Raw genomic sequence first — 57,671 nt, 5'->3', positions numbered from 1 at the left:
GTTGCTTCAACCCAATTAGACATAGTTACCTCTTGGTTTAGCTATTAAAGTTTTAAATAATTCACTCCATCAACATTAGCATTAAGTGACAAAGACTTACAGGAGAATATGACTAGATTTAAAGCAGTGAGGTATGCAGAATTTACCAATAAAATAATGTGAATAATCAGCTCTGCGATAAGAGCCATTAATTGCATAAGGGAAAGCGAAGCCGCAGTAACTAAGAAAAATTAAGTCAAAAAACAGTGTTTTTTATTTTATCACTTACTTTAAAAGCGCTGCGTCTTATATCACCATTAGTGAACTATTTACTTGAAAAACTATTGCACTAGGAGAAGCCAAAGAGGAGTAAATGAGAAGAGCCAAGCCAGAAAACGAGTATTTTATCACTTACTTTAAAAGCGCTGCGTCTTATATCACCATTAGTGAACTATTTACTTGAAAAACTATTGCACTAGGAGAAGCCAAAGAGGAGCAAATGAGAAGAACCAAGCCAGAAACGAGTATTTTATCACTGACTCTAAAAGCGTAGCGTCTCTTAACCTCTTAGTGAATTATTTATTTAAGCCTTTATTAATTTTATAGTTAAACTCAAATTCTACACATAAAAAAACGGCGCTAAATTTAGCACCGTTTTTATAAGCAATCAGAAAAAGTTTACGCTTTTTTCTCTTCACAACTTGCTAGGTATTCGTCAAACGTACCTTGGAAGTCGATTACTTTTTTATCTTTAATATCAATGATACGTGTAGCTAATGACGATACAAACTCACGGTCATGGCTTACAAAAATAAGCGTACCTTGGAAATCTTTCAACGCATTATTAAGCGCTTCAATGGCTTCCATATCCATGTGGTTAGTTGGTTCGTCCATAACAAGCACGTTAACGTCTTGCATCATTAACTTACCAAATAACAGGCGATTTTTTTCACCACCAGAACAGTTACGCGCTTTTTTGTTTGAATCGTCTGCTGTAAACAACAAACGGCCTAACATGCCACGAACCATTAAATCGTTGTGCTTAGCTGTACGCCATTGCGACATCCAATCAAACAACGTTAAATCGTTATCAAAATCTTTAGTGCTGTCTTGCGGGCAATAACCAAAGCTCGCATTTTCAGACCATTTAATTTCGCCTTCGTTACTTTTAAGCTCGTCTACTAAACAGCGTAAAAATGTAGTTTTACCCACACCATTTTCGCCAATTACGGCAAGCTTAGCGCCAGCTTCAAGTAAAAAGTCGCCGCCGCTAAATAACGTTTCGCCATCAAAACCATGGCCAAGCTTATTAACTTCAAGCGCCTGACGATACATTTTTTTACCTTCGTCAAACGAAAGCGATGGACTCATACGGCTTGAAGATTTAACTTCATCAAGCTTAATTTTATCCATTTTTTTAGCGCGCGAACTTGCTTGTTTAGCTTTTGAAGCGTTAGCACCAAAACGGTTAACAAAGTCTTGTAGCTCGTCAATTTCAGCGCTCTTTTTAGCGTTTTCAGCTAAAAGTTGCTCGCGTTGTAAGCCCGCAGCTTCTAAAAACTTCTCATAGTTACCAGGGTAAATACGCAGCTCACCGTAATCAATATCGGCCATGTGTGTACATACCGAGTTTAAAAAGTGACGGTCATGCGAAATAATAATCATCGTACATTTACGTTTGTTAAGCTCGTTAGCAAGCCACGTAATTGTATGAATATCCAAGTTATTGGTAGGCTCATCAAGTAGCAAAATGTCAGGGTTTGCAAATAACGCCTGTGCTAAAAGCACACGTAGTTTCCAACCTGGGGCAACGTTTGCCATTAAACCGTAATGAAATTCTTTATCGATACCCGCTTCAAGCAAAATTTCTTCAGCGCGGCTTTCTGCCGTGTAACCGTCCATTTCAGCAAATACACTTTCAAGATCGGCAACTTTCATACCGTCTTCTTCGCTCATTTCTGGTAACGAGTAAATACGTTCGCGTTCTTGCTTTACTTTCCAAAGCTCCACGTCGCCCATAATTACCGCGTCTACAACGCTGTATTGCTCAAAAGCAAACTGGTCTTGGCTTAGGTTACCTACTTTTAACCCTGGAGTAATAGACACATTACCCGCACTTGGAACAAGCGCACCGCTTAAAATTTTCATGAAAGTCGACTTGCCGCAGCCGTTAGCGCCAATTAAACCGTAACGGTTACCGTTACCAAATTTAGCTGAAATGTTTTCAAACAACGGCTCTGCGCCAAACTGCATCGTAATATTTGCGGTGGAGATCAAAAAAGGTAATCCTAGATTAGTACTGACAGGAGTACGCTGCAGCAAAACGCCACAAACAAGAACCAGACAATAGGGTAAATTAGCTGGCGAATTATACAGATCAGCCACAACGAATGAAAGATAAAAGGCAGCTAATTTATAACCAAGTAAAAATAACGGCAATTCTCGGTTTTAAGTCACTATTTTTAGCGTATGCGGCGTTGAATGTGCTTACAGCCACAATGTAAATAATTACTAATGCCAAGCAATATTAAAGAGGGGGCGCCAAATAGCTAAGTTATTAGCTATGTTTTAATGCATAGGTTGGTAAATTGACTTTATAGCCGCCTCGTTTTTGGTAATTAACTGATTAACAGTCGCCACGTCATCAAGTGTTAGCGACTCCTTGCTTAGCATAAAGTGCACATTGTTAACGTTAATCGGTGTAATAGTTTTTACCTGCGAAATTGAGGAGTGTTTTTTTACAAAGTACTGCGCAACTACGGAGTCTTCAATAACATAGTCGATTCGTTTTTTATCTAACATGCTAAATCGATTATTTGCTTGAGCAGTAAGCACGACCTGTTTTGAATATTTGGTTTTGAGTTGTTCAAGCTCATCACCAAAAAAGCTTCCTCGGTTAATACCTGCTGTAAAATCTTGACTAAAAAGATCAGCCAAGCTGGTTACATCAGCCGAATCTTTATGTTTATAAAGCAGCATTATTTCTTCGCGATAAGGCAAACTAAAGTGCGCATATTGAGCGCGTTGCTCTGTATAACTTGCCGCGTAGGTTATATCTACCCGACCATTTTTAAGCTCAGCTTGAACACGCGAAAAACTAGGGAAATAAGTCCATTTAATACAAAATTTTGAATCTTTAAAAATAGCCCTAACAGCATCCACTTCTGTGCCTAAAAATGTATCACCTTGTTTTACAAGATAAGGCGGCCAATTAGTTTCGTTAGTGCCCATTACCAATGTTTTAGTGCACGCAAGGGCGTTAAACTGAGTAAATAGCAGCGTTGTAAACGCTAAAAATAAAGTTTTCATTACGCTCCTACTATTCAAACAGCGCTTTTAGTGCTGTTTTGTTTTTATTTATGTGCTCATTAATTATTGCAAGCTCAGTAACCGACACCGTTTGTTTGCTAAACATTAAATAAATATCGTCTTTATTTACATGCTCAATATTGGTTACTAATTTGATATTTGAACCTTTTTTGCCAAAATAAGCCCCCACTAACTCGTCTTCAATAGCAAAATCAATACGTTGTTTATTAAGCATTTCAAAGCGTTTACTGGTTGCACTGGTGTATTCAATCTGCTTTTTATATTTAGTTTTATATTGCTCAAACTCCTCGCCGTAATAGCTTCCAAAGTTAGCGCCAACAATAAAGCCTTGTTTAAAAATGTCTTCGAGGTTTTTAACGCTATGCTGATTATTTTTGTTTTCGTATAAGCGCATAACCTCAGTTCGGTAGTTATCACTAAAGTGCACATATTTAGCGCGCTCGTCTGTATAACTTGCAGCCCACCCTAAATCAATACGGCCGTATTTAAGCTCAATAAAAGCCCGCTTAGAATTTGGCAGTAACTTAACTTCAAAACAAAAAGGGGAGTCAGCAAATATAATGTTCAGTGCATCAACCTCCGAGCCTTGCAGCTTACCGTTAATGCCCATTACATAAGGCGGCCAAAAAGCATCGTGCGATGCCACGCTAAAGGTTCTTTCACAAGCAAATACATTAAATGGAGCCGTAAACAGCAAACATAAAAATACGGTAATTAATTTATTCATTACGCCTCATAGTTATTATTTTGCTCATTATTACAACAGTATAAACCAGCTTTTGTATTTTAGCGGCACGGGTTTGTGTGAATATGTAAAAACCATCCGTAATTATGAGAATGCCTAGTATGCAGGTGTTTATAGAAGGGCGCTTGTATTGCATTTTAAATTTTATACTGCGTATGTATCACTTAACATCAGTGCTTAATAACAATGGCGTATTAATTTAAAAATTTCTACTTATTAAGCCTATATTTAATGCGCCTGTTCCTGTAGATTAAACAAATAATGAATGCAGTATTAACAGTGTCTTAGCTGTTAAACGATTAGCCAAGGAGCGGTGAGTCTCGTGTCAAACACCACACTTACTTATTACAACCAAAATGCCAAAGCCTTTAGCGACTCAACACTTAACGTTGATATGTCGGCGCTTTATGCTGAGTTTTTACCGCACGTTGCACAACACGGGAGTATTTTAGATGCCGGTTGTGGCAGTGCGCGCGATGCCGCATTTTTCAAAGCGCAGGGTTTTACTGTAAGTGCGTTTGATGCAAGCCCAGAGCTGGCAGAGTTGGCAAGCAGTTACTTACAACAACCTGTAGCGGTTAAAACATTCCAAGAGCTAAATTGTGTAAATCAATACGACGGGATTTGGTGCTGCGCTAGTTTATTACACGTTCCAAAAGCTGAGTTACCGCAGGTGTTTTTAAACCTACAAAATGCGCTTAAACCGAATGGCGTTTTGTATGTGTCGTTCAAATATGGCGATACAGAGCGTGTGCATAATGGTCGTGAATTTACCGATTTAAACGAAAATGCTCTAACGCATTTACTTAGCCATACGCAGTTAAAAGCTATTAAACAATGGCAAAGTGTTGATCAGCGCCCAGAGCGCGAAAGTGAAGTGTGGCTAAATGCGCTTATTAAAGTAGTGCACGTTTTATGATTGGAGCAATGCAGCAACAGCTCGACTTTATTGCTTATATTCAGCGCTTATTAGTTGAAGGTGATTTTAGCGCTACTTATAAGTTTGCGCTTTTACATGCACTGGCTGATATTAGTATCGAAAAACATCACGCCGATCCGCAAGCACAGTTACAAATAAAATTTGATGAATTAGTCGATAAATTCATTACTTTATATTGGCACCAAGCATCGCCATTTGGCGCAATTGGTAATAATAGAGAGCAACTACTTTTACAAAATACCAACTCTAATAAACAAGCCAAGATTATAACTACGCTTCATGATGCAAAATTAAATAATATTAATTCTATTAGCCAGCTAAAAAAGAGCCACGGTTGGAAAAATATACGCAGTTCAACACTAAAAACCATTAAAGACGGCCCGCTGTGGCTATTACAAAAATTAAATGGCAAAGAAGAGTGTTTCTTATATCCCCATATTAAAGGCCAATCATACATTACCTTAAATGAAGGTATTGCAGGCTGCTTTAGGCGTTTTTACGACCTAGTTGTTTATTTAGCAAAAAACGCATGGCTGCAAAAAATTCAAAGTATTAAGCATAACCAAGCCTTAATTGGCCCACAAAGCCAACTCCATGATTTTTTATTCGGCTTTGATCGCAATGCATTGAGTAAAGCCAAGCCTGTGTTAATAGAGCTGCAGCATGGCAATTGTTTTTATTGCCAAAAACCATTGAACAGTAAAACCGAGGTCGATCACTTTATACCGTTTGCCCGCTACGCAAATGATTTAGGTCATAACTTTGTGGCAGCACATAGCACCTGTAATAACAGTAAAAGTGACTTTTTAGCTGCGCAACTTCACCGCGAACGCTGGCAAGAACAAAATTTGGTGATTAATAGCCAGCATTTAACAAGTGAACTTAGTGATTACTTCAATTGCGATTCAGATAAGTCACTTTCGGTTAGTGATTGGGCGTATCAGGTTGCACAGGCCAACAGTGCAAAGTTATGGGTAGCTAAAGGCAGTTTTGAAAAAGCAGCTGGTTTTAAATATCAGCAACCAAGTGCTGGGCTGGATTTAGTAGCGGAAGAAAAGCCAAGGTATGACGTGTAAGGCAGAATTTGTAGTTCGTGCTGTAGGCGGGAGTTTATCTCGTGCTTTAACTTGTAGGCGCAGAGCTTGCTCGCGCGAAAAGCGAAGCTTTTAAATTTCGGCGTAATTAATATGTAGGTGCGATTTTACATCGGGCTCATAAATTGTTTTTTTGCGTGGGATTTAAGGGATTTAAAAACCTCTATTCGAGGTTATATCGCGTTGGCGATGGCAACCAAAGGGCGGCTGCCGCCGACCGCCCTTTGGAATCCTACGGCGCACCCGAGGATCACACTGTATCTTCAACTTACGTTAATGATGTGAACGTAACCAGCGTAGATAGGCCATCCGTGGCCAAGCTATGCTTTGTACAGCATCCATGCTGTAAATTACTCATCATTAACTAAGTTTCAGGTGTGATCACGGGGAGTTGGCGTGTGTTGGTAGATTGGTGTTTATAAGTGCAGGCGGGAGTTTATCTCGCGCTTTTGGGTTGTAGGCGCAGAGCTTGCTCGCGCGAAAAGCGAAGCTTTTAAACTTCGATGTAATTAATGTGTAGGTGCGATTTTATATCGCGCTCATAAATTGGTGTTTTGATGTGGGTTTAAAGGTTTAAAAACCTCTATTCGAGGTTATATCGCGTTGGCGATGGCAACCAAAGGGCGGCTGCCGCCGACCGCCCTTTGGAATCCCACGGCGCACCCGAGGATCACACTTTATCTTCAACTTACGTGAATGATGTGAACGTAACCAGCGTAGATAGGCCATCCATGGCCAAGCTACGCTTTGTACAGCATCCATGCTGTAAATTACTCATCATTAACTAAGTTTCAGGCGTGATCACGGGGAATTGGTGTGTGTTGGTAGATTGGGGTTTATGAATGTAGGCGGGAGTTTATGAACTGGTGCAAGTTATGAATAGAAAAAAAATGCTAGAAATAAATTTTGATGATTCTGAACTTACGGAAATGCATCCAGATGAAATATTAAATCTAATTACAAATAATAAAGAGCTCCTATTAAGGATACCAATTCCGCTTTGTTACACAATGATGGATGTTGCTTATTCCTATTTAGATGCATCGTACGTATTAGAAACCTTTGCAAAAAGCTTTGGGGCCAAAAATTACTACACTGAATCATCTAATAGTGGGAGGGCAAGCTTTTACTACAATATTATCCTGAGGAATTTTTGTAGTGAAAAGTTGCATCCATATATTATCGAGTTTTTGTGTATTTTAAGTGATAACGAATATATAGATGAAGATGAGAAACTTTTCTATTATGGAAACAGGAACGAATTTGAAGCTACACTAGGTGACATCCAGTTATATTTTCCAGAGGTTATCGATCTTTACTTTGCTAATGTAATAAACGGCGCTAATAATGAATCTGGTTTGGAATTTTTTTCTGAATTTTCAATCTCAAACCCTGAACAAAAATACGGCTATTGGATCGGAGCATCTTATTTAAATAAAAAGGATAAAGTTCTTTATTCTCAAAGTTGTTGGATAGCTTCCAATAATATTGAACTATCTGAATTATTTAATGGAAATTCTTTGAATCATGGTGTTTCCATTATCCCGGCTAACCTTTTAGTGATTAATTCTCAAGGGATGGTTATTTCTGAAAATGGTGCAATTCAAATAGCTATGGGGGAAGTTATACAGGGTATTGCATGTATTCATGAACTTTATCCTAATAAAGATGATTACACTTACCATCATCTAGATAGCTTTAATGGTTCATTTTTTTCAAAAAGTGAACACTCAGATGACATAGAGCTATCAAACTTTTGGCAAGAAAATGCTGAATTTGAGCTTTACGTATCAGAGTTTGAGGAATTTGTAATATTTAAAACTAAAGAAGCAAGTTTAGTACTCTTTAATATAAATAAGCCAACTCATTTAAAATCCCAATCGTTTCTCGATGCGATGTTAACGATAGGGGCCTCTTTTGAAGATGGGGTACTTTCAAGTCCTGAGATACAGTTAAATTGGGATTTGCTTGATGATGAGCTTTTTGAACAGTTATGTTGTGACATTATTTACCAAAATTCTAAGTATGATAATACAACAATTAGAAAAATGGGGAAGTCTCGTTCTCGAGATGGAGGAAGGGATATTGAAGTCTACTCAAAAAAGTTACCTAACCATGAGCCTAAAAAGTTTATATTTCAATGTAAGCTTATAAAGTCGAAAAGTTCGCTTAATACTTCGAATATAGGGTCAGTATCTGATGTGATAGATCAATTTGGCCCCAAAGGATATGGTGTAATGTGTAATCGTGTTATAGATTCAACACTTTACGACAGGCTTGATGGAATAAAAAACACCCGTGATCTTGAAATAGATACTTGGGATAGCGTGAAAATTGAGCGTTTTATAGCTAGGCGGCCTCATTTGAGAGAGCGCTATTTTAAAGTTTAACAAGAATAACTTAACTACATGGAAGCTGTATGTCGAATACTTATTATGTATATTCGCTAAAAGATCCAAGAACAAAGCCTGCAAAGGTTTTTTATATTGGAAAAGGTACAGGCAGTCGAGCGACAGATCATCTTAAGAAAATAGACGAAACTAGAAAAGGGAAGTTTATTCAAGAAATTTTAGATTCGGGCTATTCTCCGGTAGTAGCTAAAATTGTAGAGCAGCTGACTGAAGAACAGGCTTTTCAAATTGAGCTCGAATTAATTTCAAGCTTTGGCACTGTTGATACAGGTGGTACTTTGTACAACAGTGTTATACCAAAGTCGATTAGGCGAAAGGTAGATAATGAAATTACGGTGCCAAGCGGTGCATTAGAAAAAGCTCAACTAGGTTTAAAGTTACTCAAAGATTCTATTTCTTTGTTATCAGAAGAGAACCCCAATGGAATAACAAACTCAGATTGCGCACATTATTTAGGCCTTCAGTCAGATAATGAAGGCAAGCAGCAAGATTATCTAACGTATAGTGTTCTAGGGCTTCTAATAAAAGAAGGTACACTGGAAAGTTATAGATTAGGTAATAAAAGAAAATATAAGAAAGTTTGAGATAAAATATAACTCAAATAACTAGGAGTAATTTAATATGGACACGAATGAGCCTATTATACAACCATTCAGAGCTAATGCTCACTTGTTAAAACTGCTCGGTGATGAGCTAATTGGGGATGATAGATTAGCTGTATTTGAGCTTGTAAAAAATTCTTATGATGCTAATGCTTTAAGTGTTGATGTTACGCTTAATTTAGAAGTGAAATCACCGAACATTGTAATCTGGGACCACAAAGGTTTCGGTATGACAAAGGAAGATATTTTAAATAAATGGATGGAAGTAGGCACTAATAGCAAAAGAAACGATAATAAAGTTAGAACTCCAGAATTAAATCGTCTTCCTCTCGGTGAAAAAGGTGTCGGTCGCCTTGCTGTTCATAAGCTTGGAAAAAAGTTGACGATTAACACTCGCTCCAAAAACTCAGTTGAGTATAAGATTCAAATAGATTGGCCTAGTTTAATAAGTAAGGCTGAATATATTGAAGATACAAGAGTCACTATTACTCCGCTGGATGAACCCGAATATTTTGTAACAGAGACTGGTACTCGTATCGAAATTGGTGAGTTAAATAATATTCATTGGACGCGCGGTGATTTAAGAAGATTAAAACGCCTTCTAACAAGCCTAATTTCACCGTTTAAAACTGTATCTGATTTTAATGTAAATTTGTCGGTCCCAGGAAGAGAAAAAGACATAGCGGATCTGCTAGAAGCCAAAGATATACTAGATAAAGCACTTTGGACATACGATTTTACTATCGATGAGTCAGGAAATTTTTCTTCAAGCTACAAGTTCAACCCTCCCCAAACATTTAAAGAGCTAGCTTCCTCAAGCAAAAATGATGATGATTCTCGATTGGAGCTTGTAGCACCTACTAAAGAAGAAGAATTAGCTAGAGATAAGGAGATTCGTGAGTCATTACTATTAAATCCTGAAGATATACAAAAAATAGGTCCAATATCTGGAACTTTTTATATTTTTATGAAAACTCCTGCTATTTTGGCTGCTGTTGGCTCGCCTCAATTGATTAAAGATTATTTGAAAGAACAGTCTGGAGTTCGTGTTTATAGAGACGGCATCAGAGTATTCAATTATGGGGAAGGCAAAGATGATTGGCTTGGGCTTAATGCTGGAAGGATAAATATGCCTGGTCAGAAAATTGATACGGGTATGGTCATCGGTGGTGTTGACTTGGATTTAGAGTTAAGTGAAGGTTTGAAAGAGAAAACTAATAGAGAAGGGTTTGATGAAAATGACACATACAAACGCTTTAGATGGATAATTGCAAGCATAGTAGAAGACTTCCAATTAAAACATAGGAAAGACCGCGAAGCACTTGATCTCTATTTAAAAGGTAACATGAAAGATGCTTCACCTGCTACGACTAGATTTGCTGAAAGTATCACTGATATTAAAAATACTCTAAAAAAACATAATCTTGAAGATGAAATTGGTAGTAAAGTCAGGCAAATTGAATCTGATTATCTACAAATGCGCGAAGTAACACTCAGCTCAGGTATTGCTGGAATAAACCTAGCAGTAATTTTCCATGAGGTTGAGCGTGGAGTCGATGATCTTAACACCTCGATACGCCAGTCTGATGATCACGCTACGCTATTAAAACGTGCTGAACATTTAGCTGAATTATTAGAAGGCTTTGCTCCTTTATTGAGAAGGAACGAGCAAAAAACATTTAACATTAAAGCTTTAACTCAAAAAATTATAAACTTAAATACTCATCGTTTTGAGCATCATAAAGTGACAGTTTCTTGCCCTATAAATAGCGAGGAGTCTGATTCATTTGAAGTAACAGCGCCATTTGGACTATTACAGGCCACCCTTACAAACCTTATCGATAATGCTATTCATTGGACTAGTTTAAAGTCAGAAAAAGAAGGTAAAAACTACATTCCAGCAATAAGAATTGATAGTTTACCTAATTGGTTCAAAGAAGGGCCTGCGATTGTTGTTATGGATAATGGACCAGGCTTTAGTCTTACGCCTGAAGAAGCGATTCAACCTTTTAAAACTTCTCGACCCGGAGGGATGGGAGTCGGTCTTTATTATTCAGATAAAGTGATGGAAAGTATTGGGGGAAGGCTTCAAATATGTGAGCCCGAGGATTTAGAGCTACCGGAATCATTTCAGGGAGCTGCAGTAGTAATGATTTTTAACCAAGGAAAGTAGAATGATCTGTTTGCCAAGCATAGTTTTAATTGATGACACTAAAGAGGATCTAGATGAAATTCAAAGTAGTCTAGTTCAAGCTGGATATCCATGCTTTCCAATCCACTATAAGAAAGATGAACCTGATAATATATCGGGGATTGATCATGTGAAAATAGAAATGATCAACCCTCGCGTTATTATTACAGATTTAAATTTACAAGAATTACAAGTTGACGCAGTAAAACTTGTAGGCCCAATCGTTGAAGTTCTTAAAAAGCTGGTTACTGAAGGGCCGTATTTACTTTACTTTTGGTCTAAGAATGCAAGTACTGTAGAAAGAGTAATGGAGTTGATATCTGATCGGTATTCAGACCTTAATTTTCCGCTATCTTGGGGGGTTCTTGATAAAACTGAATTTAAGTTTAAAACACAAGAACTAACGGATAAAGTAGCCAAATTATTCTCAGAAAACCCTATGTTTAATGCATTATTCAGTTGGGAAAATAGAGTTTCAGTTGCAGCTCAAAATACTGTTGATTCACTCTTTAAGTTAGCAAAACCAGCAGAAATTAATGGTATTACTCAATTCCAATCTGAAACAACTACAAATCTCCAAAAAATGTTAGCAGTTATTGGGAACGAAACTATTGGTGTTAAGAATGCAAAAGAGGAGCCCGAAGTAGCGATTGAATTAGGGCTCGAACCTGTTCTTTACGATCATATACAAGCTAATTATGAAAATATTGATCGTGCTACCTGGCTAGATGCTGCTGAAGGAATTGGAGCAAGACTTAGTGCTGAAAAAAGTGTGAAAGCTTCTTTGAACTCTTTTTATCATGTCGAAGAATTGGGAGATGATTCCCCAAAAAATAAAAGAGGTAGTTGGATCGAGCTTAATCATGATTATTTTGGCGACACAAAAAATAATGCAAAGATTCAGCAAAACTTAGGGAGAAATATTAAAACACTAATAAATGAAGAGTTCTTGGATAGTGACCAAGGAACAAAGCTTACGAGAGCTGATGCACACGAAGCCACTAAGTTGGGATTTCTTGAGTTATCAGCTGAATGTGATCAAGCTCAACGGAAAACAAAGCTTAATAAATATTTTTTATCAGCAATGATTCCTTTGGAATTCGAAAAGTTCACTAAATTTAGAAAGGATGCCAGTGATACGAAACATGCAGGGATATACAGGGTTCCCAATGTTATGATTAATGGAAAAGAATATATCATCAAAGTTAGCTTTCTCTATCAAGTAGGGAGTATACCAGATGTGAGTAAGTGGCTTGGAAAGCCAGTATTCAGACTAAAAAATCAAATTTTATCTGATATTAGTTTTAAAGCCTCTCAGCATGCAACTCGGCCCGGAATCATTCGTTTCGATTAATTAAATTAATTAAAACCTTGCCAATCTGCTGTGCTAAATACGGTGGCACAGCATTTCCTACCTGCACATACTGATTTGTTCTAGTTCCCTCAAAAATATAGTTGTCGGGAAAAGTTTGTAAACGTGCCGCTTCGCGCACACTTAAACTTCTACATTGTTGCGGATCGTAATGTACGAAGTAGTGACCATCCTTTGAAATATGACTCGTAACGGTAGTCGCATATTTATTGGCAACTTGCACTCTAAAACGGTCAGCGTGTGTTCCTGTATCCCAATTTGCATGGGCTGGAGCTAATTCTTTAGGGAAGTGACGTGATTTAGGCGATGAACCCTCTATCTGTGCATAAGCGGCACAGTATGCGTAGCGTAGTAAATCATCGACCATGTGTCCTCTGGTTTCATGGTTTAGTACTACGTTTAAGTTAGGGTCTATATACCAAGCTTTTAGTGGCTCTGGCATAGTTCGAGGTTTATCGCTTAATTCAGTCTCTATTCTAGACAAACCGGTTTTTGGCTTAAGGCTTAAAGATTTGGTAGATTCTGAGTCAAATTGTTTTTTCAGAATTCGCTTTAATTTAGCAGCATTTTCAGTAACAGCTGTTTCCCAATCTTTTGCATTATCCTTTTGCTTAGAAAAACCACTGCGTAAATTAGGTAAATCACCAATAGCCTGTTCTACAGTAACTTGGTGTTCGCATAGTTTTAGTGTTTCCGGGGTTGCTTTAATATCCTCACGTACACCAAGTAAAATCACACGATGCCTAGCTTGAGGTATCCCGTATTGCTCACAACGAATTAGGAAATCAGCAGAGTCTTTGTATTGTGGGTTTTCCGGGTTTTCGGCATCAACGACTAATGAATAGATTTTATATTTTGGAATCTTTTTATGTTTTGTTACTGAGCCAGGGCTGCGCAAATCTTCTACTATTTGTGGAAACATTACTTGGCCATTTACTTTTGCCGTAAGTATTCCTCTTACATTTTCCATCACAAAAATATCAGGCTTCGCTAGACAGATTACTTCTAAGTATTCTTTATATAAAAAATGGCGAGTATCTTCTTCTGCAACGTAACTTTTATTACCAGCATTTCTAGAACGTCCTGCAAGTGAATAAGCTTGGCATGGAGGTCCACCAATTAGTACTTTTGGCCCTTTATGCTCTTTTACAAGCTCTTTAATACGCTTGTGAATAAGCTTATTATCTTTGCCAAGCTCTTTAGCGCTATTGAGAGTTTCTTGATTGGCTTTTGTTGCAATATCGGGGTGAAGTTCAAACAACTCATCACGTGTAATTTCTCCATGCAGATAATTATAGTAATTATCTAATGGCTGAGACTTTGTTTTGAGTGAGCGAAAGAAAGCACGAGTAGTAAGAGTTTTATGGGCATGGAAATCTTTTTCAACAGAAATACCTATTTGAAAAGGCGATTTACCATCTGAGGTTTGGGCTGCTGAAATCCCTTCGCCAAGACCACCCGGGCCTGCGAATAAATCTATAACAAGAATTTCACCGTTTTCCATAACTTTACTACTAAATAATTTAATGACATAGGATGATACCAGGCTTATACATGGTCTTAAAGTTTTAAATAGTAGCACTACTACTAATAGAACAAATTAGCAGCACTAATCTAAATTTAAAGGCATTAGCCAAGGTATTCTCCCCGTGATCACACCCGAAATTAAATTAATGATGAGTAATTAACAGCATGGATGCTGTTAAAAGCGTAGCTTGGCCAAGGATGGCCTATCTAAGCTGGTTACGTTCATATCATTAATTTAAATTGAGGAATTAGTGTGATCCTCGGGGCGCCGAGAGATTCCAAAGAGAAGTCGGCGGTTACTTCTCTTTGGTTGCCATCGCCAATGCGATATTTGTAAATTATTTTAAAAGCTTCGCTTTTCGCGCGAGCAAGCTGGGCGCCTACAGCAAATTTTAAGGCCGCTGCTAAGATAACTCCCCCTTCAACTTCACCTGCAAACACATAATTAATGAGTAATTACCTCGCATGGATTCGAGGAAAGCGATGCTTGCACATGGATGTGCTTTCATCGCGTTTACGTTCATTTTAATTTAGTGTTTAAAGATAAGTGAAATTGAGGGGCACCGTGGGGTTCCAAGGGGCGGTCGGCGGTATCCGCCCCTTGGTTGCCGCCAACAATTAGGAAATAATCGAATAAAGCTTGAAAGTTAGATGAAAAGGTTAAGCTTTTTTGTTATCTGCCTCTACTTCTAGTGATGCTCTCTGTTCAGCAATCTCATTAGCATCAATTAAAATTACTTTAAAAAATTCTAATTTATCTATTGTTTTTAATATGACTATAACACCGCCATATAAACCGAATAAAAAGGCAAGTGCATATATATAAATTGTACTCCCCTCATTTTTATCAAAAAAATTACTAAATGCGAAATATAAGGTTATGCAATAGGGAATAATCCCTAGCTTTTCTATTGCACCAACTAAAAAACCTATTCTTCCTTTCGTTCTTTCAATATCGTAATTAAGTCTTCTAATTGATTGAGATAGTTCATAGCTCTGAAATGTTGAAAATTTATTTACAAGGCTTGCATGCAAGCTTATATCGTTCATTATTGGTTTAAAGAAGTCATGGCTGGGGTTTTTTAAGGCGATAAAAGTATTCATCATAAGTGTTATAAAAAGATAAATTACAGGGGTGATGAAAAATATCATTGCAGTATAAGGGTAAATATTTTCTGAAATGACAGAATAATCAATACTTGAAACAGAGGGGAATACTGCAAATATTATAAAGTAGAGGACTAAAAATTTAGCTAAAAAAGATTTCCAGCTCTTAATATTTAAACTACCGAAGAAGTTGCTCTTCAGGTGATTTTGCGATTTTAAAACATCTTCTAATTCATTAAATACTTTTTGCATGTATACAACTCCCTAGTTTGTAGTAGCTAGCTTAATGAAAATGGGTACAATAACAAGTGTTAATCAGTAAGTTACTAGTAATTAAGTACAAACGTGTGAGTTAAGTGTTAGCCGAGAGAGCAATCAAATGACGATGCTACGATATTTTCGACTTCACCTGCAAACACATAATTAATGAGTAATTACCTCGCGTGGGTTCGAGGAAAGCGATGCTTGCACATGGATGTGCGTTCATCGCGTTTACGTTCATATTAATTTAGTGTTTAAAGATAAGTGAAATTGAGGGGCGCCGTGTGATTCCAAAGAGAAGTCGGCGGTTACTTCTCTTTGGTTGCCATCGCCAACGCGATATAAGTAAATTATTTTAAAAGCTACGCTTTTCGCGCGAGCAAGCTGAGCGCCTACAGGTGTTTGGGTGAGCTTTGTAGCGTGAGTTTGAATAATGCGACATGTACCTGTTTTTAAGGTATAAAGTAAACATTATGATTATAGGAACTCATCATGGATGATTTATTAAACCAAGGTTTAAGCCTTTTATTTGTTATCGGTAGTGTTTATGTGTTAATTGGCGTTTTATTTTATAGGGTATGGTCTCACCAAAAAAATGCCAAGTTGCCAATAGACCGGAATAAATTAAAACGGGTTGCGGCGCAAACACTCAATGAGCAAGTGAATGAAAAAATAATCAGTATTATGGGATTTTTCTTCTTCGCCGTTTTAATCATTACAATGCCATTTGCTATAAAAGGCATTTCTGAAATGGTCGCAAGGGGTAAACCTAATTACATATTTATTATTCCAACGACGATATGTTTATTTTATATTGTTCGAAAGCTCTGGGTAGCAGCCAATCAATTAATAAAGCTAAAACTAGGACGTGATGCAGAATTAGCAGTTGCTTCAGAGCTTATAGAATTACAGTCACACGGTTATCAGGTATTTCATGATATACAAGCAGATGGTTTTAATATTGACCATTTAGTTGTTGGGCCAAATGGGATATTTGCTATTGAAACCAAAGGCAGACATAAACGAATAAAAGACGATACAAATTACAAAGTTAAATTTGAGAATAATCATTTAGCATTTCCTTCTTGGTTTGAAAGCAAGCCATTAGAGCAAGCTCAAAATCAAGCTAATTGGGTGAATAAATGGCTTTATGAATCAACCGGTTTTAATACTCCGGTTTTACCTGTTTTATGCTTTCCTGGTTGGTTTGTGGAACTAAAGCAGAGACCAATCTTTCCAATCGTTTCTCATAAACAAATAGTTAAAACGATCCTTTCAATGCGACAAGTTAGCTTAAATCAAGAGCAGCAGCGTGCTATTTGCTATCAAGTGGTGCAGCGAGCCTTAAACGATAGTAAGGCAATTTAAAAGCTTCGCTTTTCGCGCGAGCAAGCTGGGCGCCTACAGGTGTTTAGCTTGGCCTTATTTAAAAGCCAAAGCGCGATATGAAATCGCACCTACGGTTTTGTTGAGAGTGGTGTTTAAATTATTGTAGGTGAGGTTTTATACCTCGCTTAAAAATGGATTGTTTTTACCACAGGAAAGTGAATTACTGTTCAATGTAGCGCTTAAAAGTAATGAGGCAATTAACCATGCTATTCGCCTCATTGCATGAGGCAAATAAATAACATAGACTGGAGCTAATTACCTTTAGGACTAAAGACTATGTGGATATGGCAACAGCAAAACTGGCCAAACTTTACGTGGGATGCTGCAGCGCTTGCTCCTTTACTAAGGGAGCTTTCATATAATCAAGGTTTATTAGTAGGGCGTATGGGCGCGCAAAGTGCTCAACAAAAGCAGCAGGCCCTTGATACCTTACTTGCAAATATTATTCACTCCAGTGCGATTGAGGGTGAAAAGCTTAATGCATTTTCGGTTCGCTCTTCTCTTGCTAAAAAGCTCAATATTAATGAGCAACCTTACCCAACAACTGTGCAAAGCGATAATCTTGCAGAGATTATGCTTGATGCAATAAATAACACAGACTCACCGCTTAATTTAGAGCGAGTGCTTAATTGGCATCGCTTATTGTTTGCAGGTGAGCAAAGCTTATTTACTAAAATTGAGGGCGGGCAATTGCGTGGTGACGAGCCAATGCAAGTGGTGTCGGGGCGCTTAGATAAACCGGTATTACATTTTACGGCGCCTCCTAAAGAGCGATTAAATAAAGAGCTTTCGCTATTCTTTAACTGGTTTAACAAAACGCAAAACGATCCTCAAATAGACCCTTTTATTCGGGCAGCTATTGCACACTTATGGTTTGTAACAATACATCCACTTGAGGATGGTAATGGGCGTATTACACGCCTTATAACCGACCTGGCATTAGCGCAAGAACATGCTGAGTCAATTCGGTTTTACGCTATGTCGGTGGCTATTTTAGAAGACAGAAAAAGCTACTACGAGGTGCTTGAAGCCACTCAACGTGGAGATCTTTGTATTACAAAGTGGGTTAAATGGTTTTTATGTACGCTTAATAATGCGATACACCATACGCTTAATAATATTGAGCAAACAATTTTTAAAACCAATTACTGGGCAAGTAAAGATCAAACAAAGCTAGGTGAGCAGCAAGTAAAAGTGCTTAATAAGTTACTTGATGGCCAATTTGAACAGGGTATTAGTGCGAGTCAGTATCAAAAGGTAGCTAAGGTTAGCCGTGCAACCGCAACACGCCATTTATCGGACTTGCAAACGCTTGGATTTTTAACAAAAACCGCCGCAGGTGGGCGTAGTACACGTTACAAAATTGCCTAATGAGGCAATTACACATATTATTCGCCTCGTTGAGTGAGGCGAATAGGTATTTGAACTGTTGTAGGTGAGGTTTTATACCTCGCGGGTGTTTTTATAAGAGCAAAGCGCGATGTAAAATCGCACCTACGGGTTTGTTCAGTGCAGTGGTTTAATTATTGTAGGTGAGGTTTTATCTATGAATCTTTGTTTAGCTCTGTAATCGCTTTAATACTAAATGCGTGCATAGTTGTGTAGTGTTGCTTTTTAATGATTGTTTTAACGATACTTTGGTCAATATTTAAGTAATCGTGAACAAGAGCATTTCGTAAGCCTATAATTTTACGCCATGACAGTAGTTCTGCCTCGCTCAAAAAGCCTAAATTAGTAAGTTCGCTAAATGTTTGATAGGCGTTGCTACTGGTACTACTTTTGTGCTGCTTTAGCCAATGCTTTGATAAACCAATACACACCTCGGTCATTAACTGTAGTAATCGCTCTGCAGCTCGGTAGTCTCTACTATTAAGTGAATCGATTTGACTGAGTTCGTCGAGTTCTTGCATATATTCGTCAATATGGCGTGTTACTTCACTTAAATAAAGTGTAATTCCGGTATCAGTCATGTTTACTCGCTATGGTTTCAAATTCGAACTGGCTATATATACGCTGCTGCTCTTTCATCGCTCTAACACTATTATTGCTTATAATTATTTTTCCATATTCAATAACGTTGAAAGCTAAATAACTTGGAATAATATTTATATCAACAATCGAAATAAGTTGTTCGTTAAGATTAAGTGCATTACTTATTTCAAGCTCAAGCTCTTTTGGCCTAAGGCGCTTATCGAACGATTCCAGATCAAAGTTTTTAAATGCTATGGCTAAGTCAATGTCACTATGAGGCTGAGCTGTCCCTTTTGCATGGGAGCCATATAGCCAAACTACATCAATGTCGGTGTTTTGATGTAAATACTCAATTATTTTTTGTATAACTTCATTTGCCACGAAAAAGTAACCATTGATAAAAACAGTAATAATAACCTATCAGTTTTATAGTGAACATTAAAACTGATATTTGTTTTATTTAATTTAAAAGCTTCGCTTTTCGCGCGAGCAAGCTGTGCGTCTACAGGTGTTTAGGCGGGCTTTGTGGTGTTTGAATTATTGTAGGTGAGGTTTTATACCTCGCATGGTGTTTTTTATAATGCCAAAGCGCGATGTAAAATCGCACCTACGGGTTTGTTCCGTGCAGTGGTTTAATTGTTGTAGGTGAGGTTTTATACCTCGCGGGTGTTTTTATAAAGCCAAAGCGCGATGTAAAATCGCACCTACGGGTTTGTTGAGTGTGGTGTTTGAGTTGTTGTAGGTGAGGTTTTATACCTCGCGGGGGTTTTTATAAAGCGAAAGCGCGATGTAAAATCGCACCTACAATTTAAAAGCTTCGCTTTTCGCGCGAGCAAGCTGAGCGCCTACAGGTGTTTAGGCGGGCTTTGTAGCGTTGATTGGGAGTTATGAGCCGTTACTAAAGAGCTAAGCGCGATGTAAAATCGCACCTACGGGTTTGTTGATTGTGGTGTTTGAATTATTGTAGGTGAGGTTTTATACCTCGCATGGTGTTTTTATAAAGCCAAAGCGCGATGTAAATTCCAGCCTACAATTTAAAAGCTTCGGTTTCCTCTTATTCCAACCGCGTTACTTTCACTTTTATTTTTCCGGCATTAGCGCCATAAAAGCGGCTTAAGTCGTTTGCAAATGGGCAAAACTCGCCAGATTTATCCATTTTAATATCGGCGCCGTTGGCTATTTCAAAAAGGTGGTCGTCGTTTTTATTTATAGCACCAATGAGTGAAAACCATTGTGCGCGAGGGAATCGTCTAAATGGTTCAAGCACAGCCATGGGGATTTCTTTTACGCCAAGTTGTACGTTATCGCGGTTCCAGCCTAATGGCGTGCACTTTATGCCATCGTCAAACCAGTATTGATTTGGGTATGGGGTAAAGCGATACGTAGCGCCTTGCTCTAGCATAAGGCCGGTTGCGTTGTATTGCTCAGAGGCAAATACCATTACATCTTGGCTTTGGTTAATGCTCAGCACATTCATGTTTTGATTAGCCAGTTCTATATGTTGGCTTAAACCAATAAAGCTAAGTGTGGTGTTGTCGTTGTAGCTAATTTTGTAATGCAGTTTTTTTAGCGATTCTGGGCGGTAACTGGTTAGCTTATTAATGCGTTCGGCTACGCTGAAGTGCACTAAAGGCTCAAGGTTGCTGGCTTCGTCATCAATTAATACATAGCACTGCCTATCTACTAATTTAAAAAATGGGTTAAACCAAAAGTAATTTTGTTGATGGCTTAATGCGAGCGGATCGGGCGTTACGGTTACGTCATCTTGTGCTACTAAGTTGCTATCGGGGAGTAGGGTTTCGTAATCTATATCGTGGCTAGTGAGTAACGATATATTAAGCGGTTGTTCTATTAACCACTCAAGTGCGTAGCGCAAGCAAATATCGGCTAGGCCATCGCGGTAGTAACCGCCGCCAATGTCTGAATGCGCTCCTGCAAACCATAGCTCGGTAATATTGCTTTGATGGTTCATGAGTGTGGGTTCAAACGCACGGCGTTTTTCATCAAGGGCTACGCAGTGCAGCGCGTGAGTAATGTTGTTGGCAATGGTGTGGTTTTCAAAAATAACGTGCTCTGCGCCACGTGTGGCTTTACTTACTTTTGATAAGCCAATAGAGGCGACGGTATCAAACACACATACGTAAACATTATCAGCAATTAAAGGCTCTAGGATTTTGGCAAAACGCCTAGCAAGTGCACCGCCTCGGCTAAAACCCGTTAGCAGTATGGTATCGCCTATTAGGTAGTGAGCTTTAAAGTCGCTTAATGCTTGATTTAAAATACTGGCTACGTCGTCACCACGAGGTGCAAGGGTTTGGTTTAAAATGCGTTTAAGGCGGCTGCCTTTAGTGCCAATACCTTGATAATAAAAACTGAGTTGGTTAGCAAAAGGAGTAATGGGGGAGTCTTCTAATTTACCGCCAAGCAGTAAATGCAATTTTAGAATGTTGGTAATATTAGAGTCTTCTTTAAAATGCTCTGAGCTAAATTGCTCTGCATCACGGGGCTCGTTTCCTGTGCCGTCAAAGTTAAAAATTAGCGTTTTACCCGTCATAACCCAATTTCCTTAGTTGTTTTAAATACTCTACACAGACAATGTTAAATATTAAAGACAATATTTTGGTTAGTAACAAATACGCCAACTAATTTGTTGGCGTATTAAAAGTGCGGGTTATAGGTTATTAAAAGTATAGTGATTTAGCTGCGTGCCCTCTGCGGGTTTTAATGCGGGGTTTAACTTAATTAATTGCTCGTAAACCTCAGGATAAAACGTTTTTAATCGTGCTGCGCGAGAAAGGTGATTCGGTTCAATTTTTTCAACAAGCTGTAAGGCTAAAGGAATCATTGGGCTTAACTCCCCTTTGGTGTAGCTTTGCTCAAGCGCTAAGTCGAGTATATCTACGCCTAATTTTTCTGAATCAGCGGGTATTTTATTGTCAATTAGAAATTGTACTACCTCGACAGAAGACGATGCAGCTTGTACATAAACGTCGCGCCCATACGTATCGGTAATCGAAAAATCAAAACCAGCTTGTTTAAGCTTTTGCCATTGACTAAGAGGAAAACGACTTAATCTTGCTAAATCACTCGGTGGCTTAGGTTCAACTCGGCTTTGCCAGATCGCTATAAAGTCATGAGGCTCTAATAGTAGGAATGAAAAAAGTGTATCGGTTTCTGTTTGAGTTAATGGTGTACTAAGGCTGTACTCATAAGCTTTTTGGTAATCTTTTTTAGACAAATATTGGCTGAACGCGTTATGACTTCTATCGTTTGAAAGCTGATTGCTTAGTATACTCCACCAGTAATTAACTAATACGGGGTCTTGTTCTTGTAAAACATATTCGAAGTTATTACCTTGCTCTTTTTTTACCTCTAGCACCGTATTATATGCTCGCATAGTAGAGTGTAATTGTTCAGTAGCGCTTAGCTGCTGCTGTAATAGTTCACAGTTTTGTCTTTTATTATCTAGATCTTCCTTTTGTTGCTTCAAATCTACTAAAAAACGTGCAACATCAGAATTATCGGGCTCACTCACTTGGGGCAATGTGGCGTTGTCTATTTTACCAATAGGGTTAAAGTAAGCATATTGCTCAGGGTTTTCCTGGCCATTAATATAGGCGCCTTGCTGGTAAATAAAATCACTTACAAAAGAAACTCCTTTGCTATTTAGAGCGTCACTAGCATTGCGGCTATGAGCTTTATAGCCCTGCTCTGTAAGGTAGTTTAACATTTGAGTATGCTTTGCATCTAAGGGGGCTAGCGTTAAGTTACCACTTTTAGGCAGGCTTACTATTGCAACGTCTAAACCCGTAAATAAGCCTGGCTGATTGGTTGGTGTTACGCCTAGTTGCTGCAGTGCTTTTACAAGCGGTAAATTAAACTGGCTTACGGCAATATCAGCCATGTTATATAAAACAGAATTTTCTTCGTACAGCGGCATAGCATCCAGTGCCGGTACCTGCTTCATAAGCGCAAAAATATACTCATTAGGAATGTTGTTTTTAATCGCAGTAGCTACTTCATTTACTGTAAATTGATTAGATGAAATTGCCTGCTCAAACTCTTTTGGCGTAAATTTATTTGCATTAAGCACAAACAATGTAGCCGGAGAAATAACCTCACTGCCTTCAAGTTTAATAAACGTTTTAGAATAAGTGGTAAATGTATCTGTGTTGTTTAATAAAGCATAAAGGGTTTCTTTTTGTACATTTTCATCAAGGGGTACACTCAGAGTAAGTCCTGGAGGGCTATGCTTATTATCTCCAAGCTGTTGAATCATTTCTTTTACTTTATCATTGGTAAAGCCTTTAATTGCCTCAATGCCTTGCCAATTAGCTAATTCGTTTAAAGAGCTAGTAATATTAAGCTGCTGTTTTTGCTCAGCCACTATGGCATCTCTTAAAAAGGCAATGTATTGACGCTTATTGATTTCTGATAGGTTTGCATACTTTAAAATCGTAGGGACCGACGTCCCTTTTTTAAGCTCACTCACAAAAAATGAAACAAGCGATTGGTTTAAATTATTTATTTTTATATGTTGTTGCTGTGATTGATCTCTGCAAAGGCGAATATCTTTTTTTAGATCTGTGACTATTCGTAGCGGGGTGCCTTCTGCAGGCTGCTTTTTATTAACTAAGTTAGGCTCAGTGGCATTTGGTGCAGCCACGTTGGGCTGCTCTACAGCGGCTGTGTTAGGCTGGTTTTTAAATAGATATACTGCCAAAGCCGCTATAATTATAAGTCCGAGAAGTAGCTTTTTCATAACCGCCAATCCTTTGATGTTATTAAAATATTCTCACATCGTACTACTTTAGGTACGCAAAGTGCAAAAAAGCTTTAAGAGATAATACTTATTAACTCTTAAAGCTTTTTTGTGGTTTTGTGAGCGTACTTAATTTATTAGTGCAACTTCATTTTAGGGCGCACTACACGCAGCACTTTTTCGCTTATCCATAATGCAAAGGTTTTTGCGCTACCGTGTATGGCGCGTTGGTGCATACGGTATAAAGATATATACATAAAGCGGGCAATTTTACCTTCAATAAAAAAGGTATTGCTGGTTAGGTTGCCCATTAAATTACCTACAGTGCTGTAGCTTGATAAGTTAACAAGTGAGCCATGGTCGCTGTATTTAAAGCCGCGCAGTGGTTGCTGCTTTAGCGTTGCGATTAGATTTTTTTCGACGCACTGCGCCATTTGATGCGCCGATTGTGCGCGTGGTGGTACTTGCTTGCCGTCGGCTTGGGTAAATGCGCAGCAATCGCCTAATACAAAAATGCTTTCGTCTACGGTGCTTTGTAAAAACTCGTTTACTTGAATTTGGTTGCTACGCGTCAGCTCAAAAATACCTAAGTCTTTAATAAAATCAGGTGCTTTTACGCCTGCTGCCCACACCATAATATCGGCATCAATGTGTTCTTCGTCTTTGGTGATAAAGCCTTGTGCGGTGCCTTCTTTTACTTGTGTTTGCTCGCGCACGTTTACGCCAAGTTTTAATAGCTCACGTTTAGCACTTACGGCAATACGCTCTGGTAATGCTGGTAAAATACGTGGTCCGGCTTCTATTAAATGAATATGCAAACGCTTAGACGACATATTTGTTAAGCCATAAAGCTTTAATAGTTCAGACACATGGTAAAGCTCAGCTGAGAGCTCAACACCGGTAGCACCGCCGCCTACAATGGCAATATTAAGTGATTGCTGTTGGTTATCGTCTTGATGAAGGCGTGTAAAGCTATCTAGTAATGAATGCTGAAAGCGCTCTGCTTGTTGGTTTGAGTCTAAAAAGTAGCAGTGATCTTTTATACCTGGGGTATTAAAGTCGTTACTTACGCTGCCAATGGCAATTACTAGGTGGTCGTAGCGCACGGTGCGCTCGGGTAAAATTGTGTGGCCTAGCTCGTCTAAAAGTGGTGCAAGGGTAACTGTTTTATTGCTTTGATCTATATTGCAAAAAGTACCAAGTTGAAAGTTATAGTGGTGTTTTGCAGCATGGGCTGAATACACAACGCCATCTAAATCGGGGTCAATAGAGCCTGTCGCTACTTCGTGCAGTAACGGCTTCCATATGTGGGTACGGTTTTTGTCTATTAGTAGAATTTCAGCTTGTTTTTTCTTTCCTAATTTATGACCTAATTGCGTTGCGAGTTCTAATCCGCCAGCACCACCGCCAATAACGACGATTTTAGGTGTAGTAATATTCATAACGTTGCCCTCAAAAATAATATACCCAAGTGATCTGTATTTTTATTAGTTTTTTAAGATGACTTGGGTATCAATAAATTATTTTGGCAACAAGCAGTTACTACTCATTTTATAGTGCTCTATTTTGCGCTTAAATAAAGGTGATGTCAGCAAAAAATGCTGAATAAAGGCATATAAGTTATACTCACTTTCTTATAGTTTAGCTGTGCAGTTAAATTGCTGTTAAATACACCGAAAAGGACATTTATGACCACGCCACTAATTCAATCACTTGAGCAGCACTTTGGTTTTAGTCAATTTAGAACAGGGCAACAACAAACTATAGAGCAGCTTTTAAATGGTCAATCGTCGTTGGCTATATTTCCGACCGGCTCTGGTAAATCGTTGTGCTATCAATTAACTGCATTGCATTTACCAAATTTAACGTTAGTGGTTTCGCCTTTGCTTGCATTGATGAAAGATCAAATTAGCTTTTTAAATAGCAAAGGTATTTACGCGGCAAGCCTTGATTCTAGCCAAGATCAAATGCAAAGCAGCACCGTAATGAATGATGTGCGAAATGGTAAAATTAAAGTATTAATGGTGTCGGTTGAGCGCTTTAAAAACGAGCGTTTTAGAGAGTTTATAAGCCAGGTTAAGCTTTCGATGTTAGTGGTAGACGAAGCGCACTGTATATCTGAATGGGGCCATAACTTTAGACCCGACTACCTTAAACTGCCACGTTACCGCGAAGAGCTTAATATTCCTTTAGTATTGCTGCTTACGGCAACGGCGACTAAAAAAGTTAAACGCGATATGGCAGAGCGATTTGCTATATCGCCTGAGTGTATTGTGCAAACGGGCTTTTACCGCGCTAATTTAGATTTAAGTGTGTTGAGCGTTAAAACCGCCGATAAAAACACCGAGCTTACCAACATTGTGCGCGCGCAAAGTGGCCCTGGTATTGTGTATGTAACGCTACAGCAAAGCGCCGAGCAAGTTGCTAATGTGCTAAGTGCACAAGGTGTGCACGCGGTGGCGTATCATGCGGGGCTTGAAGATACGCTACGCTGGCAAATTCAAGATGACTTTATGGCGGGTAAAATTAACGTAGTGGTGGCAACCATAGCCTTTGGTATGGGTGTTGATAAGTCAGATATTCGTTTTGTTATACATTACGATTTACCAAAATCGATTGAAAACTATAGCCAAGAAATTGGCCGAGCAGGGCGCGATGGCAATCCATCAAACTGCTACACCCTTGCCAATTTGGATGGACTAAATACGGTTGAAAACTTTGTATATGGCGACACCCCTGAGCTTAGCGGTATTGAATACGTAATTAACGATATTCGCCAAAGCCACCAGCAATGGGAAATGCAAGAATACAGTCTTTCAAGCGAAAGTAATATTCGCCAACTGGCACTTAAAACCTTACTTGTACAGCTTGAAATGCAAGGCGCTATAACGCCGCAATATGCCTACTACGCTGATTTTAAGTACAAATTTTTGGTTGATAAAAACGAGCTACTAAGTCAGTTTGACGAGCAACGCCAAGCATTTTTAACACAAATATTTAGCCATACCGATTTTAAAAAAATATGGGGCACGCTAAATTTTGACTCCCTTACGCAAGCCGCGCAGGTTGATCGAAAACGCGTAGTGGCAGCCCTTGATTACCTAGCCGAAAAAAACCTAATAACGCTCGAAACCAAACGTATTACCCAAGTATACAAAGTGCATAGCGAGGTTATAAATAACCCAGAACTTGCCCAGCAACTACACGACTACTTTAGTGATAAAGAACAAGCCGAAATTAAACGTATTGCTGCACTGGTACGCTTTTTTGAGCTACAAAGTTGTTTAAGCTATAACTTAGCGCGCTATTTTGACGATCAAAATGCACCACAGCAATGTGGGCATTGTAGTGTGTGTAGAGGCCATGCGGTTAAGCTTGAATACTCTATAGAGCCTGCTTATATTGACGAGCAACTTATTTATCAAAAAGTGGATGAGTTTTTAGCGCATATGGCAGACAAGGGTAATCATAATGTGGGTATTGAAACCCAATGCCGCTTTTTAGCGGGGATGAGTGTGCCGTTATTTGCGCGTAATAAAGTGCGCCAACTGAGTGGTTTTGCGCTGTGCGAGCAAATGCGTTACAGCGATATAAAAGCAAAACTACTAGCGCGTTAAATTAGTTACTGTATCCTAGTGGCTTATTCAAAAAAGTAAGCCACTATGCCTCATATTGTTATTCCTGTTGAAAATATTTCTACTACCCCAGAGCCTGTTACGTGTGCTAACTGCCAAGCCTGTTGTTGCCAATTAGAAGTGCGCATAGTAACCGACACCGGCGTGCCTTTTAACTACATTGAATACGATAAATGGGGCAGCGAAGTAATGAAACGCGCTGACGACGGTTGGTGCCAAGCACTCGACCGCAATACGCTTATGTGCTCCATTTACGAAAACCGCCCATTAGTTTGCCGCGAGTTTGAAATGGCCTCAGACGAGTGTATTACTGAGCGCGATTTAGCGGGTATATAGTCCGCTATTATTAAAGTACATAAACAACAAAGGGGCTTAAAAGCCCCTTTGTTTATTACTTACTATAAAAATTAAACTTTAAAGTAGCTAATATACTTTTTAAGCGTGTTTGAAAGGTCAGCTAATGCAACAGCTTCTTGTGCGTTACTGTTAAGCGACATGCTGGTTTCTTTAGACATACTGGCAATCTCTTCAACGCCGGTACTAATTTGCGCCACGGTGGCTACTTGGTTTGATGTTGATTCAACAATTTCAAGCACGTTACTTAATGAGTCGTTAGCTTGTTGCTGTATTTGATGCAGTAACTCGTTTGCTTCGTGAGTAAGCGTTAGGCCATTTTCTACTTGCGGTACTGTGGTTTCCATAGCTGTTACCGACGCTTGCGTGTTTTCTTGTACTTGCAAAATCATCTTTTCAATATCGCCTGTTGCATCACCAGTACGCTGGGCAAGCTGTCTTACCTCGTCAGCTACAACAGCAAAACCTCGGCCAGTTTCGCCTGCTCTTGCAGCTTCTATTGCCGCATTTAGTGCAAGCAAGTTTGTTTGATCAGAAATGCTGCGGATCACACTTAAAATATCGCCAATGTGTTTTACATGTTCTTGCAAAACATTTACTTGGGTAACTGTGGCTTTTACGGTTACAGAAATTTGCTCAATTTCGGCCGCTACTTTTTGCACTGCAATACTACCTTGCTGCGATAATTGCGCAGTTATTTTTGAGTTATCTTCTGTTTGTTTAACAGAGCCTGCAACTGCATTTATACTGCGGCTCATTTCTTCTAGGCTGCTTACTGCCGAGTTTGTATAGGTTACTTGTGCGTCAGCGGCACTAAGTGCTTGCTGCGAGCCAGACGCTACGCTTGCAGAGTGCGTAGAAAGCTCTTCAGATGAGTTAATAATGCTATCTACAATGGTTTTTAGTTTAGATTGCATCACCCCTACAGAAGCCATCATGCTATTTGGGCAGCACGACTGCACATCACCTCTTAAATCGCCTTGGGCAATAAGGGCAATTACTTCGGCGGCTTCTTGTGGTTCGCCACCTACTGACTTTCTGATCAGTTGGCTAATAACATACGCAACGCTTGCACCTATTAAAATTGCAAGCGCGGTGAGCGAAATCATCCAAATTTCAAATGAACTGGCAATATCGAGAGTATTAATAGTAGTGGTTTGATTTGCTTGCTCTTGCAGGTTTATAAATTGGTTTATAACATTTAGCCACTGGGTAAACGCAGGGCGCGCATCGGTTAATAAAATGCGTTTAGCTTCGTTTAGGTTTCCTGCATTTTTAGCGTTTATTACACCTTGAATGAAAGGCTGAGTGCGCTGCTCTATTTGATTTATTTTATTAATTAAAGCGCGCTCTTCACTATTCATATCACCCATTAGCTTAGCCATAGCGCGGCTTGACGTTTGGTAAAATGCGTTTAGCTCTCGTATGTTATTTAACACAGTACTTAAACTGCTTTGCTCGGTAATTAGCACTACGTCGCGCACAGCTATTGCTCTGTCGTGTACGCTGCCTCTGAAGTTAATTGCGTAACGTTGCTTTACCGAATTTACGTCGGTCATGTGGGTAATATTATTATTAATAAGGCTAACGCGCGAAATTCCAATAATGGTTAAAATAATCATCATTGATAAAATTACGCCAAAGCCGGTCGTTAAACGCATGTTTATGGTCATGGTTGATCCCAAGTGTGAGTCAATACGCGCAAGAGCAGCTTGTATTATTAGTGAAAATACTTAAACAATAGCAGCATTATGCCTTATTAATTAAAGTTTTATTAGCAATAAGGTAGGTGATTGTTAATTTAGTTTACAAGCGTAACTTTGGCGGGGCATATTTTACAGGTATTAAAAAAGGAGCAAAATGCTCCTTATTGTTATATAAAAATATTATATAAAGGTTTAGTCGTACTTTGCTTCTAGCTCATTAGCTGTATGAAACTTCTCATGGCTTTGTAATTGCTCGTCGTATTTAACAAGGTTTTTAAAGTGCGCTAATTGACCTGAGTTTTTAACTATTTCAACAATAAACGACATCATAAAGTCAGCGCCCGTTAGGGTATCGCCCACTAAATAACGTTTACCTTCAAGGCGGTCGTTAAAGTAGCTAATTACTTTGGCTGTTTCAGCGTCGGCATAGCCTTCTAAAAACTGTGTTTTAGCGCCGTCTTTTAGTACAAACATTTTAAGTAAAAGCGGTAAAATTGCTGAGCTTTCTGCAAAGTGCAGCCATTGCTGGTAGTCAACATATTCAGCGGTATCTACTTTTGGAGCAAATTTACCGTTGCCGTATTTAGTAATAAGGTAGTCGGTAATAGCGCCTGATTCAGCAATAATTAAACCGCCATCTTCAATTACCGGTGACTTGCCAAGTTGATGAATATGCTTTAGTTCGTCAGGTGCTAGGAAGGTGTCTTTATTACGCTGATAAGCCACAATTTCGTAGTCAACATCTAGCTCTTCTAAAAGCCAAATTATACGTTTAGAGCGGGATTTATTTAAATGGTGTAGTTTAATCATGTCAGTCCTTTTGTGGCTTGTAAGGGCTTTGCCTTACAAGCCGTATAAAATTAAAGTGGGTTATTAATTTTAACCACAGTTTTACCAAAGTTTTTACCGCATATCATATCGTTGAACGCGCCTACTGTATTTTCGATGCCTTCTACCATATGCTCACGGTATTGAATTTTTCCGTCTTCTAGCCATTTTTGCATGTCTTGTGCAAACTCGTCGTAACGGTCGCCGTAATCATCAAAAATGATAAAGCCTTGCATTTTAATACGCTTAGTAAGCAATTGACCCATTAGCATACCTAAACGGTCTGGGCCTTCTGGCAAGCTAGTTGCGTTATATTGCGATACTAAACCACACAATGGTACGCGCGCTGCGGTATTTAGTAATGGTAATACGGCGTCGAATACTTTACCGCCCACATTTTCGTAGTAAACATCAATGCCTTTATCACAGGCTTTTTCTAACTGCTCTGCAAAGTCATCAGCTTTGTGATCAATACAGGCATCAAACCCTAGTTTTTCAACGGCATGTGCACATTTTTCGCTACCACCAGCAACACCCACTACTTTACAGCCTTTAATTTTAGCTATTTGACCAACCGTTGCGCCCACTGGGCCTGTTGCTGCTGCAACAACTACGGTTTCGCCTTCTTTAGGTTGGCCAATATCAAGTAAACCCATGTAAGCAGTAAAGCCAGGCATACCCATAATACCTAATGCGTATGAAGGGTTTGCAGGCTCTTTACCTAACTGCATTAAGCCTTCGCCGTCGGTAATGGCGTAGTCTTGCCAACCTGTGTAGGCAAGTACCCATTCGCCTTCGTTAAACTTATCGTTTTTAGACTCTTCTACTTGGCACACTGTTGCGCCAACCATTACATCACCAATATTAACTGGGTCAGCGTACGACTTAGCATCGCTCATACGACCACGCATGTACGGGTCTAGCGATAGGTATATAGTACGTAGTAAAACTTCGCCGTCTTTTAATGCAGGAAGCTCTACCGTTTTTAATTTAAAGTTTTCATCTGTTGGAGCGCCATTAGGGCGTGATTCAAGAGTAAGTTGGCGACTAGTCGTAGACATAAAAGATCTCCTATTAATATAAATAAACTACTTACCGAATGTTTACGCTTTAAAAATCGTGTTCAGCTAAACAATAATGCGCGGCTAAGCAGTATGAATATGTACAATGCGTACCTTAATAAAGGAGTTTTGGGCGGGTGGTTAATAATTCAACCTTTGCGCAAATTTAATTAGAGTAATTAGTCTGCTTTGAGCTTACTAAATATATGATTGTTGTAAAATACCCCGTTTTTATAAATGGCCTGTTTAAGCACAGCCTCTTGCTCAAAGCCGCTCTTAGTAAGTGCTTTCATAGAGCCGGTATTACCAGCAAACACGGCACCAAAAATTCTGTTTAAGTGTGAGCTTGCAAACGCTTCATTGCATATAAGTTCAATAGCGAGAGTAATAATACCTTGCCCCCAATAGGCTTTATTAAGCCAATAACCAATTTCGCCATTGTGGCTGTATTCAAATTCGCCGGGAGTTATACCAATACAGCCCGCAAATTGCCCATTTACAACAATGGCCTTAATAATGCCGTTTTTTGAGCCTTGGCTTATCCACCAGTTTGCATCGGCTTGCGTATACGGAAACGGAATTTTTGACGATAAATAACGCGTTACTTGTTCATCATTTAAGGTGTTAATAATAAAAGGCGCGTCTTGGGCTTTAAATTCTCTGAGGGTGATCATATTTTTTCATAAATTTTTAGTATGCACACTAACTTAACAATCATTTAAGAGTTAAACAATCAGAACCTAAATTAAACGCTTTACGGCTATTACTTTGTTTTAAAGTCCTCTAATATAAGCAAAATATTACACCTATTTTAGATGCCACTATGCACCCTCACATTAAAGCGCTTTATAACAGCGCCCTAAAACCAAGCCGTTTAATTATTGGTTTAATGAGCGGCACCTCGTTGGACGGGCTTGATGTTGCACTGTGTAAAGTAACGGGCGCAGGCTTAAATACACACATTGAGGTTTTAAATTTTACCACCGTTGACTACAACGACGATTATAAAACTAAAATAAAGCAGGTATTTGCCAAAAGAGAGTGTGATTTAGAGCTTGTAACTTTACTGCACCCGTGGGTAGGTAAACTCCATGGCAATATGGTTAATCAGTGCTTAGCTAAGTGGAATATAAACCCAGCAAGTATTGATGTAATAGCAAGCCACGGGCAAACCATTTACCACTGCCCGCAGTCGCAGCATAACCACAAAAGCTTTACTAATGGCACCTTACAAATTGGCGATAGCGACCAAATAGCCGTTACTACCGGCATTACAACCATTGGTGACTTTAGGCAAAAACACATAGCCGCAGGAGGCGAGGGCGCACCACTTGCTGTGTATGGCGATTATTTGTATTTTTCGAGCGCTGTGGAGAGTCGGATTTTGCTAAATATGGGCGGCATAGCTAACTTAACGTTTTTACGCAAAAATGGTGATGCAAACGGTGTGTTTAGCTCCGACATTGGCCCCGGTAATACCATTATGGATGCCTACGTACAGCAGCATTTTATAGGACTACATTATGACGATGGCGCAAAAATAGCAAAAGCAGGCAAGGTAAATACGCCATTATTGAATGCATTATGTAATAACGCGTTTTTTAAACTCCCAATGCCTAAAACCACAGGGCCTGAGGTATTTAACTTAGCGTATTTAAACGCCGCACAGCAACTTACAAATACTCACCATTTAGGCCATGAAGATATAATGGCCACCTTAAATACCTTTACTGCAACCGTTATAGCAAATGCATTAAACGAGTGTGCAGAGCGCGCACAAAATTGTGTGGTGTATGCAAGTGGTGGCGGTATTCATAATCCGTTACTAATGGCGCAACTTACAGCGCTTTGTCCACGTATTAAGGCGTTTAAAAATACTGACGATTTAGGTATAAATCCCGACGCAAAAGAGGCCGTGTTATTTGCTATTTTAGCAAACGAATGTCTAGCAGGAGAGCAGCAACACCTAAGTAATACTGCACAAGGTATCGCGGGAGTCACTATGGGTAAAGTAAGTTTTGCAGACTAATAACTTATAAGTCGCGTAATTTAAGTGCAGTCAGCACTAAAACAGCGATAAAAACGTAGAACCCATACTTGCAAAGTAGCTACGAACGCCCTGTGACTTGGTATGTTCAGTTTTTATTTGCTCAGGAATATAGCCTTGCTCAAATGCTTTAATGTACACATCGAGTTGCTGGCTTTCTTTTAAGGTCGTGTTTTTTCCGTGCAGCATCATTTGCACTACAAAACACTGGCTTTGTGTAATGTTACTTAAAGTAAGATTTACAGTACCAGATTCAAGGTCTGCATTGCTCAGCGTTTTTTCAGTAAAATACTGCGCCCCACGTGCACTGGGCTGCGTTGCACTTAGTGAAATAACATCGCTCTCATTTGCGCCATCAGGCAACACACACTGCAGCGTAATGTTATGCGCAGCATTGGCTTTTAGCGATAGCTTTTCATATTCCATAGCGTGGCTCATCGCCGCAGACATAGAATCATCAAATGATTGCAGTGCAAATGTTAGTTGCACTAAGGGTGTACTCATCTTACTTAATCTTCTTGAGTCTATTCATTTATCGGATAGAGATTATCGCGGATCAAAGTTACAGATTTATGACTAATTGCATTATTTAGTACAATTATTGAGTAGTTTGATCAAAGAGGATCTTTTTGTTCTTTCTCATCCAACTTTGGAATGGTTTGTCACACATCTGGAATGAAGAACCATATGTGGCAGGGGCTGTAGGGACGGAGATCCTATTCCTTATTTGGGTTTTTCTCATGGTGTTCTTTTCATTGGGAGCAGAATTTTGTTGTTAGGCTTAAACTAATTAAAACATCAAAAATACTTTCCCCTTTTTTACATGTTTAAATAAGTTACATTGTGCATAATGTTTATACTTGGCAATAGCTTGCACTATTTGCTATTAATATAAGTTCCTTAATTAAGAATATTTTCGCGCTAAAATAGCGAAAGTGTCCTCTGATAAAGTTGTTAGCATTACAAGGAAGTTTATGTCTATTTGCCCTAATTGTACTAAAAACATCAAACCTTTCAGTTTGTCTTTTTCCGTATTTCCATTTTATTTTAAGTGTGCTGACTGTAATGTAAGATTGAAGTTGGTCAGTTCAAAATTATTTTGGGCTACATTTTTGCTTTATTCAATGATAATAATTGCATCAATAAATTATATCCCTTTACTCCGCGAGTATAATTTAGGAGTTATTATTGCCGTTTCAGGATGGTTTTTTGTTTATTATAAGATCTCACTTTATATACTCAGAAATGAAAATATTGATTTTTATCAGTAGCATAATGCTAACAGGACGTTCAAACGGACACATACAGCTGGCTGTGCTCGTTCCTCACAAATTATAGCCAGCGTTATTTAGCCACTTCTTAAAGTGGTGTTATAGCTCAAGGTAGGGTATGCGTAAACTCCTAATTTTTTTATTATTTTCTGTACCAAGTTATGCAACTAGTGTTTTCTATGAATTTATTGAATTGAAAAGTAGTGATTTCAAAAACTAAATATTTTTGCTTCGAACGGGAGTCGTTCAACGGAAATCCATGAATTTTTTGTGCATGCACCAAATTCATTGAACGGAAACAAGCTGCAATCGGTTTCTTTAGAGTTATGGCAGGATCAACAAATGCTTTTTGCATCTTCGTCTGAGTTTTCTATTTACAACGAGGGAAGTCGCTCTGCTTTTCCTGTATCTTTAAAGGTAGATACAGGGATAAGAGTTAAAGCAACGTTATGCTATGCCCATAAATGTTTAGACATAAATTCTATTAGTACTTTACCAATTAAAGATGCCGAGTAAATTGAGTTATGACAAGCGCCTAAACTCTGACAATGTTATGTTGTCATGGTTTGGCAAATAGCGCAAAAACCATGCCAAGACATTGCTTGTCATGCGGGCGTTATCAATGTCCGCTGCTGGCACATTAGCGAAGTTTGTAAGAGTACACCGATCAAATTAATTATATCTCTAAATGTTTTAATGTACTTGAGTGTTTAGCAAAGTACAGGAAGTCCAGTTAGATAAAAATAGTTGTTGAAAATATAAAAGGAATTAAAAATGAAAAACGTAAATCCATGGCTTATATCTGCTCTTATTTTAGCTTTATTAACTAGTGTTTTTAGGATCTGGTTTGGTAACACTATGATCGGCTTTTTTATTGCACTAATACTTTCTTTAGCATGTATACCTTTAATAAAAGCAGTGCAGGGGAAAGGCAATATAAAAGGTGACTAAATCGATTTTCTTATTTCATAGTTAAACTTTCTAAAAGCCGAACTAAGGCATTTAAGTTATTAGCATGATCTTCTTAATACCACGCTTTTGTGGGATGATTATCAGTCTGATAGGTTACCTTCATAGAGTTTGTATTGTTTATAAAAGCTCTATATGAATAGCCCCTGTGCTAAACGCAAAAAAACAGATACCTAATTAGCATCTGCTTTTTAATTTTTAACGAAGAATATTTAGTTAAGCTTGAAATAAAGGGGTCACCCATTAGAAAGTTCCGGTCAAGTAGGCAGCTGTGTTTCCTTGATCTTTTTATTCAAAAACCAAGTGTTCTTATCATTTAAACTCATTTTAAATATGGCTACGCACCCAGTAATGACGTCGATTGGTGTGAATATGCACCAGTCACCCATATGAATTTAGGCAGTTTAATTAAGCATTATTGATGATTAATTAAGGCCCTTGGCTTTCGCCTCAGTCATCGTTTAGTACCAATGTCAGTCCAGTTACTAGCTGGTGTACTTTTGTTTGATCAGGGGTAAAACCATTTTTTAGCAGATGCTCTTTTAACTGTTCAAACTGGTCCCAGTTTTGGACTTGTATACCAAAATCAATATCTCTTGTACCTCGCTCAATTGCAGCACCGTAGCCATGGTGGAGTATAATGTCTCTGGCGGTAGCACCTATGACTAGGTAAGGGATCCCTAATGCTTCAGTATGGGCGTTTATTTTTTGATAAAGGCCAACTAACCCTCGTGGTAATTTACCAACAACATTAAGCGATGTGCTTTTCATAAAACCTCGTTGCAGCATCTATGTTTCTTGTGTCTCTACTAGCTAATAAATTAGCATAAATTAAATACGGGTGTGCTAAATGAGTCTTTGACCCAACAAGTTTTTCTATAGCTAAAAATGGCTCCACTAAAACTACTTTTGTTACTGCATCGTTTATATTATCTTCTGCTTTTACTTTTCGTAATCGTGCAGTTTTTAAAATGACTTTTTTATGTTCAGGGCTTACGTAAATTAGATAATTTTTTGTATTTAAATAATCATCATATTGTTGAACAGCATATTCGCCTCCCCATATGGCATTTACATTATTTAGTTCAAGTTTTTGTAGTAGCTCCGTGTTATCAGTAGTGAAGACTTCTTGTTTTAATTTAGCTTCAACAGTTACAGGATAAGCGTCTAACCACTTCTCTAGTAAAGCTTTTGAATTGTTGATTGTTTTAGTGTGTTGGTCTTTTTGAACTATAAACTCTTGATATATTAAATCGTCAATTACTTGTTTAACCGTTCCCAGTGCAACTTCGGCCATCTTTGCAATTGTGCGCATGGGTTTATTTACCAGCTCCGGTTGCACTAAAAACATAAATACTACTTTCATACCCTTGGGTTGAAATGCCTTACCTAATTGTTTGGCTAAGGCTATTTCATTGTGGGCTTTTTCGGGCTTATTTCCCTGAATATCAATATAAATTGGGGAGCAATTAATATACGTGTTACCAACTCGGTCTATAAAGGATGTATTTTGCTCCTTTAATAGAGCTGCTTGATTAGGGTTGATGTACTCAGTAATTAATAGGGCATTGGTTATCTGATTTTTTATTTTTAATTCAGCAATATACTTTTGTAAGGTGGTTATATTTAGGTGCTTTTTGCATTTAATAATTAAATTGCTTTTAACATTAGGCAAAGCGAGTTCGCCTTCAGTACACTCTTTTTTAAAAGCTTTATACTCTGCGCCTAAACTCGTCTGCAAGTTTAATTTCTCAATAGCTGCCTGTATTATCCCGTGGTCCATCATTTGTTCACTAAATTTAACTGTTCATTGTTTATGAACATAAATATAAATTGAACGCTAGTCAAGTTTAGTTCACTAATCTCAGCTGTTCATTTTTATTGAACGGCCATCATTAATGAACGAGGAGAGTGGCAAGCTCACAAGCTTAAATTGCCTTACTGTAATTAGTGGGATAAGTACCAGCCTGATAAGTTACCTTTAGAGAGTTTATAACAGCTCTATTAAAATAGCCCTGTGTTAAGCGTAACGTTTAGCACAGGGCTTTATAGTTTTAGATTAACTGGCTTAACACGCAAGCGCATTAAAACGAATATTGCAGCCTTAATGAGATTGCATTGCCCGATGTGATAGTACCGCCTGCCTCAAAGTAGTCGGCTTTAATGTAGTCGGCCATAAACTTTATATTCTTGTTTACGGTGTAGTTAACACCAAGGGCGTAGGTTTTTGCGTCTTGGTTTTCTTGCTTGAGCTTAAGTAGGCTATAGCGGCCAGTGAGCTCCCAGCCTGGCTCTGAGCTTGCGCCTAGTTTTGCGTTTTTATACTTGCGGTATCCGCCTGATAGCTGATAACCAAATTGCAAGTAGCCGCCTTCGTAATCATTGGTTGTATCTTCAATACTGGTTACTTGTGCTTGTTGCCACTCGGCCATCATGGTCAATCTGTCTTTAAGCCATAACAGCTCTATACCTTGCTGCGAGAGGTTATCGGCATTAATTTTATCGCCTTCTATTAATGAGTCGGCGGTATAAACCTCAAGTGGCTCATTTACTCTAAATTCGTTACCGTCGTACTGCCTCTCACTAAATGCGACGCCTAAGTGTAATAGGTTGGTATCTTGCTGCCATGGCACCCAGGCTACCCGCCCTGTAATAGCAGATGTTGCTTCGTCTTCGTCGGGCTGATAATAACCAAGTTGCCAATTTACTGAGGCTATGTCTCCCGATAGGCTAATACCTAAACTTCGCCCTGGCGAAAATGCTTCGCTTATCATGCTGCGTTCAAGCATTAATAAATTACGAGAGCTAGTTATTTTTTCTAGGCCAAAACCTTCTTTTTGTTGGCCTATGGTTAAATCAGCATATTTCCAGCCTGAGTATTCTAGGTAGGCGTCTTTTATTTCGGTTTCGCCATCGGCAAAGCCAAGTTGAAATTTACTTTTCCAGTCTTTGCTGATGTCTGATTTAAAACTTAGGCGAGCGCGGCGTATTTCTGAGGTACTTTCTGAGCTGCTGCTGTCGTATTGCTCCTCTAATAATGAGGTATCAAACTTGTTGTAGTCGAGCATGATATAGCCGCTTAGGTCTATATCATCGTTAATTTTGGCAAAGCTTGCGTTACTAACAAAACAACAAAGTGTTGAAAGCGCCACTGTAGAAATAGTTAGTTTAGAGGTCATGTTAGGCTACCTTTGTTTGTTTTTCGGCTAAGTAGCTCACTTTTAGTTGGGCTACATCTTTTAAAAAGTCGATGTGCTCTATGTCTACAGCAACTACGTTTAGGCCTGTGCGCAGTTTTAAATCGTTGATGAGTGTGGCTTGGTTTTGCGGGGTTATGTTTTCTATGCGCTCGTAGCAAACGCTTTGTACTTCGTAGCGTTTTACAAATATGCTTGAGTCAATTACAAAGGCAATTAAGCAAATTATGCCGTTAAGAATACTTAGCTCAATTAAGCTCATTTGCCCTACAGAGGTAAGTAAAGCAATGGCGGTAACGAGGAATAAGTAAGTCATTTCTTTAATCGAAATAGACTCAGTGCGGTACCTTAACATGGTAAATACCGCAAATAGACCAAATGCAAATTCCATCGACATATCAACGCCATGCAGCAAAAAGGTAATAATAAAAACGCCTACGCCAAATAAAATAAACGAGCCTGCCACCACTGCATTTTTACTAATACGAAAGTAACAGCCATAGCAAAGTACAGCCAGCGATAGGATGTTTACTAAAAAACGGGAAAGAAAAATAAGATCTAATTTTGTCATTTTAATTATTCTCTAAAGGTAAAAGCGGGTTAGTGCGGTTAAGGTGTTTTAAACGGGCTAAAACGGGTTTAAAGCGGTTTACTTTTAAGCGCTCGGGGTAGAGCAAAGCACAGCCAATGCAGTATTTACTAAACGAGGCCGGGAATATGTGGTGTTTGCTCATAAGCTTGTAAAATAGCGAGTGTTTTGTTTTTTTGCGTTGCTTAAGTTCGGCAATAAAAAAGCCCGGTAGGGTTATTTTGTTATCGCCTTTTGGGGTGTTGTACCACAGGTTAAAATCAAGCGTTAAGCGTTCGGCTTTTTCTTCGTTGGCTAAGGCTATTCGGTTATAGCCGCTTTGTTGGGTTACGTTTAGATGTGCAAAGCTGTTTTTCATTTGTTCTTTCATAAACGCAGTACAATGAGCTTGCTCGTTGTTTTTTTCGAGCTTGATACGTGTTTTAACCGTACGGCTTTGATTGTTTTTTAGTTTTACTTCTAGGTATTCGGTGGCGGTATCAACGTAGCGTCTTTGGCGCACTTTGTATCGATTAAGCTTACCGTTATGGTGGGCTTTGTATAAATCAAGCTCGGGCGTATCAAAGTACTGATTATAGTAAGAAAATAAACGCTTACCTCGTATATCAAGCACACGGTACTGGCCTTGTAAATGAGTTAGTAGCTCAGGTAAAAAAGACAGTGGCAGCATAAACTTGCTATCTACACGGTTCATTAAGTTGGCGTTATTAAGGTCTTTTAATCCGTAGCCTTCAAACGGGGTGAGTAGCTCGTTAATTAATGTTGATAATGGGCTATCAGCGTTTGGCTTTTCAGGTTGGGCCTGCTTATTTTTAGTGTTTATTGCAGCAAGTGCTACAGGTGCAATTGAAGTATCCTTTTCAAAAAGTTCATCCTTTAAACGTGCTTGAATTGTCATAATTTTCTCAGATTATTAAATTGCAAAGTTACAGAGTGCAGTGCCAGCGTGCTGGCACTGCATGAAGGATGGGTTGTTTATCTAGAGCAAAAGCCGCTGCCGTCGCCGGCTGAGGGCAATGTGCCATCAAGCTGCGCTGCCATATTTGCTACGCGGTACTGCATAAACGACGTTAAACCGTAAAACTGCCCCGTAGTAGAGGTTAGGTTTTGCTCAAAGTAATCTGAGCCGTAAAAACTAGTGGGGTCGTTTTGTACGTGCTCACGGATTAAGTCGGCTATTTCATTTACGCGGGCGCTAAATGTGTCGCTTGAAAGTGAGCCATTAATAAGTTGCGTTAAGTAACTGTGGTAAACATCAAGGTTGCTTTGCTCGGCAAATACATTAGCGATTAACGGGCGCTCATTTAATGCGCCGCTTACTGGCTCATCAATGTAGAGCTCTCTTACATCTACACCATTACAATTCATGTTAAAGGTGCCAAATGACTCGTTAAAATCCCATGGCAAAATGCTAAATACGCCATCGTCATCGTAAATATAATAGTTATGAGCAAGCGTACCGTGGTAGCTATCTAAATTAGAAAACGAAGTGCTAACCGACATATATCGTAAAAGTGTATCTACCTCTATGGCGCTGGTTTCGCCGTCATCGAGCGATTCTACAAAGTTAATAAATGCGCCGTTATCGGTGGTGTCTTCGTTAGTTTGTAAGTTTATGTCGGTGTAGCTTTGTATGTCGTCACCTAGCCATAATAAATCGCTGCCTGTGCCATCTGGCTTGTATAAATCGCCGTTACTGTTGGCAAAGTGTTTTTCTAAAAACTCACCATCTATGGCTTCTACCATTAAGTACAAACCAAATAGTTCGCCGTTTACATAAAAGTTAACGTAAGCATGCTCAGGCGTTGGTACGCCCATTTCATCCATTAGGTCGTAGGCAATTACTTCACGCATGTACGACGGGTCGTTAAACGAGTTTTGCAGTGTGAATTTTTTTAGCCCAAAAAACTTTTGGCCCGACACGTATTCGTTAATATCGACCTTAAAGCTGTATCGGTCACTGCTAGAGTTGGCAACACTGCTTAAGCTTGAGCCGCCTTTAGTGCGAATAGCCACGCTATCGAGTGTTACTCCATTAAAAGTAATTGCAGTTTCGTGATATTCCTCATCAAGTGGGTTATCTAGAATGTCTTGCCAGTTTTCGTCGGTAATTGTAATAGAAAGCGTATTAACAGCTGTGGGTGTAAATGCGGTTGCAACGGTATTCTCACTACCTGGAGTAGGGGTTAAAAACGCATGAGTAAAGTCGGTGCTGTTGCTTAGGCCGTAACTAAAGCCTGTGGCTACATCGCTTTCGTCCCAATCAATGTAGTCAATTACTTCATCGTTGAGTATTAAGCTTAACTCGTCTTCTTTACCTAGTTTAAAGGGGACGTAGTAAGTGCCTGGATCTTCATCGGTGGCATAAATAGTAATGTATTGGCCTGCGTATAAATCTATATCGGGTAGGGTTACTGGGTCTATGTCGTCGCTTTCATCAATAACTTGGTAGTTTGCTAAGTTAATAGTATTTTCGCTGTTATTGTATAGCTCAAACCAGTCGTTACCATCGTCTGTGGCGCTTGCCACCACTTCGTTAATAACGAGTGGTCCGTGAGTTGCTTTGCTATTTTGACTAAGCTCTGTTGGAGTTAATACCGCTGTTGCATCGCTGCCATCTGGGTAGCGGCCATAGCTGTAACCACTCAAGGCTTGGCCTTTTTTCCACGATAACTGCTCTATAATTACATTGTTACTGTAAAGGCTTACGGTATCGCTTGAGCCTAATTTAAACGCTACGCTTGGGAGGTCGCCTAAATCATCGGTGCTGGCGTAAATGCGATAAAACTCTCCGGGCGCTAAAGTAATGTCGGGTAGGGCAAATTGCTCGTTATTGTCATCACTTAGTGTGTAGTCAGCTAAATAAACATCGCTACTGCTTGTTACATAAAGCTCTATCCAGTCCTCAGAGCCGCTGCTGTCTTTTGCTACTACTTCGTTTATACGAAGTGGTGCATCTTCAGCAATTAGCGTGGTAACAAGTGTTGAGGTGTCGGCTGTTTGGTTAGCTGCGCCCTGTGTTGGTGTTAATGTTTGCGCGGTGCCGGTGCCATCGGTGTATAAACCGTAGCTAAAACCTTCAGCGGCTTCGCCTTCTTCCCAATCAAGTACAGACACCGCAGTGCCATTTTCATAAAGCGTAACAGCGTCGTCGCTACCTAGTTTAAAGGTAACGTAATAACCGTTGTCGGGCGGTGTGTCGGTTTCATCAATGGCTTGAATAACAATAAACTCACCTTGCGAAAGCGCTACTGCAGGTAATGCTTGAGGCTCTCTGTCGGCGTTATCATCAACAAGTGAAAATACCGACAAATCGGCTATATCTTCAGTGGCATATAGCTCAATCCAATCGTAGGAGGTATCACTTGGGCTTGCGACAATTTCATTTATAACTAAGCTAGTTGACGTGATTGTTGATGATGAATCAGTACTTTGCTCTGTGCTAGTGTCGGTAGTTTGCTCAGCACCGCCGCAGCCATACAATAATGTAGTAGAGGCAATAACTGAATAAAATATAAAAGGTTTTATATTCATGTAGGCACGCTTATTATCTTATTAAAGTGGATAAACTATAAGAATAAAAGGTGCAAACAATGTGTAAACATTCAGTAAATTACGTTTTTGTGATGGTTTTATGACAGGCTTTTAAGGACGCGTTAACTGCAAACCTAGCAATAGTAGAGTGCGTATATTTAAACGTAAAAAGCAGATACCTAATTAGCATCTGCTTTTTAATTTTTAACGAAGAATATTTAATTAAGCTTGAGGTTTAATTAAGTACTTTTCGCCGGTGGCTTGTTTAGAATAAGCCGCGATTGACTGTAAATGTAATACCTCAGCTAATGACACTTCGTGCGTGTAGTTGCTCGCAAATGTAGTGGTGATTTCATCAGCAACGCGTTTGCGCATTTTCATTACTGTATCTGTGCCTAATTTACCTAAGGCATTAAATAACAAGAACCCGTTTACAGCCCATGCAAAACCAAAGTTACGGTTTAATGTAATAGGGCCGCGGTCTAGTGCACCATAAATATACACTTGTTTAAATGTATCAGAGCCATAAATTGTGTGCTCTTTCATATCGCGCGCAGCTGCAACTTCCATACAGTTAAGAATGTCACTTGTTAGTTGGCCGCCACCAATAGGGTCAAACGCTATAGTTGCACCAGTTTCGATTATTGCAGCAGTTAGGTCAGCAAGAAAAGTGTCGCTGCTTGAGTTAACAATATATTTTGCACCCATATCGCGCAGTAATTTTTCTTGTTCTGGTTTGCGAACAATATTAATTAAATCAACGCCATCGGCAATACAAATACGGTTTAGCATTTGGCCAAGGTTAGAAGCCGCTGCGGCGTGAATAATGGCTTTATGGCCTTCAGCGCGCATGGTTTCTACCATTGCTAGTGCGGTAAGTGGGTTAACAAAAGATGATGCACCTTCTTTAGCGGTAGTCCCTTCTTTTAGCTCTAGGCAACTTTGTACATTGGCACATATAAATTGACGATACGTACCGCCGCCAATTACTGCAACGGTTTTACCCATTAATGCTTGTGCGGCTGGTGATGAGCCTGCTGCTACTACGGTGCCTGCGCCTTCATTACCTACGGGCGTTGCTTTTCCAACACGGGTTTTAAGTGATGGCATAAATTGAGCTGGAACATCGGCAGTAATTACTGGGTCTTCATCAGTACCCGATTGTTTTGCAGTAGACATATCAGCTGCGCTGAATAAAACGCCTAAGTCTGATGGGTTTAATGGTGCAGCTTCAATGCGAATAACCACTTCATCGGCATTCGGCTTTGGCATCTCGATGTTTTTTAAGGCAAGTGTAAGTTTATTGTCTTCGCTGATAGTTGAAGTAAGTTGGATATTTTTATCTGTCATAGGTGTCTCCTGCAAAGAATTAAATTTGTTAAGCCAATAGCATTATTGTATTGGCGATACAGTCTTAGTAATTAAAAATTAGAATAGATACTTTTATAGCTACGCATTATTTAGCGTTTGCTGCTTGAATTTGCGCTTTCACTTTTTGCATAAATTCAGCCATATTTGATTGGCGATCGGCCTCTATGCTTTGAGCAATGGCTAATTGGCTCATTGATTCGTTCCACTCTTTCATGCCGGGTACTTGTGCAAGTACATCCCAATCAAGCTGGCTTGAGCCAAAGGCGCTAACAATGGTGTTTACGTAATAAACGTAAATGTCTGCCATTGTAAATTGCTCGCCTGCAATCCAAGGTGAAAACTTACACACGCTACTCAAAGCGGTTACACCACGCGTTAATACTTGGCGTACTTCGGCTTTAGTTGTGTCGGGTACTTCAGCGCCTGAAAATACATAAGGGATAAACCGTCTGCTTGGCAGTTCAAAATAAAGCTCTGCCATTTTCATAATTTGACGTACAACTGCGCGCTCACCTGCATCTGTAGGATATAGCGGGGTTTGTGGGTACGACTCTTCAATAAAGTCGCAAATAACACTCGACTCAGAAATATTAAGGCCATTAGCTGTTGTGATTGCAGGCACTTTGCCTGCAGGGCTGATTGCTAGTAACTCTTCACTACCGCCGTAAACAAGGTGTTCTTTAAATGGCAGTTGTTTGTGTAAAAGTACATGTTTAACTAGGTTGTAATAGTTACTAGCAGCAAAACCGTGCAAAGTAATCATAAGTCAGCTTTCCATTATTAACGTGAAGATACTAATTGCCAAAAAATGCAATTTAAGTCCCTGTCTTTAGGTTGAGTACATTATTACTTGTTTTAATTTGCTTATATATAGGGGAAAATGCGAATCACTTTTGTCTTTAAGACAATAAAGCATTTTATTTAATGGAGAGGCGACTTGGATCAACTAAAAGCCATACGGTATTTTATTAAGGTGGTTGAAACGGGCAGTTTTACCAAAGCCGCCAAAGCTTTTGGTGTGCCGCCTTCGTCGTTGTCGAGGCGAGTTGCTGATTTAGAAAAAAGCCTGGGGGCTACGCTTTTAAAGCGTTCGACCCGCATAGTTAAATTGACCGAAGTTGGGCAAATTTACTATAACGATGTTCAGCAAATATTAAATCAGCTAGAGCAAAGCCACGAAACTGTACGCAGTTATCAAACAACACCAATGGGGCGATTATGCATAAGCTCAATGGTGAGTTTTGGTGACAAAATATTACTGCCTCTGCTTGATGAATTTAGCGCGCTATACCCTGAAATTATATTAGATGTTAGCTTAAGTGATGAGCTGTCGACACTTGGGCGTGACGATGTTGATATTGCTATTCGCGGTGGCTATGCGCCAAATGAGCGCGTGCTAGCAATAAAACTAATGGATAACGGCTTTATTCCTGTTGCGTCACCCTGCTATTTACAAAAATACGGTGTGCCCACTAATGTTATGGAATTAAAGGGCCACAGTGGCCTTTATTTTAAAACGCCAGCGGGGCCAACGCCGTGGTTATGTAAAGTGGATGAGCAATGGCACGACGTTTCTGGGCCTGCGGTCGCTATTTCAAATAACGGATCGTGGCTGGCTAAAAAAGCGTGTAATGGCGAGGGCATTTTAATGTCAACTCGGTGGGCGCTCGACTCATACCTTGAGTCTGGCCAGTTGCAAGAGCTTAAGTTTGAGCATGAATTAGCGATAAGCCAAAATGCGACTATGGCGGTTTATTTGTTGTATCAAAAGCAGCGCTATTTAGTACCAAAGGTAAAAGCGGCGGTCGACTTTTTAGTACAAAGAATAAAAGAAACAAATGAAGAGTAATGAGCGAGCAGAATAGCGCTTAAGACTCAGCTGGGTAGTAAATAAATAGAGTGGTGAATTGTCGGATGATCCGACCTACGCTTATTCGATTTAGATTTATGCTTATTTAATTTATTAATGGATTGTTTGTATAAATAATAGGTAAAAAATACCTACTTAAGCTAAAGCTTTTAATGCTGCGTCCGATAAATTACTTAATAGGGTTTAGCGATTAAGGATAATCATGGTCAACAGTACTCTTGGCAGCCAGGCTAATTTAAGCACTTTGCTGGCTCAATCAGTTAGTAACGCTACCCAAAGCTCTGTGAGTCCTTCGCTACACACCAGCAGCGACCTTCAAGCTATTAATGATTTACAAACTAACGAGTCAAAAATAACCGATGGGTTATTAAGCCAGTTAAATAATGAAACTCTTGATGAAGCACTAGCCAGTAATCAAAATGTAGAGGACGTTTTAAAGCAGCAACTTACCTCGTTGTTTACTATTTCAAGCACGCCCAGCATGCTTAACTATAAACTCTCCGATGAAGAACTCGCCCTGCGCACCGTAATAAGCTCTCAGCATGAGGGGTTATTAAAAAACGAAAACAGCACCCAATTAATTGAACGATTAAATACATCAGTTAAAAATATTCAGGGTGCTTATGCTAATACTAGCGAGATTTTATCGAGTTTAGGTCAGCTTGGGCATGAACAAAAAACGTTTTTAGCCTCAAGCCAGCAACGTGTAGAGCGCTCGCTTAATCCATACATGGAAAGCCTTAATCGCGCAAAATACGAGGATGACGATAACTACCTGTTTGAGCTCTCGGTAAAAACTAAAGAAGGTGATGTTATAAACATTACCTTTAACTCATCGCAAGGTTATGACGAAAAAACAGGTGAAGCGATAGATGGCTTTGGCATAAGTTACGAAGTTAATGGTAATTTATCTGAGGCTGAACATGGTGCTTTAACGCAGGTTATGGCGGGTGTTGGTGAAATGGCCGATGAATTTTTTAAAGTGAGTGAAAATTCATTCAACCCTCTTATAGTGCCAAACCAAACAGACATGAGTTTAGATTTTTTAGCGGACTTTAATAGTGAACAGTTAGCCGGTTTTAATGTGTCGTTTTCGACAACGCAAAATGATGCGCTTGATACTGCCCAGAACACGCTTGATTTAAGTTACTCCATTGATGAAGCATCAAACCAGCAAGCACTTGTGTTTAAAGCCGCAGGTGAGCAAAACGACATTGATTTTGCACTCGATATGTCAACCATTGGCGCTAAAGACACGCAGCAAATGCAGCAGTATTTAGCGTCGCTCGATCAAAGCCTAGAAGATAGCCGAGTAAACAGTACTGAAGATGATAAAACATCGGCGTTTGGTAAAAGTGGCGATGAGGCAATGCAACAAGGTTTTGCATTGTTTAAAGGCGCTTTTGCGAGTATGTCATCAGCGGCTGAGCGTTATAGCAATTTGGAGTCACTTGCAGAACAGCACTTTAATGACGGGCGCGCCATGGTTGCCGATTTGGTTGATAACATAATTACAAACGATGCCCGTTACCAAGGGCTTGGTAATAAAGCGCCCAATACATTGGGTGCGGGTATTTCTAAGCTCGCTGATTTTGATGCTACATTTTCTTATTCGCTGGATAACGGCGACTATCAACCTAAAAGTACAATTGAGCTAAGCCAAGCGACTGAACAAGCCCAATTAGGGGAGCTTAGCGGTGTAACGCAAAGTAAAAATGTAAGTAGCCACTTTGATTATCAATATAGTCGCCCTGATTACTACAACAAAGAAGAGAGTTATAACGTAGGTACTGCGGTAAAAAATAAAGAACTTGTGGGGCTTGATCAGTATCACGAGGTTGATGTTGATACAAAAATGTTTGAGTTTAATCCACAAACCAATCAATACGAGCTGCAAATGGCGATGCAAGAACAAACCGTTAGTAAAAGCGACATTCGCTTAATTGACGATATTTGGCTTGAAGAAAACGAAAACAGCTACAACATGAATAAAAAAGAGCGTGTTGAGAGTGACGAAAAGCAAGACGAGTTTAAAAAAACAAGCAGCCACTCTCATAATAAGTTAGTTACCCTAATTGGTGATTTAGACAAGCTAGCTGAGAATAAAAACGTAAGGCGAGAATATTTAACTAACTTATCGCAAGTTAACTTTTTTATGGATAAAAAGTAACTGTTTTGAGTTGTTCACTCCACACTCAATATTGGGTATAGTCGTTTAATACCTAAATTAATACCTAAATTAAGAGCAACCTTATGTTTAAACAATTAATTTTATTGTGCGCTTTAAGTATGCCGCTTATAAGCTGCGCTGCTACAGCGCCATTTTCGGGCGAGATAAGTACGCAAGCACTGCTAAGCGACTACGATAAATTTAACGAGCAATACAAGGCGTATACACCAACAGCACAAGACATTTCATTAATGCAAAAGCTAGAAGGCAAAGAAGTTATTGTGTTATTTGGAACGTGGTGCCACGACAGTGAGCGCGAAGTTCCAAAGCTTATTAAGTTGCTTTCTACGTCGAAAGTACAACTTGCAAGCATTGACTACGTGGCCGTAGGTTACAACAAGCAAGACGATGCAGGCATTGCACAGGCTCACGACTTACAATACACACCAACGTTTATTGTTAAACAAAATGGCAAAGAGTTGGTACGCGTAATTGAAAAGCCAACGGGTACGTTAGCGCAAGACTTAACTCAGGGTTTGTAAGGTCTATTCTTATGTTATGGCAATTCAATTAAAAGGATGTATAAAGGTTGGTTTTCTGTGATTTGTTGCTAATTATAGCCTGTCATTTAACGTCAATTAAGTAAGCGTTTTGTGAGCATCAACCCGCGATTTTATTTATAATTAATATGGATATTTATGAAGTGCAAAAAGTGTAAATCAGGAATTACCTCCCCAATTGTTAAAACGACAAATATTAACGGGACTCCAATCGCGTCATCATCTTGCCCAGTCTGCGGTGAAAATTTAGATGGTTCAAAAAGATATTGGGTTTTATTAATTATTTTACTTATCGGCATTGGTGTAGCATCAAGGTATTTTTCTTAACTCTAGTTATATTACCTACACATGTGAATGAGCAAGACTTTGGTTTTGATTATTAGTCTTTTATTTTATCCGACTGATTTAGTCTTTTACTTTAAAGTTATGTGACCTATGAAATTAATGCGAACTGAAAAAGTTCAATTGTGGTTTATGATAAATGCCAACAAATTGTATGTAGCTGCCGCTGTTTTTGGTGCTATTTTTGTCTTGATTTGGGGGGATGCTTCTCAATGGAAATACGAGGAAGATAAAAATCACTTCAGCACCATTTTTTCATCCATTGATAGCCGAATTAGTTTTGTAAGGCATGGTTATTCAGGTACCAGTTTAAGAGTTGTTGTGAATTTTGATGCCGAAGGGCTCACTCTTGATGAAATTAAAAATATAACTCCAAAATATAAATATTTGATTCTTGAGCGCATTTGCAATGATTTAGAGAGTTTGAAAGTTTTAGAAGACGGCTACTATTTTGATGTGGATTTAAGGGATACCAGCTCTGAACACATGTTTAAAAATTATTTTAATTTAATAGTAAAGCATGAAAGGTGTATCACGTAACACAATTGAGTTTTAACTTAGCTAATAGGTATTAGAAAGACTAAAGGGCTCAAATTTTGACTTTAAAGATTAAACTTTATGTAAATTTGCTACTGGTGCCTTACTACTTACAGATTGCGAGCATTATTCACTAAACAGGCTTTTTTCGAACGCTTGCGCAGCATGTGAAGACGGCCTGTCTTTATAATGCAATTGATACAGTGGCCGAGAGAGTTGCTCGTTATTTTTTTGGCTCAGGCGTGTTAATTTACCTAGCTGCACTAAATCCTCAGTAACTACATTTGGCAATAAAGCGACCCCCATACCTTGAGCGACAGCCCTTGCTATTGCCTCGTTGCTGCCCAATTGCATACTGCGCTCTGCTATTACGCCATGCTCTGCTAATAACTTTACCGACATTTCTAAAGTACCCGAGCCCGGCTCGCGCAGTAGCCAAAATTGATTGTTTAACCATGCTTTTAAGTCTTTCGTGGGCTTAAAGTTACTCGGTATAACAACACTCATTAAATCGTTTTGCCAGTGCTTACTTATTATATGCGGCTCGGTAGGTGTGCCTTCAACCAGTGCTAAATCGATAGTGCATTCAAGTAAGGCAAGCTCAATTTGCGCGGTATTAGCAACTTGTACTTCTACTTTTATATGGGGGTATTGTGCGCAAAAATTGGCTAAATAGGGAGGTAGCCAATAGCTGGCAATGGTTGTACTGGTGCCTATAACGAGTGTGCCGCGCTTAAGCCCTGTGCGTGATTTAATATCTTCAATGGCGGCTTTTTCAATGGCAAAAATGCTACGTGCATGATCATACAAGGCTTGGCCACCCTCGCTTAAGGTAAGTTTTTTGCCTTTAGATGCACGCTCTATAAGTTGAATATTTAATTGGTGCTCAAGCTCTTTTAGCGCTTTAGATACAGCGGGTTGGCTTATAAAAAGCGCCTCGGCTGCGCCTGAAAAACTGCCAAGCTTTGCTACCGTATAAAACACCCTAAGTGCATGCAAGTTCATTGTGTCTCTCAAATTACATAACTTTAAGTTATCAAATCATGATTTTAATGTATTGGAGTTATATTTTGCGCTTTCTTAAAATGAAGTCAACAGTTTAACGTTGTTCAATTGAGAGAATATTATGCTTAGCGCTATTAAAAATTTGGGTATTAATACTAAGCAATACGGCGATGCGCGCTGGTGGTTAGGTATGCTGCTGGTGGCTGTTTTGGCGGGAGCATCTATTGCATTAAGTAAGTTACCCGTAATGCAAAGTGCCCAGTTTAGCTCTTTAACGATTGGTATTGTGCTTGGCATTATTGTGGGTAACAGTGTGTTTTCGCGCATTGCTACGCAAACCGATGTTGGTGTTGATTACGCTAAAAGTATATTGCTTAAAGCGGGGGTTGTGTTGTTTGGGTTTAGAATTACCTTTGCGCAAGTAGCGGACGTAGGTTGGGAAGGCTTATTAACCGATGTTGTAATGCTGTTAGGCACATTTATTTTGGCAGTGCAGCTAGGTAAGCGCGTATTTAAGCTTGATGAACAAACAACCATATTAATTGGCGCGGGTAGTTCTATTTGTGGTGCCGCTGCGGTTATGGCAACTGAGCCTGTAATAAAAGCGCAGGCGCATAAAGTATCGGTAGCTGTAGCAACGGTGGTGGTATTTGGTACGTTAAGTATGTTTGCCTACCCAATCATGTTTGATTACATGGGACTGAGTGAGCACGCTTACGGTATTTTTGTAGGCTCAACTATTCATGAAGTAGCGCAAGTGGTTGCAGCGGGCACAGCTGTAAGCGCCAATGCTGCAGATACCGCCGTTATAGAAAAAATGCTAAGGGTGATGATGCTTGCGCCATTTTTAGTGGGCTTATCGTTTTGGCAAAGTAAAAAGCATGCTAAAACAAACAATAACGTGCATGGCGGCGAGCGAAAAGCGGGTATTACAATCCCTTGGTTTGCAGTGTTATTTATTGTGGCAAGTGGTGTGCATTCACTCTCTATTATTCCTCAAGTGGCTACAAGCGCAGTTGTTTGGTTTGATAATATATTACTTACCATTGCGATGGTGGCTTTAGGTTTACGCACACATGTTGGCGCTATTCGCCAAGCGGGTATAAAACCGCTGTTATTAGCAGGCTGTTTATTTTTGTTTTTAACCTTGGGTGGTTACGCTATTAATATAGGTATTGCTGAGCTGTTTTAAACGTTACTTTGTAAAAGTTGATTGGCGGCTTAAATTGGCCAATCAACTTCGTTTAAGTTATCGAGTTGTGTACTTGCATTTTCATTACCTTGCCATTTATTAGTGTAAACAGCGTGCGGGTCAAACTGTAACGTTTGTTTTTCAATATTAAAGTGCCTACCACCACGCGGATCTACGCCTACACCTGCTATATATTGCCAATTACCCCAATTAGCGGCTACATCGTAATCAATCAGTTGCTGTTCAAAATAAGCTGCGCCGTATCGCCAATCAAGGCCAAGCTCGTTTACTAAGCAGCTTGCTGCAATTTGCCTTGCTCTATTTGATATATAACCCGTAGCATTAAGCTCATTCATAATGGCATTGACTAATGGGTAGGGTGTTGAGCCATTACACCATGCAGCAAAGCGGTTTGGCATAAATGTAGTAAGGGGTTTTGTTTGCTTTTGGCCTTTAAAGCTAAACAGGCTTTTACCTGCCTTAAGTGCATGCCATTTAAAATACTCTCGCCATAGCAATTCAAATTTAATCCAGTAAGTAGACTCGTTTGTTATTTGACTATGTTCGTACGCCTCAACTGCTTTATAAACTTGCCGCGCACTTACACAACCTAAAGCAAGCCAGGTACTAAATTTTGTGGTGTTATTAAAGCCATCAAGCTCGTTTCGAGTTATTTTATAAGTACTTGGTAGTAAACCTGAAAAGTATTGCTTTAAATGTGTTTGCGCACTTTTAAACCCGCCATGCATTACGCCATTATTTGCTATACGCTCTAAAGGTTTTTTAGCGCACAAGGTTATTGGCTGAGGGAGCAAACCGTTTGGTAATGTTGAAAGTGAAATGGGGCTAGTGGCGGCCTCTACCTTTTTACGAAACGGGGTAAAGTGTTTAGGTAATTCGCTTAAATCAAACGGTAGGTCACTTTGTTTAAAGAGCGTGTCTTGCTGCGACCCTGCAAATTTAGTATTAGGGCAATGTGCTTTGAGTAAGTTTATTTGGCATTGCTCGTACAGGCCAAATTGCTCGCTGTATACAACTTCATCAATATTTTGCTCATTAATACGCGCTTTCAAAAGCGATACAGGTTCGCCTTCAAGCACATGCAGTGTTTGCCCGCGCTCAATAAGTGCTTGTTGGAGTTCATACAAGCTTTGCATTAAAAACTGCTGTTTATGCACGCCATACGGCTTTTGTTGATAGTTATTATTTTTAAACCAGTGCGGGTTTATAACAAATACAATATCGAGCGCGCATTGCTCAGTAGCAAGATCGCTTAAAATAGGGTTGTCGTCTATTCGTAAATCGTTTTGTAGCCAATATAAAATGCGTTTGCTCATAGGTTTACTCAGGTTTTTAAACTCTAAAGCTCTACGAAGCAAAAGCGGGTAGGGATTAGTTTTGAGGTGTTTAAGAGGGTTTTAAAAAGAGGCGGCAAATAATACCGCCTCCTTTAATGTTAAATAGCCGATTTTTGTTTTGCTATCCAATCGTTTATTACGTCTTCTAATACTTCCATAGGCAGCGAGCCTTGGCCGATAACGGTGTCGTGAAAGCTGCGAATATCAAACTTAGCCCCGAGTTCTTTTTCAGCTTTTGCGCGCAGTTCGCGTATTTTTATTTCGCCCGTTTTGTACGAAAGCGCTTGGCCTGGCCATGAAATATAACGATCTATTTGATCCTCCACCGCACTTTGTGGCAAAGCAGTGTGATCTGCCAAGTAGTCAATAGCCTTTTGGCGGCTCCAACCAAAGGCATGAATACCGGTATCAACAACAAGTCTTACTGCACGCCACATTTCGTAGCCTAAACGACCAAAGTCGCTGTACGGGCTTTTATAAAAGCCGGCTTCTTTACCTAAGCGCTCTGTGTATAGTGCCCAACCTTCGCCAAATGCTGAGTGGCTAAGTGTGCGTCTAAATTCGGGTACATTTAACTCCATAGCAATAGCGTTTTGTAAATGATGCCCTGGTATTGCCTCATGTAAGCTAAGTGCTTCTAAATTATACAAAGGCTGTAGTTTAGGTGTTGAGGCTAAAAAATAAGTGCCGGGGGAACGGTTATCAGCAGGTGGCATATAAAACGCGCCGCGACTCGCTGAGCCTTTAATAGTAAAGGTATTACGCGGTAAATGATTAAAGTAGGTTGGTAACTTGCCATACATTTTTTGCGTAATAAAAGCGGTTTTTTCTAGCAGGTCTTGCGCGTCTGTTGCGTAAAATTGCTTATCGGTCGCTAAAAATTCTAAAAAATCGCTGTATGTGCCATCAAAACCTACTTCATCAATAATGTTTTGCATTTGCGTTTTTATACGCGCCACTTCTTTTAAGCCAAGCTCATGTATTTGCTTTGGTGTGGCATTGGTTGTGGTGTAATAATTAACTGCATATTTGTAATACTCAAGCCCGCCTTTAATGCTTGCAATACCCGGCTGGGCTCTACAGTTAGGCATGTAATCGTTTTCAAAAAAGTCGTAAAAATGCTGATAAGCAGGGACTACTTTTGAGCTGATTAAGGCCTTTGCTTTATTTTGGTATGTGGCTTTTTGCTCTGCTGTAAACGTGTTTGGTATACGTGTAAAGGGCTCGTAAAGGGCACTGTTTTCAGGTTGTTTAACAATATGCGCGCTAATGCTTTGGCTGTAATTTTCAAAGGTTTTGCAGTAATGAGTAAAGCCTGTTTTTATACCTTCTTTCATTAAATCAATATTTTGCTGATTAAATCGAGGGTAGTCGGCAAGGCTGATTAAAAATGCGTTGTAATCGTCGGGTGTTAAAAATGCCATGTTAGCGGGGGCTTCGGCAAAATAAGTATGCCAGCCACTTAAAAAATTAACCGGAAAATACTTATCTTGATAAAGGTAGCTTTGCTGCTCTGTTTCTCGCTCATATTTAAATAAGCGGTAGTTCATTAGCTGCTCGTTGTTGAGCGTTTTTGGGTCAATGCTGGCTAAGCTTTTTAGTACGCTGTTGTTATAAGCTTGGCGCTTTGCAATGGCTTGCTCGCTCCAATTTGGCAATGTACCGTTTGGCTTCCAGCCATCTGGATCGGTACGAAAAAATATTTTTTCAGCTTTAGCGTTTTGCCAGTGGTTATCAATAATGGTTTTTAAATCAGTGTTACTGTCGGCTAAGCTCGGTAGCGATGCAACCGCTAAGCATATAGCTAGAATACTTTTTTTAAACATAGTCATCCGTTATTGGCGAGTTTGTTATTATTTATCGCGCTTTTTTATTTTAATTTGTGCTCAATATAGTACCAAGTTAACTTAATCAATGCGCTTACTTTTATAACTAGTACCTTTTGGTTTTACTTTTTGATTGAACAAATTTCACTGCGTAACTGATTGGCGTACTAGTTTATTGTTTTATCAGCGTTTAGAATGACTAAAACTTATTATAAAAAATGACCGTCATGTTTAATAAAGTAATTACCTTAATTGATGAAGCAAACAACCAAGACCCAAATACTGAGCAGCACAATGGACAAAGCTTTCCAAAAGAAAGTTTATACGCCTTGCGCATGAGCGAAATGTTAACTCGTTTTAAACCAGATGCCGATGAACTCATGCAAATTGCAGTGCGTGCACAGCATATTCAGCGTTGGAAGTCGCCACGTAGTGATTTTGAAATGAACAAACAGGGCTATCATCAGTGGCGCAGTGCACTTTATATATTTCATGCTAGCAGCGTGGTTGCGCTCATGAAGCAAGCTGGTTACGGTGAAGCTGAGCAAAACCGAGTGTACGATGCGGTCGCTAAAAAAAATATTAAACGTAACCCAGACAGCCAATTAGTAGAAGATGTAGCAAGCCTTGTATTTATTGAGCATTATATGCTTGGGTTTGCCAATGCAAAACCAGATTACAATGAAGAAAAATGGATTGGTATTATTCGCCGTACATGGCAAAAAATGTCAGATGAAGCCCATGAGTTTGTACTTGCAGGTAATATTACATTGCCAGAGCCCCTTGTTGGGCTTATTCATAAAGCACTTGAGTAAAGTAGTGTAGCTAGGTATTAAAATAAAAAGGATTTTTAGAATGTTATGCCCACGTACAAATACCTCTCTTGAGCCGTTATTAATTGGCGGCATTACTGTTTTTACGTCAGCGCAAGGCGGCGTATTTTTTGATAACAGCCAAATTTTTAAATTTAGCTCGCCAGAGCTAAAGCATGGTCAGGTATTACTTAAGTATTTGAGTAATTATACCGAAGGTGAGGGCGAAGTCTCATCGCGAGTAAATTGCCCAAAGTGCCCAAGCATAGTGATGATGCGCCGGTATTTCTCACCGCTCAAAGTGGTTGAGATAGACGAATGCCCTGGTTGTGCAGGAATATGGCTTGATAGCGGCGAGCTGGCAAAAATACACGAAAACCATTTAACCCCCCGAGAGCGTAAGCTGTTAGCCCACGAAATGGCGACCAATCATGGGTTTATAACTATTAAGCCGCCAAAATCAAAGTATTACCCCAAAGCGCCTAAAAATGTTCAAGACACCACAGTTGAACGGCTGGTGCAATTAGCATTACTTAATTTTCAGTAATAAAAAACGGCGTACTAAAAAGTACGCCGTTTTTCTGTAATAGATTAACGCTTATGCAGTTTATTTATTACGGTTTTCTTTTGCAAACGCACGTATTTTACGTTTTTGCGAAAGCGTTACTTTATTCGTACGCCCTGCGAATGGGTTATCACCTTCTCTAAATTCAATTTTGATTGGGGTGCCCATAATTTTAAGTGCTTTACGGTAATAGTTCATCAGGTAGCGTTTGTAGCTATCTGGTAAATCGTGAACTTGGTTACCATGAATTACAATACGCGGCGGGTTATAACCACCGGCATGCGCATATTTAAGCTTAACACGACGACCACGAACAAGTGGCGGCTGGTGATCGGCTTGAGCCATATCCATAATACGGCGAAGCATTGCGGTGCTAATACGCTTAGTTGCTGACTCGTACGCTTCATCAACCGATTCAAATAAATGACCAACACCTGTACCGTGAAGTGCAGATATAAAGTGTAAGCGTGCAAAGTCAATAAAGCCTAAACGGCGATCAAGCTCTGTTTTAATACGATCTTTAACGTAGTCGTCAAGGCCATCCCATTTGTTCACGGCAATAACAAGCGAGCGGCCTGAATTAAGCGCAAAACCTAATAAGCTTAAGTCTTGATCAGAAATACCATCGCGCGCATCCACAACAAGTAAAACCACGTTACAATCTTCGATTGCTTGTAGTGTTTTAATTACTGAGAACTTTTCAACTACGTCACTTACTTTTTTACGCTTACGAACACCGGCTGTGTCAATTAACACATACTCTTTGTCGTTACGCGTCATCGGAATATAAATAGAATCACGCGTTGTACCTGGCATATCGTATACAATTACACGCTCTTCACCCAATATGCGGTTTGTAAGTGTTGACTTACCAACGTTAGGACGACCAATAATCGCAAGCTTTACAGGTTTGTCTGCAAATGCTTGATGATCGGTATCATCACCTTCGCCTTCTTCGTAAAGGTCGATTAGTTCTTCGTCATCACCTGTTACTTCTTCATCTTGAGCAGCTAGTTCAGCAATAAGCGGCTGAAGTGTTTGTTCAAGTAATAGGGTAATACCACGGCCATGTGCAGCTGCAATATGATGTATTTCACCTAATGATAATTGGTAAAATTCAGCACAGTTTGAATCTGCATCTATGCCGTCGGTTTTGTTGGCAACAACAAAGCACTTTTTCTCTTGTTTACG

General features: G+C 39.3%; 48 protein-coding genes (2 of these 48 cut by a window edge). 20 read left to right on the top strand and 28 right to left on the bottom strand.

All coding sequences use genetic code 11. The features are described from left to right. The 4 genes from JG479_RS19700 to JG479_RS19685 form a co-directional block, all read right to left on the bottom strand. Nucleotides 1-23 carry the 5' portion of a ferredoxin--NADP reductase gene (locus tag JG479_RS19700; RefSeq protein WP_149603426.1) on the bottom strand. 721 nt of this gene lie to the left of the window's left edge, so the window shows 23 of its 744 coding nt (coding positions 1-23); the start codon lies at nucleotides 21-23; its stop codon lies beyond the left edge, outside the window. A 634-nt stretch (nucleotides 24-657) separates the two neighbouring features. Further along, entirely contained in the window at nucleotides 658-2,256 is a 1,599-nt protein-coding gene (locus JG479_RS19695) for an ABC-F family ATPase (RefSeq protein WP_076914907.1), read from the bottom strand. Nucleotides 2,257-2,547: 291 nt separating this feature from the next. Further along, nucleotides 2,548-3,288: a substrate-binding periplasmic protein gene (locus tag JG479_RS19690; RefSeq protein WP_002962095.1), complete on the bottom strand. Its 741-nt coding sequence runs from the start codon at nucleotides 3,286-3,288 to the stop codon at nucleotides 2,548-2,550. 10 nt (nucleotides 3,289-3,298) lie between these two features. Next, a complete protein-coding gene (locus JG479_RS19685) occupies nucleotides 3,299-4,036 on the bottom strand; it encodes a substrate-binding periplasmic protein (protein WP_193227030.1) in 738 nt (245 codons plus the stop codon). Between the two features lie 340 nt (nucleotides 4,037-4,376). Here JG479_RS19685 and JG479_RS19680 point away from each other — a divergent pair, with 340 nt between their 5' ends. From JG479_RS19680 to JG479_RS19655, 6 genes are all read left to right on the top strand, one after another. Further along, the gene (locus JG479_RS19680; RefSeq protein ID WP_200220505.1) at nucleotides 4,377-4,973 is read left to right on the top strand and encodes a class I SAM-dependent methyltransferase; all 597 of its coding nucleotides are present in this window, start codon (nucleotides 4,377-4,379) and stop codon (nucleotides 4,971-4,973) included. Next, entirely contained in the window at nucleotides 4,970-6,070 is a 1,101-nt protein-coding gene (locus tag JG479_RS19675) for an HNH endonuclease (protein ID WP_200220504.1), read from the top strand. Before JG479_RS19680 ends, JG479_RS19675 begins: the two co-directional genes overlap by 4 nt. A gap of 893 nt (nucleotides 6,071-6,963) precedes the next feature. Continuing rightward, complete coding sequence (locus JG479_RS19670) at nucleotides 6,964-8,478, top strand: hypothetical protein (RefSeq protein WP_200220503.1); 1,515 nt, start codon at nucleotides 6,964-6,966, stop codon at nucleotides 8,476-8,478. Between the two features lie 29 nt (nucleotides 8,479-8,507). Further along, on the top strand, nucleotides 8,508-9,083 hold the full coding sequence (locus tag JG479_RS19665; protein ID WP_149615034.1) for a GIY-YIG nuclease family protein: 576 nt from the start codon (nucleotides 8,508-8,510) through the stop codon (nucleotides 9,081-9,083). Between the two features lie 37 nt (nucleotides 9,084-9,120). Next, complete coding sequence (locus tag JG479_RS19660) at nucleotides 9,121-11,274, top strand: ATP-binding protein (protein WP_149615035.1); 2,154 nt, start codon at nucleotides 9,121-9,123, stop codon at nucleotides 11,272-11,274. Nucleotide 11,275: 1 nt separating this feature from the next. Further along, nucleotides 11,276-12,646, top strand: a complete 1,371-nt coding sequence (locus JG479_RS19655) for a hypothetical protein (RefSeq protein WP_200220502.1) — start codon at nucleotides 11,276-11,278, stop codon at nucleotides 12,644-12,646. Here the strand turns inward: JG479_RS19655 and JG479_RS19650 are convergent. Together JG479_RS19650 and JG479_RS19645 are read right to left on the bottom strand one after the other, a co-directional pair. Next, the gene (locus tag JG479_RS19650) at nucleotides 12,630-14,168 is read right to left on the bottom strand and encodes a DNA cytosine methyltransferase (protein WP_200220501.1); all 1,539 of its coding nucleotides are present in this window, start codon (nucleotides 14,166-14,168) and stop codon (nucleotides 12,630-12,632) included. The two genes, JG479_RS19655 and JG479_RS19650, sit on opposite strands and share 17 nt — an antisense overlap. A gap of 683 nt (nucleotides 14,169-14,851) precedes the next feature. Further along, complete coding sequence (locus JG479_RS19645; RefSeq protein WP_200220500.1) at nucleotides 14,852-15,550, bottom strand: hypothetical protein; 699 nt, start codon at nucleotides 15,548-15,550, stop codon at nucleotides 14,852-14,854. A gap of 501 nt (nucleotides 15,551-16,051) precedes the next feature. On the opposite strand from JG479_RS19645, the gene JG479_RS19640 reads away from it, so the two are divergent. Both JG479_RS19640 and JG479_RS19635 read left to right on the top strand, forming a co-directional pair. Beyond that, entirely contained in the window at nucleotides 16,052-16,927 is an 876-nt protein-coding gene (locus JG479_RS19640; protein WP_197116849.1) for a nuclease-related domain-containing protein, read from the top strand. Between the two features lie 297 nt (nucleotides 16,928-17,224). Further along, nucleotides 17,225-18,319, top strand: coding sequence for a Fic family protein (locus JG479_RS19635; protein ID WP_200220499.1), 1,095 nt, complete (start codon nucleotides 17,225-17,227; stop codon nucleotides 18,317-18,319). A gap of 173 nt (nucleotides 18,320-18,492) precedes the next feature. On the opposite strand, the gene hepT is transcribed toward JG479_RS19635, so the two are convergent. The 5 genes from hepT to JG479_RS19610 form a co-directional block, all read right to left on the bottom strand. Further along, nucleotides 18,493-18,918, bottom strand: coding sequence for a type VII toxin-antitoxin system HepT family RNase toxin (hepT, locus tag JG479_RS19630; protein WP_002962076.1), 426 nt, complete (start codon nucleotides 18,916-18,918; stop codon nucleotides 18,493-18,495). Next, on the bottom strand, nucleotides 18,911-19,300 hold the full coding sequence (mntA, locus tag JG479_RS19625) for a type VII toxin-antitoxin system MntA family adenylyltransferase antitoxin (protein ID WP_002962075.1): 390 nt from the start codon (nucleotides 19,298-19,300) through the stop codon (nucleotides 18,911-18,913). The genes hepT and mntA overlap by 8 nt, the downstream gene beginning before the upstream one ends. A gap of 673 nt (nucleotides 19,301-19,973) precedes the next feature. Then, nucleotides 19,974-21,473 (bottom strand): phospholipase effector Tle1 domain-containing protein, encoded by a 1,500-nt coding sequence (locus JG479_RS19620; RefSeq protein WP_039488781.1) that lies wholly within the window; start codon nucleotides 21,471-21,473, stop codon nucleotides 19,974-19,976. Nucleotides 21,474-21,590: 117 nt separating this feature from the next. Then, a complete protein-coding gene (locus JG479_RS19615) occupies nucleotides 21,591-23,681 on the bottom strand; it encodes a cupric reductase (protein WP_200220498.1) in 2,091 nt (696 codons plus the stop codon). Nucleotides 23,682-23,818: 137 nt separating this feature from the next. Continuing rightward, on the bottom strand, nucleotides 23,819-25,123 hold the full coding sequence (locus tag JG479_RS19610; protein WP_002962796.1) for an NAD(P)/FAD-dependent oxidoreductase: 1,305 nt from the start codon (nucleotides 25,121-25,123) through the stop codon (nucleotides 23,819-23,821). A 246-nt stretch (nucleotides 25,124-25,369) separates the two neighbouring features. Between JG479_RS19610 and JG479_RS19605 the strand changes: the two genes are divergently transcribed. Continuing rightward, nucleotides 25,370-27,298 (top strand): RecQ family ATP-dependent DNA helicase, encoded by a 1,929-nt coding sequence (locus JG479_RS19605; protein WP_200220497.1) that lies wholly within the window; start codon nucleotides 25,370-25,372, stop codon nucleotides 27,296-27,298. A gap of 45 nt (nucleotides 27,299-27,343) precedes the next feature. Further along, complete coding sequence (locus JG479_RS19600) at nucleotides 27,344-27,652, top strand: YkgJ family cysteine cluster protein (RefSeq protein WP_002962790.1); 309 nt, start codon at nucleotides 27,344-27,346, stop codon at nucleotides 27,650-27,652. 71 nt (nucleotides 27,653-27,723) lie between these two features. On the opposite strand, the gene JG479_RS19595 is transcribed toward JG479_RS19600, so the two are convergent. The 4 genes from JG479_RS19595 to JG479_RS19580 form a co-directional block, all read right to left on the bottom strand. Beyond that, nucleotides 27,724-29,343, bottom strand: coding sequence for a methyl-accepting chemotaxis protein (locus tag JG479_RS19595; protein ID WP_200220496.1), 1,620 nt, complete (start codon nucleotides 29,341-29,343; stop codon nucleotides 27,724-27,726). A 225-nt stretch (nucleotides 29,344-29,568) separates the two neighbouring features. Continuing rightward, entirely contained in the window at nucleotides 29,569-30,186 is a 618-nt protein-coding gene (locus JG479_RS19590) for a glutathione S-transferase family protein (protein WP_024597791.1), read from the bottom strand. A gap of 50 nt (nucleotides 30,187-30,236) precedes the next feature. Continuing rightward, nucleotides 30,237-31,265 (bottom strand): NADP-dependent oxidoreductase, encoded by a 1,029-nt coding sequence (locus JG479_RS19585; protein WP_039488777.1) that lies wholly within the window; start codon nucleotides 31,263-31,265, stop codon nucleotides 30,237-30,239. A 179-nt stretch (nucleotides 31,266-31,444) separates the two neighbouring features. After that, nucleotides 31,445-31,939 (bottom strand): GNAT family N-acetyltransferase, encoded by a 495-nt coding sequence (locus tag JG479_RS19580; RefSeq protein ID WP_200220495.1) that lies wholly within the window; start codon nucleotides 31,937-31,939, stop codon nucleotides 31,445-31,447. Between the two features lie 149 nt (nucleotides 31,940-32,088). On the opposite strand from JG479_RS19580, the gene JG479_RS19575 reads away from it, so the two are divergent. Next, nucleotides 32,089-33,294: an anhydro-N-acetylmuramic acid kinase gene (locus JG479_RS19575; protein WP_200220494.1), complete on the top strand. Its 1,206-nt coding sequence runs from the start codon at nucleotides 32,089-32,091 to the stop codon at nucleotides 33,292-33,294. Between the two features lie 36 nt (nucleotides 33,295-33,330). Here the strand turns inward: JG479_RS19575 and JG479_RS19570 are convergent, their stop codons facing one another. Beyond that, nucleotides 33,331-33,816, bottom strand: coding sequence for a hypothetical protein (locus JG479_RS19570; protein ID WP_010554987.1), 486 nt, complete (start codon nucleotides 33,814-33,816; stop codon nucleotides 33,331-33,333). A 1,109-nt stretch (nucleotides 33,817-34,925) separates the two neighbouring features. On the opposite strand from JG479_RS19570, the gene JG479_RS19565 reads away from it, so the two are divergent. Further along, on the top strand, nucleotides 34,926-35,099 hold the full coding sequence (locus JG479_RS19565; protein WP_161792778.1) for a hypothetical protein: 174 nt from the start codon (nucleotides 34,926-34,928) through the stop codon (nucleotides 35,097-35,099). Nucleotides 35,100-35,357: 258 nt separating this feature from the next. Continuing rightward, on the top strand, nucleotides 35,358-35,534 hold the full coding sequence (locus tag JG479_RS19560; RefSeq protein ID WP_161792777.1) for a hypothetical protein: 177 nt from the start codon (nucleotides 35,358-35,360) through the stop codon (nucleotides 35,532-35,534). A 468-nt stretch (nucleotides 35,535-36,002) separates the two neighbouring features. Here the strand turns inward: JG479_RS19560 and JG479_RS19555 are convergent, their stop codons facing one another. The 8 genes from JG479_RS19555 to JG479_RS19520 form a co-directional block, all read right to left on the bottom strand. After that, a complete protein-coding gene (locus JG479_RS19555) occupies nucleotides 36,003-36,323 on the bottom strand; it encodes a hypothetical protein (RefSeq protein ID WP_200220493.1) in 321 nt (106 codons plus the stop codon). Next, the gene (locus tag JG479_RS19550) at nucleotides 36,304-37,338 is read right to left on the bottom strand and encodes a type IV toxin-antitoxin system AbiEi family antitoxin (protein ID WP_200220492.1); all 1,035 of its coding nucleotides are present in this window, start codon (nucleotides 37,336-37,338) and stop codon (nucleotides 36,304-36,306) included. Before JG479_RS19550 ends, JG479_RS19555 begins: the two co-directional genes overlap by 20 nt. Before the next feature lie 298 nt (nucleotides 37,339-37,636). After that, on the bottom strand, nucleotides 37,637-38,731 hold the full coding sequence (locus JG479_RS19545) for an OprO/OprP family phosphate-selective porin (protein ID WP_200220491.1): 1,095 nt from the start codon (nucleotides 38,729-38,731) through the stop codon (nucleotides 37,637-37,639). Between the two features lies 1 nt (nucleotide 38,732). Then, entirely contained in the window at nucleotides 38,733-39,320 is a 588-nt protein-coding gene (locus JG479_RS19540) for a DUF4956 domain-containing protein (protein ID WP_033022227.1), read from the bottom strand. Nucleotide 39,321: 1 nt separating this feature from the next. Then, complete coding sequence (locus JG479_RS19535; protein WP_200220490.1) at nucleotides 39,322-40,236, bottom strand: polyphosphate polymerase domain-containing protein; 915 nt, start codon at nucleotides 40,234-40,236, stop codon at nucleotides 39,322-39,324. A gap of 77 nt (nucleotides 40,237-40,313) precedes the next feature. After that, on the bottom strand, nucleotides 40,314-42,872 hold the full coding sequence (locus JG479_RS19530) for a CotH kinase family protein (RefSeq protein ID WP_200220489.1): 2,559 nt from the start codon (nucleotides 42,870-42,872) through the stop codon (nucleotides 40,314-40,316). 222 nt (nucleotides 42,873-43,094) lie between these two features. Beyond that, nucleotides 43,095-44,222: a zinc-binding dehydrogenase gene (locus tag JG479_RS19525; protein ID WP_007583457.1), complete on the bottom strand. Its 1,128-nt coding sequence runs from the start codon at nucleotides 44,220-44,222 to the stop codon at nucleotides 43,095-43,097. Nucleotides 44,223-44,328: 106 nt separating this feature from the next. Further along, nucleotides 44,329-45,006, bottom strand: coding sequence for a glutathione S-transferase family protein (locus tag JG479_RS19520; RefSeq protein ID WP_138490209.1), 678 nt, complete (start codon nucleotides 45,004-45,006; stop codon nucleotides 44,329-44,331). Between the two features lie 174 nt (nucleotides 45,007-45,180). Here JG479_RS19520 and JG479_RS19515 point away from each other — a divergent pair, with 174 nt between their 5' ends. The 4 genes from JG479_RS19515 to JG479_RS19500 all read left to right on the top strand — a co-directional run bounded on the left by JG479_RS19515 (nucleotide 45,181) and on the right by JG479_RS19500 (nucleotide 49,725). Beyond that, nucleotides 45,181-46,092, top strand: coding sequence for a LysR family transcriptional regulator (locus tag JG479_RS19515; RefSeq protein WP_197121078.1), 912 nt, complete (start codon nucleotides 45,181-45,183; stop codon nucleotides 46,090-46,092). A gap of 223 nt (nucleotides 46,093-46,315) precedes the next feature. Beyond that, complete coding sequence (locus JG479_RS19510) at nucleotides 46,316-48,283, top strand: hypothetical protein (protein WP_200220488.1); 1,968 nt, start codon at nucleotides 46,316-46,318, stop codon at nucleotides 48,281-48,283. An 83-nt stretch (nucleotides 48,284-48,366) separates the two neighbouring features. Further along, nucleotides 48,367-48,825 (top strand): thioredoxin family protein, encoded by a 459-nt coding sequence (locus JG479_RS19505; RefSeq protein ID WP_200220487.1) that lies wholly within the window; start codon nucleotides 48,367-48,369, stop codon nucleotides 48,823-48,825. A 453-nt stretch (nucleotides 48,826-49,278) separates the two neighbouring features. Beyond that, nucleotides 49,279-49,725, top strand: coding sequence for a hypothetical protein (locus JG479_RS19500; protein ID WP_200220486.1), 447 nt, complete (start codon nucleotides 49,279-49,281; stop codon nucleotides 49,723-49,725). A gap of 123 nt (nucleotides 49,726-49,848) precedes the next feature. Here the strand turns inward: JG479_RS19500 and JG479_RS19495 are convergent, their stop codons facing one another. Further along, nucleotides 49,849-50,727 (bottom strand): LysR family transcriptional regulator, encoded by an 879-nt coding sequence (locus JG479_RS19495; RefSeq protein ID WP_200220485.1) that lies wholly within the window; start codon nucleotides 50,725-50,727, stop codon nucleotides 49,849-49,851. A gap of 121 nt (nucleotides 50,728-50,848) precedes the next feature. Here JG479_RS19495 and JG479_RS19490 point away from each other — a divergent pair, with 121 nt between their 5' ends. Beyond that, the gene (locus tag JG479_RS19490; RefSeq protein WP_200220484.1) at nucleotides 50,849-51,919 is read left to right on the top strand and encodes a YeiH family protein; all 1,071 of its coding nucleotides are present in this window, start codon (nucleotides 50,849-50,851) and stop codon (nucleotides 51,917-51,919) included. A 29-nt stretch (nucleotides 51,920-51,948) separates the two neighbouring features. Here the strand turns inward: JG479_RS19490 and JG479_RS19485 are convergent, their stop codons facing one another. Both JG479_RS19485 and JG479_RS19480 read right to left on the bottom strand, forming a co-directional pair. After that, a complete protein-coding gene (locus tag JG479_RS19485; RefSeq protein ID WP_200220483.1) occupies nucleotides 51,949-53,256 on the bottom strand; it encodes a DASH family cryptochrome in 1,308 nt (435 codons plus the stop codon). 119 nt (nucleotides 53,257-53,375) lie between these two features. Beyond that, nucleotides 53,376-55,103 (bottom strand): DUF885 domain-containing protein, encoded by a 1,728-nt coding sequence (locus JG479_RS19480; protein WP_200220482.1) that lies wholly within the window; start codon nucleotides 55,101-55,103, stop codon nucleotides 53,376-53,378. A 227-nt stretch (nucleotides 55,104-55,330) separates the two neighbouring features. On the opposite strand from JG479_RS19480, the gene JG479_RS19475 reads away from it, so the two are divergent. Then, entirely contained in the window at nucleotides 55,331-55,918 is a 588-nt protein-coding gene (locus JG479_RS19475; RefSeq protein ID WP_197121983.1) for a DUF4202 domain-containing protein, read from the top strand. A 40-nt stretch (nucleotides 55,919-55,958) separates the two neighbouring features. Beyond that, complete coding sequence (locus JG479_RS19470; RefSeq protein WP_200220481.1) at nucleotides 55,959-56,462, top strand: TFIIB-type zinc ribbon-containing protein; 504 nt, start codon at nucleotides 55,959-55,961, stop codon at nucleotides 56,460-56,462. A gap of 60 nt (nucleotides 56,463-56,522) precedes the next feature. On the opposite strand, the gene der is transcribed toward JG479_RS19470, so the two are convergent. Next, nucleotides 56,523-57,671: the 3' portion of a ribosome biogenesis GTPase Der gene (der, locus tag JG479_RS19465; RefSeq protein ID WP_200220480.1), read on the bottom strand. 318 nt of this gene lie beyond the right edge of the window; only the last 1,149 of its 1,467 coding nucleotides appear in the window; its start codon lies beyond the right edge, outside the window — the gene reads right to left on this strand; the stop codon is at nucleotides 56,523-56,525.

Source organism: Pseudoalteromonas sp. LC2018020214 (genome assembly GCF_016598755.1).
GTDB classification, from domain to species: Bacteria; Pseudomonadota; Gammaproteobacteria; order Enterobacterales; family Alteromonadaceae; genus Pseudoalteromonas; species Pseudoalteromonas distincta.
The sequence above is the reverse complement of the archived record's forward strand: the minus strand, read 5'-3'. Positions and strand labels throughout refer to the sequence as shown.

What these genes read in the sequence shown, in the direction of transcription:
- JG479_RS19690 (WP_002962095.1), bottom strand. Translation starts at nt 3,288, where the DNA reads ATGAAAACTTTATTTTTAGCGTTTACAACGCTGCTATTTACTCAGTTT.
- JG479_RS19685 (WP_193227030.1), bottom strand. Translation starts at nt 4,036, where the DNA reads ATGAATAAATTAATTACCGTATTTTTATGTTTGCTGTTTACGGCTCCA.
- JG479_RS19675 (WP_200220504.1), top strand. Translation starts at nt 4,970, where the DNA reads ATGATTGGAGCAATGCAGCAACAGCTCGACTTTATTGCTTATATTCAG.
- JG479_RS19670 (WP_200220503.1), top strand. Translation starts at nt 6,964, where the DNA reads ATGAATAGAAAAAAAATGCTAGAAATAAATTTTGATGATTCTGAACTT.
- JG479_RS19665 (WP_149615034.1), top strand. Translation starts at nt 8,508, where the DNA reads ATGTCGAATACTTATTATGTATATTCGCTAAAAGATCCAAGAACAAAG.
- JG479_RS19660 (WP_149615035.1), top strand. Translation starts at nt 9,121, where the DNA reads ATGGACACGAATGAGCCTATTATACAACCATTCAGAGCTAATGCTCAC.
- JG479_RS19655 (WP_200220502.1), top strand. Translation starts at nt 11,276, where the DNA reads ATGATCTGTTTGCCAAGCATAGTTTTAATTGATGACACTAAAGAGGAT.
- JG479_RS19650 (WP_200220501.1), bottom strand. Translation starts at nt 14,168, where the DNA reads ATGGAAAACGGTGAAATTCTTGTTATAGATTTATTCGCAGGCCCGGGT.
- JG479_RS19645 (WP_200220500.1), bottom strand. Translation starts at nt 15,550, where the DNA reads ATGCAAAAAGTATTTAATGAATTAGAAGATGTTTTAAAATCGCAAAAT.
- JG479_RS19640 (WP_197116849.1), top strand. Translation starts at nt 16,052, where the DNA reads ATGGATGATTTATTAAACCAAGGTTTAAGCCTTTTATTTGTTATCGGT.
- JG479_RS19635 (WP_200220499.1), top strand. Translation starts at nt 17,225, where the DNA reads ATGTGGATATGGCAACAGCAAAACTGGCCAAACTTTACGTGGGATGCT.
- hepT (WP_002962076.1), bottom strand. Translation starts at nt 18,918, where the DNA reads ATGACTGATACCGGAATTACACTTTATTTAAGTGAAGTAACACGCCAT.
- JG479_RS19620 (WP_039488781.1), bottom strand. Translation starts at nt 21,473, where the DNA reads ATGACGGGTAAAACGCTAATTTTTAACTTTGACGGCACAGGAAACGAG.
- JG479_RS19615 (WP_200220498.1), bottom strand. Translation starts at nt 23,681, where the DNA reads ATGAAAAAGCTACTTCTCGGACTTATAATTATAGCGGCTTTGGCAGTA.
- JG479_RS19610 (WP_002962796.1), bottom strand. Translation starts at nt 25,123, where the DNA reads ATGAATATTACTACACCTAAAATCGTCGTTATTGGCGGTGGTGCTGGC.
- JG479_RS19605 (WP_200220497.1), top strand. Translation starts at nt 25,370, where the DNA reads ATGACCACGCCACTAATTCAATCACTTGAGCAGCACTTTGGTTTTAGT.
- JG479_RS19600 (WP_002962790.1), top strand. Translation starts at nt 27,344, where the DNA reads ATGCCTCATATTGTTATTCCTGTTGAAAATATTTCTACTACCCCAGAG.
- JG479_RS19595 (WP_200220496.1), bottom strand. Translation starts at nt 29,343, where the DNA reads ATGACCATAAACATGCGTTTAACGACCGGCTTTGGCGTAATTTTATCA.
- JG479_RS19590 (WP_024597791.1), bottom strand. Translation starts at nt 30,186, where the DNA reads ATGATTAAACTACACCATTTAAATAAATCCCGCTCTAAACGTATAATT.
- JG479_RS19585 (WP_039488777.1), bottom strand. Translation starts at nt 31,265, where the DNA reads ATGTCTACGACTAGTCGCCAACTTACTCTTGAATCACGCCCTAATGGC.
- JG479_RS19580 (WP_200220495.1), bottom strand. Translation starts at nt 31,939, where the DNA reads ATGATCACCCTCAGAGAATTTAAAGCCCAAGACGCGCCTTTTATTATT.
- JG479_RS19575 (WP_200220494.1), top strand. Translation starts at nt 32,089, where the DNA reads ATGCACCCTCACATTAAAGCGCTTTATAACAGCGCCCTAAAACCAAGC.
- JG479_RS19570 (WP_010554987.1), bottom strand. Translation starts at nt 33,816, where the DNA reads ATGAGTACACCCTTAGTGCAACTAACATTTGCACTGCAATCATTTGAT.
- JG479_RS19565 (WP_161792778.1), top strand. Translation starts at nt 34,926, where the DNA reads ATGCTTTTTGCATCTTCGTCTGAGTTTTCTATTTACAACGAGGGAAGT.
- JG479_RS19560 (WP_161792777.1), top strand. Translation starts at nt 35,358, where the DNA reads ATGAAAAACGTAAATCCATGGCTTATATCTGCTCTTATTTTAGCTTTA.
- JG479_RS19555 (WP_200220493.1), bottom strand. Translation starts at nt 36,323, where the DNA reads ATGAAAAGCACATCGCTTAATGTTGTTGGTAAATTACCACGAGGGTTA.
- JG479_RS19550 (WP_200220492.1), bottom strand. Translation starts at nt 37,338, where the DNA reads ATGATGGACCACGGGATAATACAGGCAGCTATTGAGAAATTAAACTTG.
- JG479_RS19545 (WP_200220491.1), bottom strand. Translation starts at nt 38,731, where the DNA reads ATGACCTCTAAACTAACTATTTCTACAGTGGCGCTTTCAACACTTTGT.
- JG479_RS19540 (WP_033022227.1), bottom strand. Translation starts at nt 39,320, where the DNA reads ATGACAAAATTAGATCTTATTTTTCTTTCCCGTTTTTTAGTAAACATC.
- JG479_RS19535 (WP_200220490.1), bottom strand. Translation starts at nt 40,236, where the DNA reads ATGACAATTCAAGCACGTTTAAAGGATGAACTTTTTGAAAAGGATACT.
- JG479_RS19530 (WP_200220489.1), bottom strand. Translation starts at nt 42,872, where the DNA reads ATGAATATAAAACCTTTTATATTTTATTCAGTTATTGCCTCTACTACA.
- JG479_RS19525 (WP_007583457.1), bottom strand. Translation starts at nt 44,222, where the DNA reads ATGACAGATAAAAATATCCAACTTACTTCAACTATCAGCGAAGACAAT.
- JG479_RS19520 (WP_138490209.1), bottom strand. Translation starts at nt 45,006, where the DNA reads ATGATTACTTTGCACGGTTTTGCTGCTAGTAACTATTACAACCTAGTT.
- JG479_RS19510 (WP_200220488.1), top strand. Translation starts at nt 46,316, where the DNA reads ATGGTCAACAGTACTCTTGGCAGCCAGGCTAATTTAAGCACTTTGCTG.
- JG479_RS19505 (WP_200220487.1), top strand. Translation starts at nt 48,367, where the DNA reads ATGTTTAAACAATTAATTTTATTGTGCGCTTTAAGTATGCCGCTTATA.
- JG479_RS19500 (WP_200220486.1), top strand. Translation starts at nt 49,279, where the DNA reads ATGAAATTAATGCGAACTGAAAAAGTTCAATTGTGGTTTATGATAAAT.
- JG479_RS19495 (WP_200220485.1), bottom strand. Translation starts at nt 50,727, where the DNA reads ATGAACTTGCATGCACTTAGGGTGTTTTATACGGTAGCAAAGCTTGGC.
- JG479_RS19490 (WP_200220484.1), top strand. Translation starts at nt 50,849, where the DNA reads ATGCTTAGCGCTATTAAAAATTTGGGTATTAATACTAAGCAATACGGC.
- JG479_RS19485 (WP_200220483.1), bottom strand. Translation starts at nt 53,256, where the DNA reads ATGAGCAAACGCATTTTATATTGGCTACAAAACGATTTACGAATAGAC.
- JG479_RS19480 (WP_200220482.1), bottom strand. Translation starts at nt 55,103, where the DNA reads ATGTTTAAAAAAAGTATTCTAGCTATATGCTTAGCGGTTGCATCGCTA.
- JG479_RS19475 (WP_197121983.1), top strand. Translation starts at nt 55,331, where the DNA reads ATGTTTAATAAAGTAATTACCTTAATTGATGAAGCAAACAACCAAGAC.
- JG479_RS19470 (WP_200220481.1), top strand. Translation starts at nt 55,959, where the DNA reads ATGTTATGCCCACGTACAAATACCTCTCTTGAGCCGTTATTAATTGGC.